Source organism: Enterobacter sp. Li2LvB3 (assembly GCF_056156645.1).
The window spans coordinates 1-57,671 of record NZ_JBSICG010000017.1 but is presented as its reverse complement, the minus strand read 5'-3'; the positions used below and the strand labels follow the sequence as shown (position 1 = coordinate 57,671).

Below are 57,671 nucleotides of genomic sequence, written 5' to 3'. Positions count from 1 at the left end.
CTGACAATCTGCGCATTATGCGCCATGAGCAATTAAACTGGACCGCTACCCTCGTCGGGTTGTTGCAGATGAAGCATTATGACGAGGCCATTCGCTACATTCAGGCCCAGTCCGATGGCGCGCAAAAGGTGCTGGATTTTGTCTCTGCCCGTTTCACGTCGCCGGCATTATGCGGGTTGCTGCTGGGGAAATACGTCAGCGCGCACGAAAAAGGTGTTGAACTGCTTTTCGATCCTGCCTGCCAGTTAACCCATATGCCGTTAACGCTCAACGAAACAGAGCTGATGTCGGTTATAGGCAACCTGCTGGATAACGCCGTGGACGCCACGCTGAAAGCGCCCGTACCCGCCGCAGTGGAACTCTATATTTCGGACAGAAACCAGGAGCTGCTGATAGAAGTAGCCGACCGGGGCTGCGGCGTGGACGATGCCATGAAGCCGCATATTTTCCAACAGGGATTCACAAGTAAGCCCGACACCGGCAACGAAATAACGGGCTCCGAGCACGGTATCGGTCTGTTTCTGGTGGCAGGATATATTGATAAGGCCGGTGGCAATATTGAAATCACCGACAATACCCCGCAAGGCACTATTTTCACGGTGTTTATTCCATTTAAACCTTCCGTTCGACAGGGCTAACACATGACTACTACCCGGGCAATTGATGTCGTCATTGTTGAGGACGAACCTCACCTCGCCGAGCTGCATCGTGAGTATATTGAGCAGAATTTCCATTTGCGCGTTGTCGGCATTGCCCCTTCGCTGGAAAAGGCGCGTGAGCTGATTAGCCGCCATCAGCCACGGTTGATCTTGCTTGATAACTATCTTCCTGATGGTAAAGGCGTGAACTTAATCGACAGCCCGCTGCTGAAGAGTTTTGAGTGCTCGGTCATTTTCATCACTGCGGCCAGCGATATGCAAACCTGTAGCCATGCTATGCGCAGCGGCGCGTTCGACTACCTGATAAAACCGGTGTTTTTCCAGCGCCTGCACGCCTCGCTTGAGCGGTTTTTGCGCTTCATTCACACCGTGCAACAGGTGAAGGTGGTGGATCAACATGCGCTGGATCGCCTGTTTAATCTGCCTGCGGCAGAGTCCTCCCCGGCCCCTTCCACAAAAGGGATTGAGCCCAACACGCTGGAGCGCATTAAGCGCTTTTTCACGGATAACCCTGAAAGCAATATGTCTGTAGAAGAGGTGGTAGAAAACGTGGGCATCAGCAAAACCACGGGCCGCCGTTATCTGGAATACTGCGTGGAGAGCGGTTTTATTAGCATCGAAATGTTGTACGGCAATATTGGCCATCCAAGACGGCTATATCGCAAAGCACCCGCCAAAGAATAAGCCGTAAACCGGGTGGTGTTTTGCGGATTTAATGGTGTTAATTGCCGAAACAACGCCGACAATCACACTTCGGAAGCGGGGCTTTCGCCCCCCTATTGTCTGATGTTCCCCATACGCTATGTTGACCATTAGTTCCTCAAATGTAACTAAAAGGTTAATTATAATGTCGAACACTTTCCGAATTTCTCTGCTTACCGCTACTGTACTGATCTCTACGTCTGCAATGTCTGCTTTGCCGCAGGGCTATCCTGCCGAGTATCAAAAAGTCGTGGATGCTGCGACCAAAGAGGGCAAAGTGGTGATTTACTCCACCACCGACACCAAAGCCGCCGGGCCGCTGATTGAGGGCTTCGAGAAAACCTACCCGGGCATTAAAGTTGAATATAACGACATGAACAGCACCGAGCTGTACAACCGTTTTATCAGCGAACAAGCCTCCGGTGGCAGCAGCGGTGATGTGGTCTGGAGCTCCTCAATGGATACCGCACTGAAGCTCGCTACCGACTATGCGCAGGAGTACAAATCCCCTGAGCAAAGCCAGTTACCAAAATGGGCAGTCTGGAGCGATAAAGCCTACGGCACCACCTATGAGCCAGTGGTCTTTATCTACAACAAACGCCTTATTCCTGCGGCCGAAGTACCGGATTCACACGCGGCGCTGGCTAAACTTATCGCCAGCCAGAGCGATAAATTCAAGAGCAAAGTCACCACCTACGACATCGAAAAATCCGGGCTGGGCTTTATGCTCTCCGTTCAGGATTTCAAGGCCGATCCAAACTACCTGAAAACCCTGGCTGATATCGCCAAAGGCGGTTTAGCCGTGCAGTCTTCAACCGGCACGATGATGGAAAGGGTATCGTCAGGTGAAAACCTGATTGGCTTTAACATCCTTGGCTCCTACGCTGAAGCCCGTGCGAAGAACGATCCGTCACTGGGCATCTCCTATCCGAAGGATTACACCCTGGTGTTATCGCGCGTGTCCTTTATCAGCCAGCAGGCGCAAAACAACAACGCCGCGAAGCTGTGGCTGGACTATGTGCTGTCAGAAAAAGGGCAAAGTATTCTGGCGAATCAGGCTGATATCCCGTCCATTCGTAACGATATCGAAGGCAAAAATGATATCGATGGCCTGACCAAAGTGCTGGGCAGCGCGCTGAAACCGATCCCGGTTGATGAAAGCCTGTTGGAATACCTGCAACCGAAAAAACGTCTGGACTACATCAAACAGTGGCGCGAAGCCGCAGCTAAATAAGTCCGGTCATAGCGCGGCGGCTCTGCCGCGCTCCTTCACCTGATGTCGTTGTTCTGGGTTCCAGCACCAGGGATACACTATGAATACATTACACAGAAAGTGGCAAAGCCTGCCTCGCGGCGTAGTGGTGTTGATAACCGCTCTGGTTATCTATGTTCCGCTGTCGTTCATCGTGATACAGAGCTTCTTATCGGCTCCCTTTTTTTCTCCGGCTAAAGAGTGGAGCTTTGAATCATTTGGATTTATTTTCACCGACCCCGACTTCTATAAAGCACTCAGAAGCGGCTTCATTCTCGCGTTCGGTCTGGTCGTTATTGCCATTCCGCTTGGCGGGGTACTGGCGTTTCTGATGGTTCGCACCGACTTGCCTGGCCGGCGTCTGATTGAGCCGCTGATCCTGGTGCCGATTTTTGTGTCGCCGATGGTTCTGGGCTTTGGCTATGTGGTCGCCGCCGGGCCGGTTGGTTTTTTATCTCTGTGGGCGCAGTCGCTGATTGGTTTTGTGCCCTGGAATATCTACGACATGTCGAGCATCGTGGTCATCGCTGGCCTGACGCATGTTCCGCACGCGTATCTGTATATTTCTTCGGCGCTGCGAAGCGTGGGTTCTGATGTAGAAGAAGCCGCGCGCACGGCGGGGGCTTCTCCCTTGCAGGTCATGACCTCCGTCAGCCTGCCGATGGTGCGTCCGTCTATTCTGTACGCCATCGTGTTGCTGTTCTTCCTCGGGCTGGAGGTGTTTGGCCTGATGCTGGTGCTGGGCGATCCAGAAGGCAACATGGTGCTGGCAACCTACCTGTATCAGCTGACCAACAAGCTCGGCACACCGTCTTATCACCTGATGGCGGCGGTGGCCGTGGTGCTGATTTGTATCACCATCCCACTGGTCATGTTACAGCGTCGCCTGATGCGCACTGCCAACCGCTTTGTGACCGTGAAAGGCAAAGCGTCACAGGCGCGCGCGTTGCCGCTGGGCAAATGGCGCTGGGTGGCAGGTGCCGTGGTGGCGTTCTGGCTGACCGTGACCATTGGCGTTCCACTGCTTGGCGTGGTGTTACGCGCGTTTATCTCAAACTGGGGGGTGGGAGTATCTCTCTGGGATGAGCTTTCCCTGAGCACCTTCCGCACTATCTGGGCACAACCAAACCTGCTGCGCGCCATCGTCAACTCGATGTCTATCGGCGTGATTGGCGGTGCGCTGGCGGTGGCCTGCTATCTGTTTGTCGGTATCGCCATGCACCGCAAACCGGACAACACCACGCGGTTCCTCGATTACAGCGTGCTGGTGCCACGTGCGGTGCCGGGCTTGCTTGCGGGTCTGGCTTTCCTGTGGGTGTTCCTGTTCCTGCCAATGTGGCTGGATAACTCACTGAAATCAGGCTGGCTTTCCGGGTTTGCGTGGTCAGACTGGATGCGTGAACATCTGATTGTCTGGTTGCGTTCATTACGCAGCACCATCTTCAGCGTCTGGCTGGCCTACACCGTGGTGTGGATGGCATATGGGCTACGGCTTATCTCCTCAACGCTGCTCCAGGTCGGGCCTGAACTTGAAGAAGCGGCGCGCAGCACAGGGGCAACGCGCGGGCAAATTACCCGTCACGTCACCATCCCGTTATCACGCTACGGTCTTATCGGCTCATGGTTGTTGATGTTCCTGATCTTTGAACGCGAATACTCAACCGGTGTGTACCTGCTTTCGCCAGGTACGGAAACCATAGGCTCGATGCTGGTTTCCCTGTGGGCGGCGGGTGCCATTGATATCGTGGCTGCGCTCTCTTTTATTAACATCCTGCTGGTCGTGGTAGGTCTGGGCATTGCCCTTCGCTTCGGAGTTAAATTACATGATTGAATTAGCGGTCGAAAATCTGCACTTAACCTACGGCGACAACCCGGTGTTAAAAGGGGTTTCCATGAACCTCAAACGCGGCGAAGTAGTTTCCTTGCTGGGGCCATCGGGCAGCGGCAAGACCACATTGCTGCGCGCGGTTGCGGGCCTGGAAAAGCCGACCCAGGGTTCGATTGTCATCGGCAAAAACAGCGTTTACAACGGCACACCGCGCAGTGAAATCCCGGCAGAGGAACGCAACCTGGGGCTGGTGTTTCAGTCCTACGCCCTGTGGCCGCACAAAACCGTTTTTGAGAACGTGGCATATCCTTTAAAGCTGCGTAAGGTCCCAGCGAAAGAGGTAACCCAGCGCGTTCAGGATGTGCTGGATCAACTCGGCCTGGGCCATCTGGGTAAGCGCCACCCGCACCAGCTTTCCGGTGGTCAGCAACAGCGCGTGGCGATTGGCCGGGCGCTGGTCTATAACCCGCCGGTGATCCTGCTGGATGAACCGCTTTCGAACCTGGACGCCAAGCTGCGCGAAGAGGCCCGCGTGTTCCTGCGTGAGCTGATTATCAAGCTCGGCCTGTCGGCGCTGATGGTCACGCACGATCAGAATGAAGCGATGTCGATTTCCGATCGTATTCTGCTGCTGAACAACGGCAAAATTGAGCAACAAGGTACGCCGCAGGAGATGTATGGCTCGCCGAAAACGCTGTTTACCGCCGAGTTTATGGGCAGTAACAACCGCCTGCATGGCAAAGTGACCGAAGTCCGCGACGGCAAAGCGCACATTGAAGGCAACGGCTGGAGGCTGTGGGGCCAGGCGGCGGAAGGCGTGAAAGCAGGGAGTGAAGCCACGGCGGTTATCCGTGTGGAGCGTGTAGCAGTGGTGGACGGCCCGGGAGAAAACCAGCTTGAGCTGCCGTTACTCACCAGCATGTATCTGGGGGATCGCTGGGAATATCTGTTCCGTACCGCGGGGGATGATTTTGTGATCCGCGCGTATGGTCATGACGTTCGGGATCCGCAGCACTGCCATTTGTCGTTACCGGAAAAACACGTCTGGATCTTCCCTAAAGGGTGATGAAAACCTGACAGTGCCCGGTGGCGCTTCGCGTACCGGGCCTGCAAAACCAACGTCGGGTAAGCGAAGTGCCACCCGACACAAACACGTGCTACCGCTTATGGCGTAACAATATTGAACCAGAAATCAAAGGTATCCAGGCAATGCGGGTTCCAGATAACATTGCCCTCCTCGCCCTTGATCATTTCCTGCGAAAGTGGCGCAATAACCCCTTTGCACTAACACGCATTTTCAGTTTCATAAATCCTCGATAGATAATAATGAGTGTCGAAGAAACAAAGCTACCACCTGCATGTTTTATACCCCATCGCTAATACATTTAAAAATAAACAATTTAAATCTGATAGCGCAGTCAACGTTTTAGATAATGTCAGTCTCTCTCATTTACCCAGAGTTATTCCATGAAGAAACTGTCATTATTTGTGGCTATATTCAACTTGAGTACATTAGCCGCGTGTAGCGCCCCTCATCAGGATGAGGTTGAAAAGATAAACCACCTGCAAATCCCGTTGGTTCTGCCCGGTGAAAAACCCGCAGAGGTGCAAACTTCACACATTGCGGCACTTTACCAAACGAACAAGCAACACATTAATGTGCTAACCACCAGCCTGAAAAATCACTATTTACAAAACACAACAGCGAAAGATATTTTTACCGAAGACAGTCCGGTTCAGCGCGTATATGCCTCTCTGACGAAGCTGGAGCAACTGGATATGATTAACCAGCAATATCTGAAAGATAATAATGAGATGGGTCTGAGAAGTATTAATATCGCCCTTCAACCTTTAGTGGCCGGTTAAATGTCAAAAAGCCCGGCTACAAACGTAGCCGAGCTTTTTCTATTATCATGATTCTGGCAAGTCTTAATCGTGCTGCCCAAAACGATAGGTTAACCCTGCCGTTACAGAGCTCACATCGCTGCTGACGCCTATCTGGTTGGCATTACCCACGTTGCTCACCCACTGATACTCCAGGCGACCCGCCCAGTTTTTGTTGAATGCGTACTCCGTACCGACAGCAGCTAGCGGGCGTACACCAGTATCAAAACGATTGTGACCACTTACATCGGACTCAGCGCGATAGGCCATCGCCCCGGCACGACCATAAATATCCCAGCTGTCCGTCAGGCCGTAGCTGGCTTTTAAGGACATCTGCAAACCCTGGCTTTTCATTTGCGCACCCGCGCTATGATGACCATTAATCTGCATATTGCCTAAATAATCGTAACCACCTTCAACGGCCAGCCATGGCGTTATCTGGTAACCCGTATAAATACCGCCACCGACGTTATCGTGATCGACATTATACTGGTTAGAGCCGTTGTTGTTGTCGTGCGCCTTAGACGCGGTATTGGCATCAAAATAGTGAGACCAGCCAAATTTAGCGCCACTGTACCAGGTGCCTGCATTAGCTGCCGCAAACGCCGTGGTAGCGGTAAAGGCATTAGCAATAATTAATGCGACAAGTGTCTTTTTCATATAAATCCCGTTTGCTTAATTGAATGTTTTCAGTCAGCAAACGATATAGATAAATAAGTGCGTCGTTAATTGATTTTCAGTTTAATTTTAAATTATCACTAGAAGGATTCCGGTAAATGCGTCATCTCCAGCAAATAACCGCCACGCTTAAATGAGATGTATTGCCCTTTTTTTAACGCCGATAATACATTGAGAATACTGCTGCGCGACAATAGCGTACGATCCTGAATATAGTCAAGAATTGTCGTGCGCATTCGCGCTTCTTCGGGCAGCAATATCATCTCCTGCAAATGATTGCGAATAACGGAATAGGTACGTTGCTGTACCACCTGGGCATCACGGTAAACTAAATAGGCCGTGTGATACGAGAGCACTGCCGCGACATCCTCCCATACGCCCTGTTCGCGAAAAAGCGTGGCGGCATGGTCTGCATCGGCACGCAAAACGGTCGATTCACTTTCCACCCGCAGAATATGTCCCTGCGTAGGCTGGATCATCTCGGCGATCCCAAACAGATGCGGTTCATAAACCGTCACCAGCAACAGCCCGTCAGAAGCACGCAGCAAAGACAACTCACCCTGCTGGAAAAGGTACATTTGCTGCCGACCTTTATGCGTCCAGGTGATGCGCTTACGCGGAACTAATTTCACGTTCTCCGCGATCGGTTCAAGGATCGCAGTCAGACGTTCAATGGACTGTTCGGGTCGAACAGGAGGTAAAATATGCATGGCACTGCCCTGTAGCCTGGCGACTTTGCCAGTATAGACCAGAAAGTTAAGCGGTTACTGCTTCAGAACTGATAACTGTAGTTCACACTGGCAAACCAGAGGTGTGGATTATCATAGCTGCCGGATAAAACGGCGCGGGGCGCATGACCCAGCCAATGAGCTAGCGCACAGATATATCAGGCGATATTTAGCGAGTAAAAAGAAAAGGGGTTCAATTTTAAATTTCAGCCTGGCGGCTCAGAAAAATTTCGGTAAAGTCACCTCTGAAATATAGTGGTTAATTTAACCTAAATATATCCTCTTCCTGGACGATGATCTCTCAAAGCATAATACTAAGAAAAGCAGGTGAACGATGTCTGGGATCATCACCAACGTCAATACTCTGGTAGTACAAAATACCGCGTTAAAGACCAGTTCCGTATTACAGCAATCCGTTGAGCGACTCTCCTCCGGGATGCGAATTAACAGCGCCAAAGACGATGCGGCAGGTCAGGCGATTGCTAACCGTATGGGCAGCCAGATTAAAGGTCTTCTTCAGGCGCAGCGAAACGCCAGCGACGGGCGTTCAATGGCCGAAACGGCGGAAGGTGCGCTCAGCGAAATTAACCAGCGCTTGCAGCGCATTCGTGAGCTGTCCGTTCAGTCGTTGAGTGAAACCTACACTCTGGAAGATGCAGACAGCATTCAGGCTGAAATTAACGTCAACCTGAAAGAGATTGCCCGTCTTAATTCACAGACCACCTTTAATGGCAAAAACGTGCTCGATGGCAGCGCCGGGAATGTGCCGATACAGGTTGGCGTAAATGATAATGAAACCCTTGGCCTCTTCCTTGGCAAACCGGGTTTCAGCGTTGACGAACTTGGACTGACCGACCTGGTGATCCGCGGAATTAGCGGCAAAGTGACGCCGACCGATCAGCTACTGGGCTCCGCCAGCAATATCTCGCTGAGCAGCAGCAGTACCAGCGTCACCTTTAATACCGCAGGCGTCGCGCTAACATCCGCCAAACTGGTTCGCAGCAGCAGCGGTATTTTGTTTATTCAGGGCACCGATGCGCAGGGGAAAAACACCTATCTGACGGCGAACTACGGCGCGACGTACAATACCGCTACCAGTTCGGCCAGCGTAAGCGTTTCAGCCGTGACATCTTCACCGCTCTACAGCGATATCTCCACGCTGCCGTCACGCGCGGTGTCAGGGCTTTCGTTTGTAGACAACAGCAACGCGGCGATGAGCGCCGATGCGCTGGTGAGCAGCAACGGCAAATATTATATCCAGCAGGGAACGGACTATTACGAAGCCGAACTCAACTGGGGCCCGACCGGGGCAATGCAGGCCAAAGTCACTGACCCCACGGCGCTGACGACCCTGGCATCACCGGTTAACGTCACCAGTACACCGGCGGTAGATTTAACCAGCGCCACCCCCACCTTCCTGGACAGCAGCGGGAATGCGGTTTCCGGCACCGCGCGGCTGGTGAAAAATGGCAGCTCGTATTTTATGGAAGTGGACAACGGCGGCGGCGATTTTCGCTATTATGCCGCCTCTGTTGCTGTCAGCAGCGATGGCGGAACACCCGCCATGACCGTTCAGGCAAACACCGCGACTGCACAAAACGCCTTTACGGATGTCAGCACCGTCGGCGGTACATCTTACGTAACGATCGACCCGGCAAAGATGCAGCTGAACTATACGGATAACGACGGCAAAACCTTCGCTAACGTACTCGATAGCGATGCTGACGGGAATTATGTGATGAACCTCGGCGCGGATGGTAAAAGCGCCACTCTGGTACAGCAAAGTGACGGCTCGCTGCTGATTAAGACACTCAACGGCAGCGGCGAGATCCAGATTTATTATCCCAACAGCTATACCGCCACAACCGACGCCGCAACGGGCTGGACCACCATCAATCTACGGGAAACCGGTGATGGGATCCGTCTGCGCAATCCGGAAGATCCACTGGCAACTCTCGATGCGGCGATTGCCCGTGTCGATCAGCGCCGTAGCCTGCTGGGCGCAACCATGAACCGCCTCGAATCCGCGCAGAATGTGCAAGCGGCAACCTCCACGGCACTGAGCGCCTCGCGTTCGCGAATTGAAGATGCTGATTACGCGGAAGAAGTGTCGCAAATGTCTCGCGCGCAGATTGTGCAACAGGCGGGGAACTCGGTGCTGGCGAAATCGAACCATCTGCCGGATGCGGTACTTTCATTGTTGCAGGGGTAATTGGCGTGATGGGGTGAAGGGAATCGAACCCTCGTATAGAGCTTGGGAAGTTCTCGTTTTACCCTTTAACTACGCTGTCAGACATAGTATAGCTACCGTTGCTCCCATTCATTTTCAGAGAATAGCCATGAACACTAAGCCGTGGGTTTTAGTATTTATTATTTTTGCGGGTTCGTTGAATACTGCTATGGCGGATAGTTGCCGAGCCAACATTTTTGATGGCCAGGACTGTCGCTATGACGATGGCACAACATCCAGCAGTCGGGCCAATATTTTCGGCGGGCAAGATACGCAAAACTATTAGCACCAGTAGAGGGTTATGAATGGAATCAGCATGGTCTGCTCGCACAACGCCTGCGGCAGATTTAAAATGAGCGAAAAACAATAACTTCAAGCTATGAGCAAAGCAGATGGGAAACTCTTGCGTGAAACAAAGATACCCCGCCAGTTGCACCGAAATTGTATTGTTTTTTGTTCATGGGCGGATGGGAAAATAAAGATAGGGGCATTTTGGAGCGGGTGAAGGGAATCGAACCCTCGTATAGAGCTTGGGAAGCTCTCGTTCTACCATTGAACTACACCCGCTTTGAAGTGCGTAAAGCATTATAGGCCTTACGCACTTTCACACAAGCCTCTTGATGACTAAGTGGCGATTAAATAATCACTTAGCATTTCGGTTTGCTGCCCTGTGCCGGAAGATAACGCTGCGGATCGATGGCCGTGGCGCGATAGCGGATCTGGAAGTGGAGCTTCACCGAGTCCGTCCCTGTGCTGCCCATGGTCGCAATCTTCTGCCCCGCCTTCACGTTCTGCCCATTGTTCACCAGCATAGTGTCGTTGTGCGCATACGCCGTGATGTAATCTTCACCATGCTTAATCATGATCAGATTACCGTAGCCGCGCAGCTGGTCGCCGACGTAAACCACTTTCCCGGCACCGGATGCATAAACAGGTGTCCCGCGCGCCGCAGAGATATCAATGCCCTTGTTTCCTCCCTCAGACGTTGAATACGGCATCACTACTTTGCCACTGGCAGGCCAGACCCAGCAGCGCTGCCCGACCGGCGGCCAGGACGATTGCGGCACTGCGTAAGATGGTGTCACTTTGGCGGTTTTCGTTTTAGACGACGTGGAATTTTTTGCTGTAGAAGAAGAGCCGCCGTTAACCTTCAGCTTTTGCCCCACCTCGATGGTATAGGGCGCAGGGATATTGTTCATCCGCGCCAGATCTTTCACGCTAGTGCCCGTTGTACGCGCAATTCGGTACAGCGTATCTCCGCGCTTAACGGTGTACACCGCACCGCCCATATCGGAGGATTTACTGCCCGAACACCCCGCCAGCAGTAGCGTTAGCGTCAGAAGGGATAAGGCAATAATGGGGTTTCTGGTCAGGCTTCCTGCAAACAAAACGGATCCTCGGTCAGCGTAAATGGCGCACTATGATACCAGCCCGGAGAGATAAGGGTCAGCCCTTTTCCGCTCCTGGAGACAAACCGTTCGTATAAGAATGCCGTATAATACTCCTCTGCTGATGGTGCAGAACCATCCGCATTATTGGCACTGGAGCAGGAATGAGCATTCAAGAACACGTCATTTTAGTAAATGACCAGGGAACGGTAATTGGCACTCAGGAGAAATACGCCGCACACACGTCGCATACCCCGCTGCATCTGGCCTTCTCATCCTGGCTGTTTAACGCAAAAGGCGAATGTCTGGTGACACGGCGCGCCATGAGCAAAAAAGCCTGGCCTGGCGTCTGGACCAACTCCGTGTGCGGCCACCCTCAATCCGGTGAAGAGATTGAACAGGCCATTATCCGCCGCTGCCGATTTGAAGTGGGCGCAGAGATTACTGACATTACCGCCGTCGCGCCTGAATTTCGCTATCGTGAAGTCGATCCTTCCGGGATTGTCGAAAACGAGATCTGCCCGGTTTATGCCGCACGCGTCACTGCCGACGTCACCATCAACCATGATGAAGTGATGGAGTACCAGTGGGTCACGCTGGAAGCGTTATTCCGTGCGCTGGACGCAACGCCTTGGGCATTTAGCCCGTGGATGGTGATGGAAGCCACCGTCGCACGCGACGCGCTCCGCGCTTTCGCCACACAATAAAAAAGCCCCGGCGATAATCGCACGGGGCTTTTTTTACGTCCTGACGGCTTATTTCACCGGACGCATCGCCGGGAAGAGGATCACGTCACGGATAGTGTGGCTGTTAGTGAACAGCATTACCATACGGTCGATACCAATGCCCAGGCCTGCGGTTGGCGGCAGGCCGTGTTCCAGTGCAGTCACGTAGTCTTCGTCGAAGAACATAGCTTCGTCGTCGCCAGCCGCTTTCGCATCAACCTGATCCTGGAAGCGCTGCGCCTGATCTTCAGCATCGTTCAGCTCGCTAAAGCCGTTGCCGATTTCACGGCCACCGATGAAGAATTCGAAGCGGTCAGTGATTTCTGGGTTCTCGTCATTACGACGCGCCAGCGGAGACACTTCTGCCGGGTATTCGGTGATGAAGGTAGGCTGAATCAGGTGCGCTTCTGCCACTTCTTCGAAGATCTCAGTCACGATACGGCCCAGACCCCAGCTCTTCTCAACCTTGATGCCGATGCTTTCTGCAATCGCTTTCGCAGAGTCGAAGTTATCCAGGTCAGCCATCTCCGTTTCTGGACGGTATTTCTTGATAGCTTCGCGCATGGTCAGCTTAACGAACGGCTTACCAAAGTCGAACACCTCGTCACCGTAAGGCACTTCGGTTTTGCCCAGAATGTCCTGCGCCAGGGTACGGAACAGGGATTCGGTCAGTTCGATCAGGTCTTTGTAATCTGCGTAAGCCATATAGAGTTCCATCATGGTGAACTCTGGGTTATGGCGAACGGAGATACCTTCGTTACGGAAGTTACGGTTAATTTCGAACACACGGTCGAAACCACCCACCACCAGACGTTTCAGGTACAGTTCCGGCGCGATACGCAGGTACATGTCCAGATCCAGGGCGTTGTGATGCGTGATGAACGGACGCGCAGACGCGCCGCCTGGGATCACCTGCATCATTGGGGTTTCCACTTCCATAAAGTCGCGGTTAACCATGAACTGACGGATACCGGCCATGATCTGGGAGCGGATTTTGAAGGTCTTGCGGGATTCATCGTTAGAGATGAGATCCAGGTAACGCTGACGATAGCGCGCTTCCTGATCCTGCAAACCGTGGAATTTATCCGGCAGTGGGCGCAGTGCTTTGGTCAGCAGACGCAGCTCGGTACAGTGGATAGACAGCTCACCGGTCTTGGTTTTGAACAGCTTGCCTTTCGCGCCCAGGATATCGCCCAGGTCCCACTTCTTGAACTGCTCGTTGTAGATGCCTTCTGGCAGATCGTCGCGGGAAACGTACAGCTGAATACGACCGCCAACGTCCTGTAAGGTCACGAAAGAGGCTTTACCCATGATACGACGCGTCATCATACGGCCAGCCACAGACACTTCTACGTTCAGCGCTTCCAGCTCTTCGTTTTCTTTGCCGTCGAAGTCAGCGTGCAGTTGGTCTGAGGTGTGGTCACGACGAAAATCGTTCGGGAACGGCACGCCCTGCTCGCGCAGTGCTGCCAGCTTCTCGCGGCGGGTTTTCAGTTCGTTGTTAAGATCGACTACCGCGTCAGCGCCCTGTGCTTGTTGTTCAGACATGTTGGTTCCTCATAACCCTGCTTTCAAACTTGCTTCGATAAATTGGTCCAGGCTGCCATCCAGCACCGCCTGCGTGTTACGGGTTTCAACCCCGGTACGCAGGTCTTTGATGCGGGAGTCATCAAGGACGTAAGAACGAATCTGGCTGCCCCAACCGATGTCAGATTTGTTGTCTTCCATCGCCTGTTTCTCAGCATTTTTCTTTTGCATCTCCAGTTCATAAAGCTTCGCTTTCATCTGCTTCATGGCCTGGTCTTTGTTCTTATGCTGGGAACGGTCGTTCTGGCACTGCGTAACCGTGTTGGTTGGAAGGTGGGTAATACGCACCGCCGATTCCGTACGGTTAACGTGCTGACCACCCGCACCGGATGCGCGGTAAACGTCGATTCGCAGGTCGGCCGGGTTGATTTCGATATCGATATCGTCTTTCACTTCCGGATAGACAAACGCGGAGCTGAAGGAGGTATGACGGCGGCCGCCGGAATCGAACGGGCTCTTACGTACCAGACGATGAACGCCGGTTTCAGTGCGCAGCCAGCCGTAGGCGTAATCACCAATAATCTTAATGGTGATGGATTTAAGACCCGCGACTTCACCTTCAGATTCTTCGATGATTTCGGTTTTGAAACCGCGAGCTTCTGCCCAACGCAAATACATACGCGCCAGCATACTGGCCCAGTCCTGCGCTTCTGTACCGCCAGAACCGGCCTGAATATCGAGATAGCAGTCGGCGCTGTCATATTCGCCGGAGAACATGCGGCGGAATTCCAGCTGCGCCAGCTTCTCTTCCAGCACGTCGAGTTCTGCTACGGCTTCGTTAAAGGTTTCTTCGTCGTCGGCTTCTACAGCCAGCTCCAGCAGACCGGAAACATCTTCCAGGCCCTGAGCCATTTGATCCAGCGTATCTACGATGGCTTCGAGAGAGGAACGCTCTTTACCCAGCGCCTGTGCGCGTTCAGGTTCGTTCCAGACGTCCGGCTGTTCCAGCTCGGCGTTTACTTCTTCAAGACGCTCTTTCTTGGCATCGTAGTCAAAGATACCCCCTAAGAACGTCGGAGCGCTCGGTGAGGTCCTGAATGCGGTTTTTTACCGGATTAATTTCAAACATGGTCTGTTTTCTTTTATGGACTTGTCAAAATGCGGTGATAAGAGCGGGATTGTACCGAATCCACGCTCTTTTTTATAGAGATTACTGACGCTAAATTGGCCAGATATTGTCGATGATGATTTGCAGTGAGCGGTTACCGCGAAACTCGTTAATATCCAGCTTGTAGGCAAGCTCGACTTCACGTACGCCGTTGTCCGGCCAGATGGCGGTGTCGACGTTGAAAGCAATCCCGTCAAGCAGTGGGCCGCCGCCTGACGGCTCGACCATCACCTTAAGATGGCGTTCGCCAACGATACGTTGTTGCAGCAGGCGAAAACGCCCATCGAACAGCGGTTCCGGGAACATCTGCCCCCACGGACCGGCATCGCGCAGCATCTGCGCCACTTCCATGGTCATTTCAGTGGCCGTTAACGCACCATCGGAAACCACTTCACCCTGCAACAAAGACGGGTCTATCCAGTCCGTCACCAGCTCACCAAACAGGCGCTGGAACTCGTCGAACTTCGCCGCTTCCAGCGACAAACCTGCCGCCATCGCGTGCCCGCCGAACTTGATCATCAGCCCAGGATAGAGCGTATCCAGACGCTCCAGCGCATCACGCATGTGCAGCCCCTGAATCGAACGCCCCGAGCCTTTTAGCGTGCCATCCCCTGCCGGGGCAAACGCGATCACCGGACGATGGAAACGCTCCTTGATGCGCGACGCCAGAATACCCACCACGCCCTGATGCCACTCGGGGTGATACATCGCCAGGCCGCCAGGCAGCGCATCGCCGCTGCGTTCCAGCTTTTCGCACAGGGTCAGCGCTTCGGCCTGCATCCCCTGCTCAATCTCTTTACGGGTCTGGTTCAGCGCATCCAGCTCGTTTGCCAGCATCCGCGCTTCGCCGATGTTGTCGCACAACAGCAGCGCAACGCCGACGGACATATCGTCCAGCCTTCCGGCGGCGTTCAGACGCGGCCCCAGGGCAAAGCCTAAATCGCTTGCCGCCAGCTTGAGCGGATCACGGTTGGAAATTTCCAGCAGTGCTTTAATGCCAGGACGGCATTTGCCTGCACGGATACGGCTTAACCCCTGCCAGGTCAAAATGCGGTTATTGGTATCGAGCGGCACAACGTCCGCCACTGTGCCCAGCGCCACCAGGTCGAGATACTCTGCCAGGTTCGGCATCGCAATTCCACGCGCGTCAAACCAGCCTTTTTCACGCAGCAGCGTGCGCAGTGCCAGCATCAGATAAAACGCCACACCCACACCGGCCAGTGATTTGGACGGGAATTCACAGTCGCGCAGGTTAGGGTTAATGATTGCCTCGGCGGCAGGCAGGGTTTCACCCGGCAAATGGTGATCGGTAACCAGCACCGGGATCTTCAGTTCATGCGCACGATCGACACCGGCGTGTGAGGAGATCCCGTTATCCACGGTCATGATCATCTGCGCGCCAAGCGCATGGGCCTGCTCCACCACTTCCGGACTCAGACCATAGCCATCTTCAAAGCGGTTAGGCACCAGGTAGGTGACGTTATCGCACCCAAGCGCACGCAGGCTTAGCACGCTCAGCGCCGTACTGGTCGCACCATCGGCATCAAAATCACCGACGACCACAATCCGCGTCCCTTCACGGAACGCGTCGTAGAGCATCGCGGTGGCTGTTTCAACCCCGCTCAGCTGCTGCCAGGGAAGCATCCCTTTCACGCTACGTTCAAGATCGGCGGCGTTTAACACGCCACGGCTGGCATAAAGCCGACGTAAAAGCGGTGACATATCCGCAGGGAGATCTGCGTTCTCATTCACTTCACGACGGCGGAGTTGGATGGGTGCTTTCACGCGGATTAGTTACCACCAAACTGTTTCTGGTGCGCGTCGAGGAACTCTTTCATCTCTTTCGGCCCCTGATAACCTGGCACAACGTAGCCATTGTTCAGCACGATAGCAGGCGTACCGTTCACACCAAACTGCACGCCCAGCGCGTAGTGGTTCGCGATATCAATGTCGCAAGAAGCAGGCGTAACGCCTTTGCCGTTCATTGCATCATCAAACGCTTTGTTGCGATCTTTTGCACACCAGATAGCCTTCATGTCCTGCTCTGGCTGGCTCTGCACGCCCGCACGCGGGAAGGCCAGGTAACGCACAGTGATCCCCAGCGCGTTGTAGTCTTTCATCTCTTCATGCAGCTTGTGACAGTAGCCACAGGTGATGTCGGTGAAGACAGTAATAACGTGTTTTTCCTGCGCCGCTTTATACACGATCATCTCTTTTTCAAGCGCGTTCAGGTTTTTCATCAGTAGCTGGTTGGTCACGTTCACCGGCTGTCCGCCGCTGACGTCATACATTGGCCCCTGAATGATGTGTTTGCCGTCTTCGGTCACGTACAGCACGCCACTGTTGGTCAGCACAGTTTTCATGCCGGCGACTGGCGCAGACTGGATATCGCTGCTGGTTACGCCAAGCTTGGTCAGCGATTGCTTAATTGCGGCATCATCAGCGTGAGCAAAACCGGTAAAAGAGGCTGCCAGCAAAGAGAGCAGCGCTAAAGACTTTTTCATATTCAATCCTATTACAATTCGTCGGCACTCACGCGCGTGGGTGGTGCTGTTGGTGAAGCTGCCGCAGGCGTTCCGTCGCGACATGGGTATAAATTTGCGTCGTTGAAAGATCGCTGTGCCCAAGTAGCATCTGCACCACGCGTAAATCAGCTCCGTGGTTTAGCAGGTGCGTCGCGAAGGCATGACGCAAAACGTGCGGCGACAGTTTTTCACTATCGATACCTGCCAGTGTGGCGTAATGCTTAATGCGATGCCAGAAAGTTTGCCGCGTCATCTGTTGCGCACGCTGGCTTGGGAAGAGCACATCAATAGAAACGCCGTTCAACAACCACGGGCGGCCATGCTCCAGATACGTTTCCAGCCAGTAGACCGCCTCTTCTCCCAGCGGCACCAGCCGTTCTTTGTTCCCTTTACCGATCACACGCACAACCCCCTGACGCAGGCTGATATCACTCATCGTCAGCCCGACTAACTCAGAAACACGCAAGCCGGTAGCATACAATAGCTCAAGCATGGCTTTATCGCGTAACTCCAGCGGCAGGTCAACCGCTGGCGACTGTAATAATCTCTCAACTTGTGCTTCGCTCAGATCTTTAGGCAGTCGCTGCGGGAGTTTAGGGGAGGCCAGCATCGCGCTGGGATCGTCGGCACGGATCTTCTCACGGTAAAGGTGCTGGAAAAGCCGCCGCATGGCGCTTAACAGGCGCGCGGAGCTGGTCGCTTTGTAGCCCCCTTCAATGCGTTCGGCCAGCAGTCCTTGCAGGTCATCGCTTTGCGCGTTTTCAAGCCCCAATTCCCGGTGCGCCAGCCACTCCACCAGCAGGGTAAGGTCACGTCGATAGGCGCTAATAGTGTTGTCGGCCAGGTTTTTCTCAAGCCACAGCGCATCGAGAAACTGTTCAATGAGTGCGAGATCCTTTTCCACATCAACCCCTTTGTTTCTGCAATCCGCGCATTATGCCTGATTGCCAGTGGTTTCTGGTACACTACGCGCAAAGTCAAAGCAAGAATTGAGATATTTACGCGATGAATATTGGTCTGTTCTACGGTTCCAGCACTTGCTACACCGAAATGGCGGCAGAAAAAATTCGTGACATCATTAGCCCGGAACTGGTGACGTTGCACAACCTGAAAGATGACGCGGTCGCGCTGATGGAGCAGTACGATGTGCTGATCCTTGGCATCCCGACCTGGGATTTTGGCGAGATACAGGAAGACTGGGAAGCTATCTGGGATCAGCTTGATACCGTCAACCTCGACGGCAAAATCATTGCAATGTACGGGATGGGCGATCAGTTAGGTTACGGCGAGTGGTTCCTGGATGCGCTGGGTATGTTGCACGATAAACTGGCCCTGAAAGGCGTTACGTTTATCGGTTATTGGCCGACCGAAGGGTACGAGTTCACCAGCAAAAAACCGATTATTGCCGACGGACAGCTTTTTGTCGGGCTGGCGCTGGATGAAACCAACCAGTACGACCTCAGCGAAGAGCGTGTGCAAAACTGGTGCGAGCAAATTCTGGGCGAAATGGCCGAAAAGTTTAGTTAACCACCCTATTCCTGCGTCGGTTGTTGCAACACCATCCGACGCAGATCCCGCCACTCCACTTCATCCATGCTGTCCGCTGCCAGCCACAAATGCTGGCGACGCCCACCGCCCACCTTACGTAGCCGGAGCATCATGCCGGAACTGAGCATCCAGGGCGTGCCAATAATGTCCCACTCTTTCCCCTGCCAGCGCAGGCGCGAATCCATCATCAGTTTGATTTCACCCTGACAGGCATTGATACGGCGCTGGCTACGCACGCTGTCAAACACCACGAATGACAATAACAGTAACCAGAGAGGGGTATAGCTAAGCGGCCACGGCATCAGTAATACAAATGCCGCAACCAGCCCGTGGAGTAATAAAGACATCCACTGCGAGCGCCATGAAACGCGAAGATCAGATTGCCACAGGACCACGTTCCCGATTCCGTGTTTGAATTAATTGCACCATCCGTTGCAACTCGGTGTCGGCGGGTTTGCCGTGGTTCATTAGCCAGTTGAACAAATCAGGATCGTCGGATTCAAGCAGGCGAACAAACAGACGCTTATCGTCTTCGCTTAAGCTGTCGTACTCGTATTCGAAGAAAGGCATGATGGAAATATCAAGTTCACGCATTCCGCGACGGCAAGCCCAGTGGATACGGGCCTTGTTGTTAATATCCATGTTCTTTTTCCTGCATTACGTTTGGCACAGTCGGTGTCCCGTTCGGGATGTTTTATTTCTGCCGGGAACTCTGGCTAGTGTAACGTGTTTTTGACCGTTTCTTTACTGGAATATTGCGAACCCGGAGCAGGGTTCCAGAATAAACCACATTAAGATAGCGGATTACACTGTTTTGCGTAGCGCTGAGCAGAAGTCATATATGGCACGAATGGTCTGCTGAAAGCGCTTGCAATGACTACAGTCTCTTTTACCATTAGGCATTATCAAAGCGTTAAGCAATTCAGGACATCACTATGGCTTTTACTCCATTTTCTCCTCGCCAGCCCGTCGCCTCTGCGCGTCTGCCGCTGACGCTTATTACTCTTGATGACTGGGCGCTGGCGACACTGACCGGCGCCGACAGCGAAAAATATTTGCAGGGTCAGGTCACTGCTGACGTCAGCCAGATGACTGAAAACCAGCATTTACTGGCTGCGCACTGCGACCCAAAAGGCAAGATGTGGAGCAATCTGCGTCTGTTCCGCCGCCTGGGCGGGTTCGCGCTTATTGAGCGCCGCAGCCTGCGCGACGCCCAACTGACCGAACTGAAAAAATACGCGGTCTTTTCCAAAGTCACCATCGCGCCTGACGATGAGCATGTCCTGCTTGGCGTCGCCGGGTTCCAGGCGCGCGCGGCCCTGAAAAATCTGTTCAGCGAGCTGCCAGATGCCGAAACGCAGCTGGTGCATGACGGCGCGACCTCAATCCTGTGGTTTGAGCACCCGACTGAGCGTTTCCTGCTAGTGACCGACGTCGCCACCGCAGAACGCGTCACCGATGCCTTGCGTGGTGAAGCTCAGTTGAATAATAGCCAACAGTGGCTGGCACTCAACATTGAAGCCGGGCTGCCGATCATTGATGCGGCGAACAGCGCACAATTTATCCCGCAGGCCACCAACCTACAGGCGCTGGGGGGCATTAGCTTTAAGAAAGGGTGCTACACCGGCCAGGAAATGGTCGCGCGTGCAAAATTCCGCGGTGCGAATAAACGTGCTCTATGGACGCTGGCAGGCCACGCCAGCCGCGTACCGGAAGCCGGTGAAGATCTCGAGCTGAAAATGGGTGAAAACTGGCGCCGTACCGGCACGGTTTTAGCCGCAGTACAGCTGGATGATGGCCGCGTGCTGGTGCAAGCGGTGATGAATAACGACATGGAGCCAGACAGCGTGTTCCGCGTGCGTGACGATGCAAAAACCCTGAGCATCGAGCCACTGCCGTATTCGCTGGAAGAGTAATGATTACCCGCCCTCTCCCTGTGGGCTGAGGGTTCCCCAGTAATTTTTGTCTTTAATTCAGCGATGATATTACGCCATTGAATTAAGGGACTTACAGCGGTGTCATGGTCCGGCTGAAAATCGCCGAAGCGTTTACGGAAGGCCGGGGCGACGCGCATGGATGCGCGGCGAGGGCGGCTTTACAGGGACGTTTCATCCGCCCGTCCCCGATTAGCCTGGAGCAAACGCTGAGGGCATCGCGAAGCGACGATTTTCTTGCCGGGAGCCCGGGTCGCCAGGGTAGCGGCGGTGAGCTACCCTGGCACGTTCACCGGTATTGTCGTGACAGAGTAGCAAGGAACGTAAAGTGAACGGAATGACCACCTGAGCCGTATGTTCCCCCTCACCCCAGCCCTCTCCCCAAAAAGGAGAGGGAGCCGTCCGTGCTCGTATTTTTGTGGGGATTCCTCAACCCTGTGGGAGAGGGCGGGGGTGAGGGCATCAGACCGCAGGGTGCAAAAAACTACACCTACCCCACATACAAATAAATCGCCAGGAAGTGACACACGCTGCCGCCCAGCACGAAGCCGTGCCAGATAGCATGGTTGTAGGGAATGCGCTTACAGACGTAGAAAATCACGCCCAGCGAATAGACCACCCCGCCAACGGCCAGCAAGGTTACCCCACCTGCCGCAAGCTTGATTGCCAGTTGATACACCACAATCAGTGATAGCCACCCCATTGTCAGATACGTCACCAGCGACAACACCTTAAACCGGTGCGCAATGGTCAGCTTAAACAGAATACCCAGCAGCGCCAGGCTCCAGATAACGATCATCAGGCCACGCGATAGCGGAGAGTTTAACCCCACCAGCAAAAACGGCGTGTAGGTGCCTGCAATAAGAAGATAGATAGCGCAGTGGTCAAATTTCTTGAGCCAGATCTTAGCCCGCTGATGCGGAATAGCGTGGTACAGCGTCGATGCCAGAAACAGCAGGATCATGCTCCCGCCATACAGGCTGTAGCTGGTAATCGCCATGGCGCTGGCGTTGGTATCCGCCGCCTGCACCAGCAGTAACACTAAACCGACAATCCCAAATACCAGGCCAATGCCGTGGCTAATGCTGTTGGCTATTTCCTCAGCCAGCGAATATCCCTGTGCGATTAATGGCTTGCTCACCATAAGTAACTCCGGGAAAACAAAAGATGATTATTCATCGCCTGACTATGCTAACTGAGAATGATTCCAGTGAACACCTGTTAGCTAAAATAAAGTTAACTCTCAATTTTCCAATTTACAATCAGAGAGTTACAAAAACATTTCAGCTAACAAATGTGTTTATTTAACTTAAACACATTTAAAATCAATCACATAAAACTGGGTCTGCCCTGGATAGATTTCGGCGATCACACTTCTCAGCGTACCCACCGTCATGTTTTCCTGCTCAGCATGTTTTTCCGTCAGCGTATCCAGCGTGACGGTCGATGTTCCCGTTACTTCGATGGTGCAAAAATAGCCGTCATCTTCATAGCGCCCAACGCGCAGGATATCGCCGGTTTTAAAATGGGATTCACTTTCATCACGGATGGTGATGGTTTTACGCCCGGCCAGAATGTCATCCTGAAAGCGCTGAAAAAAAGTGATGTCGTTTGGCTGCATGTTATTATTCCCTGAAGATAAAGTCTGATGAGTGAGTGTAGCCACTGTGAGCATGTTCTCCCATTCCGCCGTTGCCAGTCTCAACAATCTGGAGATGATGGTCTACAACTATGTCATTAAAAATCGTGACAAAGTGATGTACATGACCATCCGTGAACTGGCGGATGCGGCGGGAGTTTCGACCACCACCATTCTGCGCTTTTGTCGCAAGCTCAGCTGCGAAGGCTACTCCGAATTCCGCGTGCGCTTTAAACTCTATTTAGAGCAGAACGAACCCCAGCAGGCAAATTTCGGTGCCAGCGAAATCATTAGCTTCTTTAAAAGCGTTAATAATGAAGAGTTCGATGCGTTATTAGATGATGCCGTTGATATTATATTATCCTCTGAGCGAATTATATTTGTCGGCACTGGCACATCAGGGTCGCTTGCAAAATATGGTGCGCGGTTTTTCTCGAATATCGGAAAATTCAGCAACCATATCGATGATCCTTATTTCCCGGTAACCAACGATATGGCTAAAAATGCGCTGGCGATCGTGCTTTCCGTTTCGGGAGAAACAGAAGAGATCCTGCGCTTCGCCAGCCAGTTCAGCCTCCACCACTGCAAGGTCTTGTCGATTACCAGCCACGAGCACTCCCGGCTGGCAAAGCTGGCGGACTTTAATCTCTCCTGGCATGTTCCGCAAACGCGTATTGCGGGCGTCTACGATATTACAACACAAATTCCCGTCATCTATATTCTGGAATCACTGGGGCGTAAACTGGCGAAGAAATTAACAGAATAAAACACTCTGTTTTTTCAATGTGACAAATTACATTTTCTGAGAATTGTTATATCGTGACATTTAATTTCGCTTTGCTAGACTCGAACGCATTAAGCCATAAATTGAGAATAGCAAAGATGAAAAAACTCACCTTACCAAAAGATTTTTTATGGGGTGGCGCAGTTGCGGCGCACCAGGTTGAAGGCGGCTGGAACAAAGACGGCAAAGGGCCAAGCATTTGTGACGTGCTGACTGGCGGCGCCCACGGCGTACCGCGCGAAATCACCCAGCAAGTGGAGCCTGGCAAATACTACCCAAACCACGAAGCCATCGATTTCCACGGCCACTACAAAGAAGACATCAAGCTGTTTGCCGAAATGGGCTTCAAATGTTTCCGTACTTCTATCGCCTGGACGCGCATCTTCCCGAAAGGTGACGAAACGCAGCCAAATGAAGAAGGGCTGAAGTTCTACGATGACATGTTCGATGAACTGCTGAAATACAACATTGAGCCGGTGATCACCCTCTCCCACTTCGAAATGCCGCTGCACCTGGTGCAGGAATACGGCGGCTGGACCAACCGTAAAGTGGTGGATTTCTTTGTACGCTTCTCCGAAGTGGTCTTCGAGCGCTACAAAAACAAGGTCAAATACTGGATGACCTTCAACGAAATCAACAACCAGCGTAACTGGCGTGCGCCGCTGTTCGGCTACTGCTGCTCTGGCGTGGTCTATACCGAACACGACAACCCGGAAGAAACCATGTACCAGGTGCTGCACCACCAGTTCGTGGCCAGCGCTCTGGCGGTAAAAGCCGCACGCCGTATTAACCCGGAAATGAAAGTCGGCTGTATGCTGGCAATGGTTGCGCTCTATCCGTTCTCCTGCAAACCAGAAGATGTGATGTTTGCTCAGGAATCTATGCGCGAACGTTACGTCTTTACCGACGTGCAGTTGCGTGGTTACTACCCGTCTTACGTGCTGAACGAGTGGGAACGCCGTGGTTTCTCTATCAAAATGGAAGCCGGCGACGATCAGATCCTGCGTGACGGTACCTGTGATTATTTAGGTTTCAGCTACTACATGACCAACGCCGTGAAAGCGGAAGGCGGTACCGGTGATGCTATTTCCGGCTTCGAGGGCAGCGTGCCGAACCCACACGTGAAAGCATCTGACTGGGGCTGGCAGATTGACCCGGTGGGTCTGCGTTATTCCCTGTGTGAGCTGTACGAGCGTTATCAGAAGCCGCTGTTTATCGTCGAAAATGGCTTTGGTGCATACGACAAAGTGGAAGAAGACGGCAGCATCAACGATGACTATCGTATCGACTACCTGCGTGCTCACGTGGAAGAGATGATGAAAGCGGTCACTTACGATGGTGTTGATCTGATGGGCTACACCCCGTGGGGCTGCATCGACTGTGTATCATTCACCACCGGCCAGTACAGCAAACGCTACGGCTTTATCTATGTGAACAAACACGACGACGGCACCGGCGACATGTCCCGCTCCCGTAAAAAGAGCTTTAACTGGTACCAGGGCGTGATCGCCAGCAACGGCGAACAGTTATAATCCTTCGCCCTCTCCTCCCGCAGGAGAGGGCAAACCGCTTATCTTCCAGACACTTCTTTACAGCTTTCGCGTTGCCAAAAAACCTGCGCCCTATAAGATAGGCCTCGTGAATATTTGAGGCGAACATGATCAAGCGACAACGCAAAGCAATCCTGCTTGTAGCCCTGGCCTGTCTGGTGGTGCTGATATGCACCGCCCAGCGGATGGCCGGGATGCACGCGCTTGTCATAAATGCCACCGCCTCAGCCCAGTCCGTTCAGCAGGGCCAGGAGAGCAGCGACGCGCCGGTGACGCCGTGTGAACTCAGCGCAAAATCGCTGATGGCGGTGCCGCCTGTGCTGTTTGAAAGCGCACTGTTCGCCGTTACCCTTCTGCTGGCGCTGCTGGCAGCTATTCCACCGCGCCGCGAGCGTCTGTGGCCTCCTCGTGTTATCTCCCCACCCCGATTGCGGGTGCATCTGCGATTATGCGTCTTCCGTGAATGAGCATTCGCCTGACACATCAGGTTAATTCATCATTTACGGAGAAAATTTATGTTTACTGTATTCAGGCGACTGCTGGTCTGCCTGCTTTGGCTATGGCTACCCCTCAGCCAGGCCGCCGACACGGGCTGGCTGCGCGCCGCCGATAATCAGCACGCCAGCGTCAGGCTGCGTGCCCAAACTGAAAACAGCGGCGAAACCCGCCTGCTTCTGGACGTTGCCTTACAGAAAGGCTGGAAGACCTACTGGCGATCGCCGGGAGAAGGCGGGATTGCCCCAGCGATAACCTGGCATCAACCGCTGGAGGCGCTCTGGCGCTGGCCAACGCCCGAGCGTTTCGACGTGGCGGGTATCACCACGCAGGGATATCACGGCGACGTCAGTTTCCCCATCACCCTGCGCGGCAACGTACCCGAACGCCTTAGCGGCGTGCTGACGCTGTCCACCTGTAGCAACGTCTGTATTCTGACCGACTACCCGTTCTCACTGGATTTGACGGCCTCTACGGGCGGTGGCTTTGATTATGATTTCAACCGGGCGATGGGCACGCTGCCACTCAGCGGTGGATTGACGTCTGCGCTTAGCGCTCGCTACGCCTCCGGCAAGCTGACGGTGACCGCGCAACGCGACGCGGGCTGGCAGCAGCCATCGTTATTTATCGACAGCATGGACGATATCGATTTCGGCAAGCCGAGCTTCTCCGTGCGCGACGGCACGCTCACTGCCACCGTGCCGGTGTCCGATAGCTGGGGCGAGACGGCACCGAATCTCAGCGGCAAAACCCTGTCTCTGGTGCTGGCCGATAGCGGTCAGGCGCAGGAGTCCAGCCTGCCTGTCGGGCAAGGCAGCTCTGCGCCAGCCCCCGCCTTAGGCTGGATATTGCTGATGGCGCTGGTGGGTGGGTTAATCCTCAACGTGATGCCCTGCGTACTGCCCGTGCTGGCGATGAAGCTGGGCACGCTGATGCAAACCGAACATCAGGCGCGCGGTCTGGTACGCAGGCAGTTTCTGGTTTCGGTATGCGGGATAGTCATTTCATTCCTCGCGCTGGCGCTGATGATGACGGTGTTACGCTTAGGCAACCAGGCGCTCGGCTGGGGCATCCAGTTCCAGAATCCGTGGTTTATCGCTGCGATGGCGCTGGTGATGGTGCTGTTCAGCGCCAGCCTGCTGGGGCTATTTGAGATTCGGCTTACCTCTTCTGCCAGTACCTTCCTCGCCACGCGCGGCGGCAATGGACTGGCGGGCCATTTCTGGCAAGGCGCTTTTGCAACCCTGCTGGCGACGCCGTGTACCGCGCCGTTTCTTGGTACCGCCGTGTCGGTAGCACTGGCGGCACCGCTCCCGCTGCTGTGGGGCATTTTCCTGGCGATGGGGATCGGGATGAGCCTGCCCTGGCTATTAGTCGTCGCCTGGCCGGGGCTGGCGCAACGGCTGCCGCGCCCCGGTCGCTGGATGAATGTCGTGCGGGTCATGCTTGGCCTGATGATGCTCGGCTCGTCACTGTGGCTGCTGAGCCTGCTGGTCGCGCACATCGGCACCCTGCCTGTCATCACGCTGGGTGTGGTACTGATCCTCATTCTGCTGCTGGCGACGGCCTGGCGCTACCGCTGGCAAACGGCACTGCGCGCCGGAGCATTAGCCATTGTGGTTGCAGGTGCTGTCGCGTTTGTGACCGGCTCCGGTGGAGAGAACCCCCGTCGCGACCGGGTGAACTGGCAGCCGCTTAGCGAACAGGCTATTGCCCGCGCGCTGGCGGAGAACAAGCGCGTCTTCGTCGACGTGACCGCCGACTGGTGCGTGACCTGTAAAGCCAATAAATACAACGTGTTGCTTCGCGACGACGTACAGGATGCGCTTTCAGCACCGGATATCGTCGCCCTGCGCGGAGACTGGAGCCGCCCCTCCGCCAGCATTAGCCAGTTCTTGACCACGCGCGGCAGCGCCGCCGTGCCGTTTAACCAGATTTACGGACCAGGACTGCCGCAGGGCCACGTGCTGCCTGCGCTATTGAGCCGCGAAGCGGTGTTAACCACCCTGTCCAATGCGAAAGGAAAATAACATGAGAGCCATTGTTGCTTTACTGCTGCTGTCTTTATCAACGTTCAGCGTTGCTGCACCGTCCGAAAAATCGTCTGATGACCAGCTGGCAGAACTGCTGTTTAACGACCCCTACAGCCCGCGAACCGGTGCCAAAGAGCCAAAGCTGACCATTGTCTCGTTCACCGACTACAACTGTCCTTACTGCAAGCAGTTCGACCCCATGCTGGAGAAAATCGTGCGCGATAACCCCGACGTGCAGCTGATCATCAAGCTGCTGCCGTTCAAGGGACAAAGCTCGGTGAATGCCGCTAAAGCAGCGCTCTCTACATGGCGTCAGCAGCCCGATATGTTCTGGCCGCTGCACCAGCGTTTGATGATGAAAAAGGGCTATCACGATGATGCCAGCATCACAGCGGCACGGGTGAAAACCGGCACTGACAACATCACGACGGATGAAAAAACCATGGACTCGCTGAAAATGAACCTGATTTTGTCGCAGGTGCTGAATATCCAGGGTACTCCGGCGACTATCATCGGCGATCAAATGGTTGCGGGTGCGATCCCCTATGACGATCTGGAGGAGCTGGTGAAAGCGCAGCTGGCATCCGCCCGTGGCAAGTAAACTCACGCGCTTGCTGCGCGAGCTGGCGCTATGGCTGACGATTGGCGTTGTTGTGAGCATCGCGGTGGACTATTTCCGCCAGCCTGCGCTGCCGCAGAATTTCTCCGCGACGGCGCTGCAAACCCTCGACGGTGAGCCCGTTGATCTTGCCGCCATGAGCAGGGATCGGCCGCTGCTGGTCTACATCTGGGCGACCTGGTGTGGCGTGTGTCGTTACACCACCCCCTCGGTGGCGACGCTCGCCGCAGAGGGTGGCAACGTGATATCCGTTGCGTTGCGCTCTGGCGATAACGCCATGCTGGAAACGTGGCTTGCGAAGAAGAAGATGACGCTGCCGACGGTCAATGACGCCAGCGGAGAGCTGGCGCGTCAGTGGGACGTTCAGGTAACGCCGACGATGGTGGTCATTTCTCACGGTGAGGTGAAGTCGATCACCACCGGCTGGACCAGCAGTTGGGGCATGCGCCTGAGACTGTGGCTGGCATCGTAGGTTTTACTTTCCGCCAGCAAGTTCCAGGAAGCTGCCGGTCACATAGGACGCTTTGTCGCTCAGCAGCCAGGCAATGGCCTGAGCGACTTCTTCCGGCTGGCCGCCGCGCTGCATTGGCAGCATAGACTTGACCCTATCCACACGCCCCGGCTCACCGCCCGAGGCGTGAATATCGGTGTAAATCAGCCCGGGACGCACGCAGTTGACGCGAATACCCTGCGCGGCCACCTCCAGTGCTAACCCGGTGGTCAGCGAATCTACCGCACCTTTGGAAGCAGCATAGTCTACATATTCGCCCGGCGCGCCTAAGCGTGACGCCGCCGAAGAGACATTCACAATGGCCCCGCCCTGGCCACCATGCTTATGCGACATGCGTTTTACCGCTTCGCGACAACAGAGAAAATAGCCCGTCACATTCGTGGCCAGCACGCGGTTGATACGCTCGGCAGACAGGTTTTCGATAGTGGATTGCTCGAAAAGGATCCCGGCGTTGTTGACCAGCGCGGTCAGCGGCTCGCCTTCCCGGTCGAGGCTTTCGAACATCGCCAGCACCTGCGCTTCATCGCTGATATCCGCACGCACGGCAAAGGCTTTACCGCCCATATCAACAATCGTCCTGATGACATCGGTTGCCGCCTTGATGTTGCGGTGATAGTTCACCGCAACGGTGTAGCCTTCGCCTGCCAGCTGTAGCGCGGTGGCTTTACCAATTCCGCGGCTGGCACCGGTCACAAGTGCAATTCCCATTCTCTTCTCCCAATAAAAAAGCCGGGTAGCGCTAACGCTTACCCGGCCTACGTTACTACACCACGACTGTTACTGGTATTCGCTCATCGGCACGCAGGAGCAGAACAGATTACGGTCACCGTAAACGTCATCAAGACGCTTCACGGTCGGCCAGTATTTGTTCGCCACGCCAGCCGGGAAGACGGCCAGCTCACGGGTGTAGCTGTGGTTCCACTCAGCCACCAGCTCGTGCTGGGTGTGTGGCGCGTGAACCAGTGGGTTGTCTTCCAGCGTCCATTCGCCGTCCAGCACGCGATCGATCTCCATGCGGATCGCCAGCATCGCATCAATAAAGCGGTCCAGCTCAGCTTTGCTCTCGGATTCCGTTGGCTCCACCATCAGCGTACCCGCTACCGGGAACGACATTGTTGGGGCGTGGAATCCGTAGTCGATCAGACGTTTGGCGATGTCCAGTTCGCTGATGCCGCTTTGCTCTTTCAGCGGACGAATATCCAGAATACATTCGTGTGCCACACGGCCATCGCGGCCAGTATAGAGCACCGGGAAGGCAGACTTCAGGCGAGTCGCAATGTAGTTGGCATTCAGAATAGCCACCTGGCTTGCCTGCTTCAGCCCTTCCGCACCCATCATGCGGATATACATCCAGCTGATAGGCAGGATAGAGGCGCTACCAAACGGTGCCGCAGATACCGCACCCTGACGGGTCAACATGCCTTCAATCTGCACAACGCTGTGGCCAGGAACAAACGGTGCCAGATGCGCTTTCACACCGATTGGCCCCATACCCGGACCGCCACCGCCGTGTGGAATGCAGAAGGTTTTGTGCAGGTTCAGGTGCGACACATCGGCGCCGATAAAGCCCGGAGAGGTAATGCCAACCTGGGCGTTCATGTTGGCACCATCGAGGTATACCTGGCCGCCAAACTGATGCACCACTTCGCACACTTCACGGATAGTCTCTTCGTACACGCCGTGGGTGGACGGGTAAGTCACCATGATGCAGGAGAGCTTATCGCCCGCCTGTTCTGCTTTTGCACGCAGGTCAGCCAGGTCGATGTTACCGTTCTTATCGCAAGCCACAACGACCACTTCCATCCCTGCCATCTGTGCAGATGCCGGGTTAGTACCGTGAGCAGAGCTTGGGATCAGGCAGATATCGCGATGCCCTTCGTTGCGGCTTTCGTGATAGTGGCGGATCGCCAGCAGACCTGCATATTCACCCTGTGCGCCGGAGTTCGGCTGCATACAGAGTGCATCGTAACCGGTCAGTTTCACCAGCCAGTCAGAAAGCTGGTTGATCATCAGGTGATAGCCTTCTGCCTGCTCTGGCGGGCAGAACGGGTGCAGTTCAGAGAACTCAGGCCAGGTGATTGGGATCATCTCAGCCGCAGCGTTCAGCTTCATGGTGCAAGAGCCCAGCGGGATCATCGCCTGATTGAGCGCCAGATCTTTGCGTTCCAGAGAGTGCATATAACGCATCATCTCGGTTTCGCTGTGATAGCGATTGAACACCGGGTGCGCCAGGATGGCATCGTCACGCAGCATGGATGGCTGGATGGAACGGCTGTCATGGGCCACATCTTTATCCAGTGAGTCAACATCCAGGCCGTGCGCGTCACCCAGCAGCACGTTAAACAGGTTCAGGATATCTTCACGCGCGGTGCTTTCATCCAGTGTAATACCCACTGCGTTGTGAATATCGCTGCGCAGGTTAATTTCTGCTGCATCAGCGCGCGCGAGAACGGCCGCTTTGTCTGCCACTTCAACACACAGGGTGTCAAAGTAGTGAGCGTGGCGCAGCTTGAGGCCTTTTTGTTGCAGGCCGCAGGCCAGAATATCCGCCAGACGATGAATTCGGCTGGCAATACGCTTCAGGCCAGCCGGGCCGTGGAAGACGGCATACAGGCTGGCAATGTTTGCCAGCAAGACCTGCGAGGTACAAATGTTGGAGTTCGCTTTCTCGCGGCGGATGTGCTGCTCACGAGTCTGCATCGCCATACGCAGTGCGGTGTTACCAGCAGCATCTTTCGATACCCCGATAATACGGCCAGGCATAGAGCGTTTGAATTCATCTTTCGCGGCGAAGAATGCCGCGTGCGGGCCACCGTAGCCCATCGGTACGCCAAAGCGTTGTGCAGAGCCGAACACAATATCCGCGCCCTGTTTGCCCGGTGCTGTCAGCAATACCAGCGCCATAAAGTCAGCGGCGACGCTCACTACCACTTTGCGGGTTTTTAACTCGGCAATTAGCGGGCTGTAGTCGTGAACTTCACCGGTAGTGCCTACCTGTTGCAGCAGCACACCGAAGACGTCCTGGTGATCCAGCACTTTGTCTGCATCATCAACAATCACGTCAAAACCGAAGGTTTCCGCACGGGTGCGTACCACGTCCAGTGTTTGCGGGTGAACGTCTGCCGCCACGAAGAAGCGGTTGGCATTTTTGAGCTTGCTGACACGTTTGGCCATCGCCATGGCTTCTGCCGCAGCGGTCGCTTCATCCAGCAGAGACGCGGAAGCGATATCCAGGCCAGTCAGATCCAGCGTGACCTGCTGGAAGTTCAGCAGCGCTTCCAGACGGCCCTGAGACACTTCAGGCTGATAAGGGGTGTAAGCGGTGTACCAGCCTGGGTTTTCCAGCATATTGCGCAGGATAACCGGCGGTAACTGCACGTTGGTATAGCCCATGCCAATGTAAGACTTGTAGCGCTTGTTCAGGCCGGCAATGGCCTTCAGCTCCGCCAGTGCGGCGAATTCTGTGGTGGCTTCACCTACCTGCGGCGGTGTTGCAAGCTGGATGTCTTTTGGCACTATCTGGCCGATCAGTGCGTTTAATGAATCCGCGCCAACCGTGTTCAGCATCTCCTGCTGTTGCTGAGCATCCGGCCCAATGTGACGTTCAATAAAAGCGCCACGGTTTTCAAGCTGGCTTAAAGTCTGTGTCATGAGCGATGGTTCCTGAAACGTGCAGTGAATGTGTTTTCTCCCTCTCCCCAAAGGGGAGAGGGATAATGGCTTACTCGTCTTCTAACAGGGCTTCGTACGCGGTCGCATCCAGCAGGGCGGCAACTTCCGCTTCGTCGCTGGCTTTAATTTTAAAGATCCAGCCGCCTTCATATGGTTCGCTGTTCACCAGCTCCGGGGAGTCGCTCAGTGCATCGTTCACGGCCACGATTTCGCCGCTGACGGGAGCATAGATGTCGGATGCCGCTTTAACAGATTCCGCAACCGCGCAATCGTCACCTGCGCCTACGGTCGCGCCCACTTCTGGCAGATCAACAAACACCATATCCCCCAGCAGCTCTTGCGCGTGCTCGGTGATCCCTACGGTGTAAGTGCCGTCCGCCTCTTTGCGCAGCCACTCGTGTTCTTTGCTGTATTTCAGTTCTGCTGGCACATTGCTCATTGAATTTCTCCTGATAAAAATGATTAGGCGACCGGCTTACCGGCGCGAACAAAAATCGGTTTGGTCACATTGACCGGCATTTCGCGGTTGCGGATTTGCACCACCGCCGTTTCGCCAATTCCCGCCGGTACACGTGCCAGTGCAATACTGTAGCCCAGAGTCGGGGAGAAGGTACCGCTGGTGATAACACCTTCGAGGTGATTGCCGTTAGCATCGGTGAAACGTACCGGCAGTTCGCCGCGCAGCACGCCTTTTTCGGTCATCACCAGGCCGACAAGCTGTTCGGTGCCTTGTTCACGCTGAATTTCCAGTGCTTCACGACCAATGAATTCACGGTCTGCGGGCTCCCACGCAATGGTCCAGCCCATGTTGGCTGCCAGCGGAGACACACTTTCATCCATTTCCTGCCCGTAGAGGTTCATCCCGGCTTCAAGACGCAGCGTATCGCGCGCACCCAGACCCGCCGGCTTAACACCCGCTTCTACCAGCGCACGCCAGAAATCAGCGGCTTTCTCATTCGGCATGGCAATTTCGTAGCCCGCTTCACCGGTATAGCCGGTGGTCGCGATAAACAGATCACCTGCCTGCACGCCGAAGAACGGCTTCATCCCTTCAGTCGCTTTACGTTGCTCATCGCTAAACAGAGAAGCGGCTTTTGCCTGTGCGTTCGGTCCCTGTACGGCGATCAACGACAGATCGTCACGAACAGTGATATCTACAGAGAAAGGTTCAGCGTGTTGGGAAATCCAGGAGAGGTCTTTTTCGCGGGTGGCGGAGTTTACAACGAGGCGGAAGAAATCTTCAGTGAAGTAATAAACAATCAGGTCATCTATCACACCGCCGGAAGCATTGAGCATCCCGGTGTAGAGCGCTTTGCCTGGGGTCTTTAGTTTTGCGACGTCGTTTGCCAGCAGATAACGCAAAAACTCCCGGGTGCGGCTACCGCGCAGGTCGACAATGGTCATATGGGACACGTCGAACATGCCGGCATCGGTGCGCACCGCATGATGCTCATCAATCTGTGAGCCGTAGTGCAGCGGCATCATCCAGCCATGGAAGTCCACCATGCGCGCGCCGCATAACACGTGTTGATCGTACAAAGGAGTCTGTTGAGCCATCTTTTCCTCGTTGAATAAGCAGGGCTATCTTGCGTTTCATGCGCCCAAAATCGCCACGAAACCTGGCGTCGGCATCGCCTTACGGATGTCGACGCAAACGTTCTCTTTGACCTGAAGTTACCACCGAAATGGGTGATTAACCATAAGGCAAAGCGGGTCATCACATTAGCTTATGACTAAAAACCGCTAAAAAGCCTACAGAGTTATTCACTGGTAAAATGCGATTAACCCCGCATAAAATTAACATCACACCAACATGATTTAGCACATGGTGATATTTCATGCGGAAAAATGGGCTGAATTTCCGTAACATAAAAAACGTAAGATTAGATAATCTAATGCGAAAAATGGCGTGGAATTAGAATATTTCAAACGAGGGAATTTCCCCGGCGCAGAAGCCGGGAAAATAAAGTGTGACGGGGGTCAATACTATTGGAGCCAGTCGGGAAGATCGTTAAGGCCCATCGCCTGACGCAGGAGTTGCGGTTTTACACCCGGGAGGGTGTCGGCCAGTTTCAGGCCAATATCACGCAGCAGTTTTTTGGCCGGGTTTGCGCCAGCGAACAGCTCGCGAAAGCCCTGCATGCCTGCCAGCATCATCGCGGCACTGTGCTTGCGGCTACGTTCGTAGCGACGAAGGTATAAATGCTGACCAAAATCTTTGCCTTCACGGTGCAGACGACGCAGCTCATCAACCAGCTCAGCGGCATCCATAAAGCCCAGATTAACCCCCTGCCCGGCCAGCGGATGTATGGTATGCGCGGCATCTCCTACCAGAGCCAGACGGTGCGCCGCGAACTGACGCGCATAGCGTCCGGTAAGCGGGAAGACCTGCCGTTCGCTTTCAAGGGTGCACAACCCCAGACGATTATCAAAGGCAACGCACAGCGCCTGGTTAAATTCTTCAGGCGTGGCTTCCTGCATCCGTTGCGCTTTTTCCGGCACCAGCGACCAGACAATGGAACAGAGGTGCGGGTCGGCAAGCGGCAGAAATGCCAGAATACCGTCATTATGGAAAATCTGACGCGCCACGCCGCCGTGTGGCTCTGCGGTTCGGATCGTGGCCACAAGCGCGTGATGACGATAGTCCCAGAAGGTCAGCGGAATATCTGCTTTATTACGCAGCCAGGAGTTTGCGCCGTCGGCCCCTACTACCAGCCGCGCGGTGAGCATATCGCCGCTTTGCAGGGTAATGAATGCCTCATTTTCGCCCCAGGCCACCTGCTGGATTTGCGCGGGCGCCATAAGCGTGACATCGCTACAGCGCTGGGCTTTTTGCCACAGCGCGTGGTGGATAACTGCATTCTCAATAATATGGCCCAGATGGCTGTACCCCATGCTTTCGTCATCAAAAGCAATATGGCCAAAGCTGTCTTTGTCCCACACTTCCATTCCGTGATAGCAACTGGCGCGGTGCGCGACAATATCCGACCACACGCCCAGGTGAGTCAGTAGTTTTTCGCTGGCGGCATTGATGGCCGACACACGTAATTCTGGCTGCGCATCCTGTGCAACGGGCTGAGGCAGTTTTTGCTCAAGCACGGCCACACGCAGGCCGCTACCCTGTAAACCACAGGCCAGCGCCAGCCCGACCATTCCGCCGCCGACAATGGCGACATCAACATTCTGCACGGTGATAACTCCTTAACGAGCGACCCAACCAAGAGTCCTCTGCGCCAGCACATCACGTGCCGGGATAAATAATTCCATCGCCATCAGCCCGAGGTTGCGCCCGGCAACCAGCGGTGCCCAGCGATTAGCAAACAGATGCACCAGGCCATCCGTGACACCGATTGTGGCTTCTTTATCGGCATGACGGCGCTTCTGATAATGGCTAAGCACCGAATATGCGCCACAATCTTTTTGTTCACCCCACGCCTGCGCCAGCGATTCCGCCAGGCTCATGACATCACGCAGGCCCAGATTAAACCCCTGACCTGCAATCGGGTGCAGGGTTTGCGCGGCATTCCCCACCAGCGCAACGCGATGGGAAATGGACTGGGACGCCGTCGTCAGCGACAGCGGATAAACAGATCGTTTCCCCGCATGGGTGATGCGCCCAAGCCGCCAGCCGAAGGCCTTTTGCAGTTCAGTGCAAAAGCGCTCATCGCTCCAGGACAGCACTTCATCCGCCCTGTCTTGCGGATGGCACCACACCAGCGAACAGCGATCCTCCGCCATGGGCAGCATCGCCAGCGGGCCATGCTGCGTAAAACGCTCAAACGCACGCCCGTGATGCTCGCTCTGTGTAGAGACATTCGCAATGACCGCCACCTGCCCATAAGGCTGGGTGCGCCATTCCACGCCACACTGTGTGCCCAGCGCAGAACGGGAACCATCAGCCGCAACCAGCAGCTGGCCTTCAAGTGTCGTGCCATCGTCGAGCGTGACGTTAACGGCATCTTCGCTGCGGCTAAAACTTGCCACGCGCGCCGGGCAGTGTAGCGTCACGCCGGGTGCGTCCTGTAACAAGCGGAACAGGCGGAGCCCAACGTCATGCAGCTCAACAACCTGGCCCAGCGCGTCGATGCGATAATCCTGTGCATCAAGGGTAACAAACCCCGCATGACCGCGATCGCTGACGTGCACTGTTTCAATGGCAGTCGCACAGTCGGCGATAGCCTGCCAGATACCAATGCGCGCTAACTGCTGGCAGGTGCCTTGTGCCAGCGCAATTGCGCGGGCATCAAAACCAGGATGTTCGGTGGTTTGAGGTGCGACAGCTTCAATCAGATGAACCGGAAGCTGCCCCTGCGTTAAATGAGATATTGCCAGAGCCAGCGTGGCTCCTGTCATGCCGCCGCCAACGATAATCACGCTCATACGCGTGCCGCTGCCATCAGCGCCTCAATGTCGTCGGCATTTTTCACAACAGAGGCAGTCAGGTTTTCATTGCCGGTTTCGGTGATGACAATGTCATCTTCAATACGAATGCCAATCCCGCGGTACTCTGGTGGGACATCCGCGTCCGGGGCGATGTACAGCCCGGGTTCAACGGTTAATACCATGCCTGGTTCCAGCACGCGCGAACGTTCAGAACCATAGGCACCCACGTCATGAACATCCAGCCCCAGCCAGTGACTCAGGCCATGCATAAAGTACGGACGATGGGCATTTTCGGTGATCAGGGTATCAACTTCGCCTTTCAGGATGCCAAGACGCACCAGACCGGTAATCATTATCCGCACGACAGCACCGGTGACTTCCTGAATCGAGGTGCCCGGACGATAGAGTGTCAGCGCCGTTTCCAGTGATTCAAGAACAATGTCATAAATCGCACGCTGTGCAGGCGTGAATTTGCCGTTTACCGGGAAAGTACGGGTGATGTCCCCTGCATAGCCCTGATATTCGCAACCGGCGTCAATCAGCACCAGGTCGCCCTTACGCAGTTCACTTTCGTTCTCGGTGTAGTGCAGGATGCAGCCGTTTTCCCCGCCACCCACAATGGTGTTGTAGGACGGATAGCGCGCGCCGTGGCGGGTAAATTCGTGGTGGATCTCGCCTTCGAGCTGGTATTCAAACATCCCGGGACGGCACTTCTCCATCGCGCGGGTATGCGCCAGAGCGCTGATTTCACCTGCACGGCGTAGCACGTCAAGTTCTTCTTCAGACTTGAAGAGACGCATCTCGTGGACCACCGGGCGCCAGTCCGTAAGCGTAGCTGGCGCAGCTAAGTTCTGGCGCGAACCCTTACGCAGCTTATCCAGCGCGTTGAAGACAATCTCATCGGCCCAGGCATATTCACCCTGGGCGTGGTACAGCACGTCCAGGCCGTTAAGCAACTGGTAAAGCTGCTGGTTGATTTCGCTAAACGCCAGGGCGCGATCGACACCAAGCTTTGCAGGCGCGGCCTCCTGGCCTAAGCGACGGCCAAACCAGATTTCGGCGGTTAAATCCCGCACGCGGTTGAAAAGCACGCTGTGGTTGTGGGTGTCATTGCTCTTTATCAGTACCAGTACTGCTTCAGGCTCGTTAAACCCGGTGAAGTACCAGAAATCGCTACTCTGGCGATAGGGGTATTCGCTGTCGGCGCTGCGCGTCACTTCAGGAGCTGCAAAAATTAACGCAGCGCTTCCTGGCTGCATTTTTGCCAGCAGCGCCTGACGACGGCGAGAATACTCTTGATTCGAGATAACCATGACACCCTCCTGTGCGTTATTTTTCTTAATGTAAGGTTGGCTTGCGCACTTCCGGCGCGGTTGGCTGCGAGCGCGTAAAGGTGTCGTGGCACAGCAGCGCCGCAACGCGAACGTACTCAATAATCTCTTCGAGGGACATTTCCAGCTCTTCCTGGTCTTCCTCTTCGTCATAGCCAAGCTGTGCGATGTTGCGCAGATCGTCGATAGCTTCACCCGCTTCGCCGGTCACTTTATCGAGCTTAGGCTGTGTCACGCCAAGACCCAGCAGATAGTGGTTTACCCAACCGGCGAGCGCATCGGCGCGTTCGAAGACGCTAACGTCGTCGCCTTCAGGCAGATAAAGCTGAAAAAGGAAGCCGTCATCTTCCAGAGAATCGCTGGTTGCGGAGTGCATTTTACGCAGCGCTTCAGCCAGCTCGTGACCAAACGCCAGCCCCTCGTTCGTCAGGTCATGAACCAGCGGCTGCCATGAGCTGTCGCTGTTTCCGCCACACAGCATCCCGGCGATCAGACCGTGCATTTCGGCAGGGGTTAAACCCACTCCCTGCTGGTTCAGTAACTGGTTTAATTCGTTGTAACCAGGCATTTCGTTCTGTATAGACATATGCATTCGTCATCAAAGGGAGAAGATTCATGGTATGCTACCACTTTGGACCCTGGTGATACCAGAAAAGGGCTTGTATCTTCACATCAGGGTAGCTATAGTGTCGCCCCTTCGCGGCCCCCGGGGCAGTAAGCGAAGGCAGCGCAGTCAATCAGCAGGAAGGTGGCATGTCTGCACAACCCGTCGATCTCCAGATTTTTGGCCGTTCACTGCGAGTGAATTGTCCACCTGAACAAAGGGATGCTTTGAATCAGGCTGCGGACGATTTGAATCAGCGGTTGCAAGATCTAAAAGAACGCACTAGAGTCACAAATACTGAGCAGCTGGTCTTCATCGCCGCGTTGAACATCAGCTATGAATTGACTCAGGAAAAAGCAAAGACCCGCGATTACGCGGCGAGCATGGAGCAACGCATTAAAATGCTCCAGCAGACCATAGAACAGGCATTGCTTGATCAAGGTCGCACTCCCGAAAGACCAGGACCAAAGTTTGAATAACACTTCTCAGTTGACTATGGTAGAGTAACTGGGAAGACAAAATTTCTCTGAGATGTTCGCAAGCGGGCCAGTCCCCTGAGCCGATATTTCATACCACAAGAATGTGGCGCTCCATGGTTGGTGAGCATGCTCGGTCCGTCCGAGAAGCCTTAAAACTATGACGACACATTCACCTTGAACCAAGGGTTCAAGGGTTACAGCCTGCGGCGGCATCTCGGAGATTCCCTCTCTCTTCTTCTACCGACTACCATGACTCTACTTTCTGAAGTTTCTGCCTCACGCCAGGACATCCGTCAGTTAATCCGTAAACGCCGTCGTGCGTTAACCTCCGAACAGCAAACGCATTTCGCCCAGCAGGCCGCCGCACGCATGATGGCATACCCGCCGGTTGTGATGGCACATACGGTCGCCCTGTTTCTGTCGTTTGATGGCGAACTGGATACCCAGCCGCTTATCGAACAGCTTTGGCGCGCCGGGAAAAAGGTTTACCTGCCGGTGCTGCATCCGTTTAGCGAGGGGAACCTGCTGTTCCTGAACTACCATCCACACAGTGACCTGGTAGTCAATCGCCTGAAAATCACCGAACCGAAACTGGACGTGCGCGACGTGCTCCCACTTGCGGATCTGGATGTGCTGGTGACCCCACTGGTAGCGTTCGATGAACAAGGTCAGCGCCTGGGAATGGGGGGCGGCTTTTACGACAGAACGCTGCAAAACTGGCAGCAGTATGGATTGCAGCCGGTGGGCTATGCGCATGATTGTCAGGGCGTGGAGGCGTTGCCGGTGGAGAAATGGGATGTGCCGTTGCCTGCGGTGGTGACGCCCAGTAAAACCTGGACCTGGTAGAATAAAGCCGGGTGGCGCTTACGCTTACCCGGCCTACAAAACCTCAACGTAGGTCGGGTAAGGCGCAGCCGCCACCCGACACTACAAACCGCACGATCAGTAAAGCAGACGCGCGCGGATAGTCCCCGGGAGCGCCTTCATGCTCAGCAGCGCCTTCTCGGCCACATCTTCATCCGCTTCAATATCAATAACCACGTAACCCATCTGAGAGTTGGTTTGCAGATACTGTGCAGCAATGTTGACGCCCTGCTCAGCGAAGATCTGGTTAATTGCGGTCAACACGCCTGGGCGGTTTTCGTGAATGTGCAGCAGACGGCGGCCACCGTGCAGCGGCAGAGACACTTCCGGGAAATTCACCGCAGAAAGCGTTGAGCCGTTGTCGGAGTATTTGCTCAGTTTGCCCGCCACTTCCAGGCCGATGTTCTCCTGCGCTTCCTGAGTTGAACCACCGATGTGCGGCGTCAGGATCACGTTATCGAACTCGCACAGCGGAGATGTAAACGGATCGCTGTTGGTTGCAGGCTCGGTCGGGAATACGTCGATTGCCGCCCCTGCCAGATGCTTACGCTTCAGTGCATCACACAGTGCCGGGATGTCGACAACGGTGCCGCGCGCGGCGTTGATCAGCAGTGAACCAGGCTTCATCAGCGCCAGCTCTTCTGCACCCATCATGTTTTTCGTGGACGCATTTTCCGGCACATGCAGGCTCACGACATCACTCATGTTCAGCAGGTCAGACAGGTGTTGAACCTGGGTAGCATTCCCCAGCGGCAGCTTGCTTTCGATATCGTAGAAGAAGACGTTCATACCGAGGGATTCAGCAAGAATACCCAGCTGCGTACCGATATGGCCGTAACCGATGATACCCAGTTTTTTGCCACGCGCTTCGAAAGAGCCGGACGCCAGTTTATTCCACACGCCGCGGTGTGCTTTGGCGTTCGCTTCAGGAATACCGCGCAGCAGCAGCAGCAGTTCGCCAATCACCAGCTCCGCAACAGAACGGGTGTTAGAGAACGGGGCGTTAAAGACAGGAATACCGCGCTTTGCAGCTGCATTCAGGTCAACCTGGTTGGTGCCGATGCAGAAGCAACCAATGGCCACCAGCTTTTCCGCCGCAGCGATAACGTCTTCAGTCAGGTGAGTACGGGATCGCAGGCCAATGAAGTGGGCATCACGGATGGACGCTTTCAGCTCTTCAGTATCCAGCGCGCCTTTGTGAAATTCGATGTTGGTGTAGCCTGCTGCACGAAGGTTATCGAGTGCTTTTTGGTGCACGCCTTCTACTAGCAGGAATTTAATCTTGTCTTTCTCCAGTGATACCTTTGCCATTTCCCCGACCCTGTTTTTGTCTGAACTGATGTTGTGCTGGATTTGAATCCGCTGTAGCCAACATATCAAAAAAAACTATTGCAGCAATATGAACGTTTGCGTCGGCACTCTGAAGAAAAGTCATACAGGGCAAAATGGCAGAGGAAAATGCTGTATAAGTTTACGAAAGTGGCAGGATCGGCAAAAGAGGTACAAAAACGTGACACAAGTCACCGAATTTAGCTTTTCAAAAATTTTTTAGCGGGGGGAGACTTCCCCCCGTCAGATCATTTTACGATGGTTTTCACGCCGTCAGCCGTACCGATCAGCGCAACATCCGCGCCACGGTTGGCAAATAACCCTACGGTGACTACGCCTGGAAGGCCATTAATGGCATTTTCCAGGGCAATGGCATCCAGAATTTCCAGACCGTGCACATCCAGGATCACGTTACCGTTGTCAGTCACAACACCCTGACGGTATTCCGGGCGGCCACCCAGCTTCACCAGTTCGCGCGCCACTGCGCTGCGCGCCATAGGGATCACTTCTACCGGCAGCGGGAATTTACCCAGGATATCAACCTGCTTAGAGGCATCCGCGATACAGATAAATTTATCCGCAACAGAAGCGATGATCTTCTCACGCGTCAGCGCTGCGCCGCCGCCTTTGATCATCTGCATGTGGCCGTTGATCTCATCAGCGCCATCAACGTAGATCCCCAGGCGATCCACTTCGTTCAGGTCAAAAACGGTAATGCCAAGGCTTTTCAGCTTTTCCGTGGAAGCATCGGAGCTGGATACTGCGCCCTCGATCTGCCCTTTCATCGTGCCCAGCGCATCGATAAAGTGCGCCGCCGTAGAGCCCGTGCCGACACCAACAATTGTTCCTGGTTGCACGTACTGGAGAGCGGCCCATCCTACTGCTTTTTTCAGTTCATCCTGCGTCATGATCTTTTTGCCTGTGGTGTGAAAACTCAGGGCGCATTATAGAACACGTAAGCAGGAAATGTCCCTGTGACCACCATCACATAACCGCGCAAAGCCCTGACAGATCCGATGTGGGTGCATTTCGTCTGTATCAAACGTAAATTTGTGTCATAGTGCTGAATAAGCACATTTCAGGAGTAAGCCAGAGCAATGAAACGTCCGGACTACAGAACACTACAGGCACTTGATGCGGTTATTCGTGAACGAGGTTTTGAGCGCGCGGCGCAAAAGCTGTGCATCACTCAATCCGCCGTATCACAACGTATCAAACAGCTTGAAAACATGTTCGGGCAGCCGCTGCTGGTGCGTACCGTACCCCCTCGCCCAACGGAACAAGGTCAAAAGCTCCTTGCCCTGTTGCGCCAGGTTGAACTGCTGGAAGATGAATGGCTGGGTGACGAACAGACCGGCTCCACGCCACTGCTGCTGTCGCTGGCGGTGAACGCCGACAGCCTGGCAACCTGGCTGCTGCCCGCCCTTGCCCCGGTACTGGCCGACTCCCCTATTCGCCTGAATTTACAGGTAGAAGATGAAACCCGTACCCAGGAACGCCTGCGCCGCGGCGAAGTGGTGGGTGCCGTCAGTATTCAGCCGCAAGCGCTGCCAAGCTGCCTTGTGGATCAGCTCGGTGCGCTGGATTACCTGTTTGTGGGTTCGAAGGCTTTCGCAGAACGCTATTTCCCGAATGGCGTTACCCGTGCAGCGCTGCTTAAAGCCCCTGCCGTTGCGTTCGACCATCTCGATGATATGCATCAGGCCTTCCTGCAACAAAACTTCGACCTGCCGCCTGGCAGCGTGCCGTGCCACATTGTGAACTCATCTGAAGCCTTTGTGCAGCTTGCGCGTCAGGGAACTACCTGCTGCATGATCCCGCATCTGCAAATTGAGAAAGAGTTAAAAAGCGGTGAGCTTATCGATTTAACGCCGGGGCTGTACCAGCGCCGGATGCTCTACTGGCATCGTTTTGCACCCGAAAGCCGCATGATGCGCAACGTGACAGATGCACTGCTGGCATTTGGGCATAAGGTATTAAGACAGGATTAAAAAGAAAAAGCCGGGTGGCGGCTACGCCTTACCCGGCCTACTGGTTTACTGAGCGGATTTTTGAGCGGGTTCCAGCTCAAACACCACATCAACCTGATCGTCGAACTGGATAGTCGGCTGCTCGTAAGTTTCCTGAGCAGAAACCGGCGCAGCATCGGCCTTCATCATCCGAACCATCGGGCTTGGCTGGTAGTTAGAGACGTGGTAACGCACGCTATACACCGGGCCGAGTTTGCTGTTAAAGCCTGAAGCCAGCTGCTGCGCCTGATGGATTGCATCATCAATGGCCGCTTTGCGCGCTTCGTCTTTGTATTTTTCAGGTTGCGCAACGCCCAGTGAGACAGAACGAATTTCGTTCAGCCCCGCTTTCAGCGCGCCATCCAGTAATGAATTGAGCTTATCGAGCTGGCGCAGCGTGACCTCAACGGTACGCACCGCGCGATAGCCTTTCAGAATACTTTTGCCGTTCTGGTAGTCGTAATCAGGCTGAGTGCGCAGGTTTGCGGAGTTGATATCCTTTTTCGCGACACCATTCTGTTCGAGGAAGGAGAGATATTGCGCAACACGATCGTCTGCCTGTTTTTTGGCAGAAGCGGCATCTTTTGCGGCCACATTCACTTCGATTGCCAGCGTTGCCACATCCGGGACGGCATCCACACTTGCCGTGCCTGAAGTCACAATGTGCGGGCCAGCAGGCAATTCATTCGCCTGAACCGACACCGCGCCTAAACTTACTAATGCCGCCAGGGCCATCACTTTAAACTTCACTGTCATTCCTCCATGTTGCGAAGAGTGCCCTATCAACAGAGCACATGCCAGCAAGCTTAGCGGGTCTTATTCAGTTGTCCATAAGACAACACTTAGTTGAGTAAACCCTGTACATGTTGAACACCGTCTTTTGCAAGCTGGAAAGCGATAAACCACATAACGACACCCACAAGCGTGTTAATGATCCGCTGTGCTTTCGCCGTGCGCAGACGGGGAGCCAGCCAGGCCGCCAGTATCGCCAGGCCGAAGAACCACAAGAAAGAGGCGCTGACCGTGCCAAGTGCAAACCAACGTTTTGGTTCGACATCCAGTTGCCCGCCAAGACTTCCCAGGACGACAAAGGTATCGAGATACACATGCGGGTTAAGCCAGGTGACTGCCAGCATGGTGACGATAATCTTCCATCGCCCCTGTTTCATGACCTCGGCCGTGGCTAATTCAAGATTGCTACTCATGGCGGTTTTCAGCGCACCAAAACCGTACCACAGCAGAAACGCCACGCCACCCCAGGTGACCAGCGCCAGCAACCAGGGCGACTGCATCAGTAGTGCGCTACCACCAAAAATCCCGGCGCAAATCAGCAGCAAATCACTTATCGCGCACAGCAGCGCAATCATCAGATGGTACTGACGGCGAATTCCCTGATTCATCACAAATGCATTCTGGGGGCCGAGTGGAAGGATCATGGCCGCGCCTAACACAAGACCTTGAAAATAATAGGATAACATGACGAAAATCTCACAGAGTTGTCTTGGGGACAGACTATACTGCGAGAGCGACATTAGAGGAAATTGATAATATTAATTGGTGATTAGCATCGCTAATAAAAAGCCCGGTGGCGCTCACGCGTACCGGGCCTGGGGGAGAACGTTATTCGGCTTCTTTCACTTTCTTAACGTTCACGTCCATCTGCGGGTACGGGAAGCTAATGCCATTGGCGTCGAAGTCACGCTTGATGCGTTCCAGAACATCCCAGTAAACGTTTTGCAGATCGCTGCTTTTGCTCCAGATACGTACCACGAAGTTGATGGATGACGCACCCAGCTCGTTCAGTCGTACGGTCTGCTCTTTGTCTTTCAGGATGCGGTCGTCCGACGCAATGATGTTGGTAATCAGCGACTTCACCTGATCGATATCCGAATCATACGCGACACTTATCACCAGTTCGTTGCGGCGCACCGGCTCGCGGGAAAAGTTAATAATGTTCCCCGCGATAATTTTACCGTTCGGAACCACCACAATACGGCCGTCGACGGTACGCATAGTGGTAGAGAAGATCTGCACCTGGAGCACAGTTCCGGCAATGCCGCCCAAATCAACATATTCGCCAGAGCGGAATGGACGGAAAGTTACCAGAAGCACGCCAGCGGCGAGGTTCGACAGCGATCCCTGCAACGCCAGACCAATCGCCAGACCCGCGGCACCGAGTACTGCGATGACCGATGCCGTTTGCACACCAACACGCCCCAGGGCGGCAATCAGGGTAAAGGCCACAATCCCATAGCGCACCAGCGCAGAGAGGAAGTCGGCAACCGTGGCATCAATGTTTCGCGCCACCATTACGCGGTTAACGGTATTTGACACAATCCGCGCCACGATCATCCCGACAATGATAATCGCGATTGCCGCAACGATGTTCACGGCATAACTCAGCAGTAACTCCTGGTTACGCGCAAGCCAGGTACCGGCGTTATTGATGCTGTCTACGACATCGAGTTGTTCCATTTATTCTTCCTTTTATTAAACCAATACACAAAATCCATCCCCCATGGAGACAGGCAGGTCAGTAAAGGGTAAACAAAAAGGACAAATATTGCCAAGCAGATCACAAAAACCAGACTAGCAGTCCATTGAAAAGCCATAAAAAAAGGCCCGCATTTGCGGACCTTTCTGTGGTGTTTAGCAACTCAAATTACAGAACGTCAACCGCGTTCAGTTCTTTGAATGCCTGCTCCAGACGAGTAATCATTGAAGTCTGTGCAGCACGCAGCCATACGCGTGGATCGTAGTATTTCTTGTTCGGCTGGTCTTCGCCTTTCGGGTTGCCCAGCTGGCCTTGCAGGTAAGCTTCGTTGGTTTTGTAGTATTGCAGGATACCGTCCCAGGTTGCCCATTGGGTGTCGGTATCGATGTTCATTTTCACTACACCGTAGCTTACTGAGTCTTTGATTTCCTGAGCAGAAGAACCGGAACCACCGTGGAATACGAAGTTCAGGCTGTTGTGCGGCAGGTTGTGTTTCTTGGAAACGTATTCCTGAGAATCACGCAGGATGGTTGGGGTCAGAACCACGTTACCTGGTTTGTAAACGCCGTGCACGTTACCGAAAGACGCTGCAATGGTGAAGCGTGGGCTGATTTTGCTCAGCTCGGTGTATGCGTAATCAACGTCTTCTGGCTGGGTGTACAGTGCAGAAGCGTCCATGTGGCTGTTGTCCACGCCGTCTTCTTCACCACCGGTGCAACCCAGTTCGATTTCCAGAGTCATATCCATTTTGGACATGCGCGCCAGGTATTTAGAGCAGATTTCGATGTTTTCGTGCAGTGACTCTTCAGACAGATCGATCATGTGAGAAGAGAACAGTGGTTTACCGGTTGCCGCGAAGTGTTTCTCACCCGCGTCCAGCAGACCGTCAATCCATGGCAGCAGTTTCTTAGCGCAGTGGTCGGTGTGCAGGATAACCGGAACACCGTAGTGTTCAGCCATCTGGTGAACGTGGTGCGCACCAGAAATAGCACCCAGGATTGCAGCACCCTGAGGAACGTCAGTTTTCACGCCTTTACCTGCGATGAACGCAGCACCGCCGTTAGAGAACTGAACGATTACCGGCGCTTTAACTTTTGCAGCGGTTTCCAGAACGGCATTGATGGAGTCGGTACCCACGCAGTTAACTGCTGGCAGAGCAAAGTTGTTTTCTTTAGCTACCTGGAACACTTTCTGAACGTCATCACCAGTGATCACGCCAGGTTTTACGAAATCAAAAATTTTAGACATGTTACGAGTCCTGTATCTTCGGCCTTGGAAAGAGGTGCGTGCCCTAAAGCGCGCTGAAAATTGGGCAGGTTTCCCTGCCCTTAAATGGCTTACTTCTTAGCGCGCTCTTCGAGCATAGCTACTGCTGGCAGTACTTTGCCTTCCACGAATTCGAGGAATGCGCCGCCACCAGTGGAGATGTAGGAGATCTTGTCAGCGATACCGAACAGGTCGATAGCTGCCAGCGTGTCACCGCCGCCTGCGATTGAGAACGCTTCGCTGTCTGCGATTGCGTTAGCAACGATTTCAGTACCTTTACGGAAGTTCGGGAACTCGAACACACCAACAGGACCGTTCCACAGGATAGTTTTTGCATTTTTCAGGATTTCGGCCAGTTTCTGCGCAGAAACATCGCCCAGGTCCAGAATCTGCTCTTCATCTTTGATGTCGTTTACAGATTTCAGGGTAGCGGTTGCTGTTTCAGAGAACTCAGTCGCGACACGAACGTCAGTTGGAACCGGGATATCACAGGTGGTCAGCAGGCGTTTAGCTTCGTCAACCAGGTCTGCTTCGTACAGGGATTTACCCACATTGTGGCCTTGAGCGGCAACGAAGGTATTTGCAATACCACCGCCAACGATCAGCTGGTCAGCGATTTTAGACAGGGAATCCAGAACGGTCAGTTTGGTAGAAACTTTAGAACCACCAACGATGGCAACCATTGGACGAGCAGGTTCTTTCAGTGCTTTACCCAGTGCTTCCAGTTCGTCAGCCAGCAGAGGACCTGCACACGCTACGTCTGCAAATTTACCGATGCCGTGGGTAGAAGCCTGAGCACGGTGAGCCGTACCGAATGCATCCATCACGAATACGTCGCACAGTGCAGCGTATTTTTTGGACAGTGCTTCGTCGTCTTTCTTCTCGCCTTTGTTGAAACGAACGTTTTCCAGAACAACCAGTTCACCGGCAGCCACTTCAACGCCGTCCAGGTAATCTTTAACCAGGCGAACCGGGTTGGACAGCTTGTCTTTCAGGTAATTAACAACTGGCAGCAGAGAGAACTCTTCGTTGTATTCGCCTTCAGTTGGACGACCCAGGTGGGAGGTTACCATCACTTTTGCACCTTGCTTCAGTGCCAGTTCGATGGTTGGCAGAGATGCACGGATACGCGCGTCGCTGGTCACTTTGCCATCTTTAACCGGTACGTTCAGATCTGCACGGATGAAAACGCGTTTACCAGCCAGATCCAGATCGGTCATCTTAATTACAGACATGGTGAATCCTCTCGTTGATTCTTAAAGTTTTGCAGACGCACGATGCGTCTTACCTGAAACCTTGAGCAGCCATTGCTAACGTGGTGTCGAGCATTCGGTTAGCAAAGCCCCATTCGTTATCACACCAGACCAGCGTCTTGATAAGGTGCGCGCCACTGACTCGCGTTTGAGTGCCATCAACAATGGCGCTATGCGGGTCGTGGTTAAAATCTACTGAGACCAACGGTAATTCCGTATAGTCAACTATACCATGAAATGCACCCTGTGCCGCTTTTTGCAGCAACAGGTTGACTTCACAGGCTTTTACCGGTTTTTTCACCGTTACACTGAGGTCAATTGCGGTGACATTAATCGTCGGAACACGCACGGCAATCGCTTCAAAACGGTCGTTAAACTGCGGGAAAATACGGGTAATCCCTGCCGCAAGTTTCGTATCCACCGGAATGATCGACTGGCTCGCCGCGCGAGTGCGTCGTAAGTCCGGGTGGTATGCGTCGATAACCTGCTGATCGTGCATGGCGGAGTGAATCGTGGTCACGGTGCCGGATTCAATGCCATACGCATCGTCTAACAGTTTGATGACCGGAATAATGCAGTTGGTGGTACAGGAGGCGTTGGAAACAATACGGTGTTCAGCTTGCAGTTCTTGCTGGTTAACGCCAAAGACGACGGTGGCGTCGAGGTCGTTACTCCCCGGATGTGAGAACAGGACTTTTTTAGCGCCTGCCGCCAGATGGGCTTCACCATGTTCACGGTTGCCGTACACACCGGTACAGTCCAGCACTACATCCACACCCAGCTCACGCCATGGAAGCGCCTCGATACTGCGCTCGTGGAGCACGCGAATCGCATCGTCACCGACAAAAAGCTGGTCTCTTTCCTGGCGAACATCCCAGGCAAAGCGGCCATGACTGGTGTCGTATTTCAATAAATGCGCCATGCCCGTGGCATCCGCCAGTTCATTGATTGCCACCACGGTCATTTCCGCACGACGCCCGGATTCATATAAAGCACGAACCACGTTACGCCCGATGCGACCGAAGCCATTAATCGCTACGCGTACGGTCATAGATCTCCTGCAAAGCTATCCCTGGGTTTGAGGTGGCTGAAAGAGTAATCCAGCTACGCCCGAAGGGGAATGCTTGCCTATCACAAACTGCGATTGATTGGTCAAATGTCGAACACATAATCGACTGAAACGCTTCAGCTAGAGTAAGCGAAAAGAGGAATAAAAGGAACGTCAGTCCAGCGCAATAAGCCAGCTATATGACTTGCGTCACATTTTCGATGGAATAATATGTTTGTTCAGAGACTGGTTTGTGCAATGGACTGGAAGATAAGGGCAAAGCGACTGCTTTGCCCTTAAGGAACAAATCAATAGTATTCTGTATAAGTTCCGCGAGGAATAGTCAGCTGTGCGACCAATGTCTTATTGCCACCAACGTTCTGGTAAACTTTCACTACGTCATCCTGCTGCGGAACAATGTCTTTCGTCGTAGCGTAGACCATTTTCTGCTGACCTTTACCTGCGGCCTTCATGTGCTCAAGAGTGTCGGAGCCTGCAGTTTTAGTCGTCACACTGGCGACGTATTGATCGTTTAAATATACTTGGTATTGGTTGTTAAAAAATCCATCTGTAACAAGCTGAATTGCAGTATAGCCATTAAGCCTACTCACATAGACGGCCTTCAACATGTTCCCGTCAACGAGCATGGCATCGCCTAACATCTGTTTCGTTGCTGTCGTCGAGATCTGAAGTATGTCTTCTCCACTGTCCTGGCGAACAACGCTAACTACGTCACCTTCGTTAATGGTGGTTGTATCCGTCGTTACCTGTACCGTCTGTCCGTTTCTGTAAATACTCGCTTTGCTAGCTGTTCCATTAACCAGTTTCGCAATCGAAACATTGTTTACCCTTACATCAAAGGTTCCGTTTTGGAAGTCCTCATAAGGCAGTTCAAAATAGACGCCAGGTATAAAAGAAAACAGTGCCGTGGCGTCGTTGTAGCTTAAGGAGTTGCCTGCACCAGGTTTTACCGTCACATACGAGACAACGCTGCTGTCGCTGTCACCGCCGTCATCATCGCCATCGTCATTGTCATCGCTGTCCGTCGGTTTCAGGGTCGCGACAATTTTTCCGAGCGCATGATCGCTGGAATCACCGCTGATATCCCAAATAATGACGCCACCAAAGCCCTGTTCCTTGATGTAATTAACCTTATCGGTAATCGAGGCTTCATCGTCGTAGGTCAAAAATTCTTTTGTTTTTGCATCGTAAAGATAGGGAACATGCGCCTGAGGATCCCAGTAACGCGTGTAGTCGCCGCTGGCGATTTTTTGCTGCAGCACGTAAAACGGATTGGTCCCGGTGTATTGGTCTTCATCGTCCCATGCCCCGTGAACCGTAGCGTTGCCCTGAGCGAATAAACCAGGCAATCCTTTTACGATCTCAGTGGGTTCAACATTTCCCCACCCGCGACCGTAGAATGGTACACCCATTGTCAGTTTATTTTTTGGAACACCCCATATCGTTGCATACTCGTTCATTGCCGAGGAAACATTGAGTTTTTGATCTTCATCCTGATCGTTGGCATACAGCGCAGCATTGTGGCCCGTAACAGGATCGAAAGCACCGTGGATGTCGTAAGCCATGACGTTGACAGAGTCGAGTAACGTGATCGTGGCCTTAGGATTGATATATGCCATGTTATTGTGATTCACCGTCACGGCAGCGGAGAGTTGATAATAAATATCATTTTGCTTACCCAGCATATCTAGCTTACTTCGCAGGCTGGTAATTAAATTGGTGAACTGTGTTTTTTCAGCGTCAGTATCTGGATATTCCCAGTCAATATCCACACCATCAAATTTCCATTCAACAGCGTAATCGACAATGCTTTGCGCCAGTTTTTCGACGCCTTCGGCCGTTGTGGTTGCCGCTTCAAATCCCCCTTCTTCCGAGTTGGTCCAGCCACCCACTGAAAGAATATTTTTCACCCCTGCCTGTTTGCTGGCTGTGGCGATCTCTCTCATCAGTTCCGGACCCTTTTCGGTATCGTGGGTCACTACCACGCCATTTTTCACCACGCCAAACGCATAAGAGATATGGGTCAGCTGATCCCAGGCAATTTTGTCCGGAGTAAAATAGTTATGCGCAGCGTAAACACCCCATTCAGGATAATACCCGTATATGCGGGTCTGTTTGGCGACCTTATCTTTTTGCTGCGTCTGATAATCTTCCGCCTGTTGCCCCTGCCACGGCGTAAAGTTGTAGCTTGCGATAACATTATCTTCCAGCGTAGTGGCGGCACCTTTTAACCATACGCTATTGCTCCCGGGAATTTCGCCTGGATTCGCCCACCATTGGTTGGTCCAGTAATATCCGTTATAGCGAACTTTAGTATTTGCAGTACTGTAGGTTTGCGTCGGATCGTAAAGAGGCGTTGTAATAACTTCGGGTAATTTGTTGGCGACAACAACGGTTTCGGTACCAGGAAAGTCGTTATTTATCCCTTTGCTTGTTTCATCGCTTGCTTTAAGCTCAAGCCAGGTTTTGCCATTATCGGTAGAACGCATCAGGGCATTACTGTACGTGCCTTCGATTTTGTTGGTGTCGTCATTAGCGGTTAAGGTAGCCATCGCACTCGTGGAAATAAAACACGACAATATCGCCATGGTAATTATTGATGGTGCTATTTTCATACAATATCCTTATTAGTTTACTTATAATATCAATCAAAACACATAATATTACCTACTAAGTAATTAAGACTAACAAATCACATTAGCAAAAACTAATATTGAAATCTTGGCGAATTCGCATGAAAATATTCACAAGACAAATAAGGTGAGGCATATATTAATATATGCACAATTTATATTAATAACTGAACTGGAATTTATGTGAATAAAAAAGGGTGCCGAAGCACCCTTTTTGAAAAAACTGTAATTACAGCAGTTCTTTCGCTTTCGCGACAACGTTCTCTACGGTGAAGCCGAACTCTTCGAACAGCAGCTCTGCCGGTGCAGACTCACCGAAGGTGGTCATGCCAACGATAGCGCCATTCAGGCCCACGTATTTGAACCAGTAGTCAGCGATACCCGCTTCCACTGCCACGCGAGCGGAAACCGCTTTAGGCAGTACGGATTCACGATAGGCCGCATCCTGCTTGTCGAACGCGTCGGTAGACGGCATAGAAACCACGCGCGCTTTAACGCCTTCGGCAGACAGTTTGTCCCACGCAGCAACGGCCAGCTCAACTTCAGAACCGGTGGCGATGAAGATAAGCTCTGGCTGGCCAGCGCAGTCTTTCAGCACGTAACCACCGCGGGCGATGTTCGCCAGCTGCTCTTCGGTACGATCCTGCTGTGCCAGGTTCTGACGGGAGAGGATCAGTGCGGTCGGGCCGTCCTGACGCTCAACGCCGTATTTCCACGCCACCGCAGATTCAACCTGGTCACATGGACGCCATGTGCTCATGTTCGGGGTCACACGCAGAGAAGCCACCTGCTCTACCGGCTGGTGAGTTGGACCATCTTCGCCCAGACCGATGGAGTCGTGGGTGTAGACCATCACCTGACGCTGTTTCATCAGCGCAGCCATACGCACGGCGTTACGTGCATATTCTACGAACATCAGGAAAGTAGAGGTGTACGGCAGGAAGCCACCGTGCAGGGAGATACCGTTCGCGATAGCGGTCATACCGAATTCACGCACACCGTAATGGATGTAGTTACCGGCGGTATCTTCGTTGATCGCTTTAGAGCCAGACCAGATAGTCAGGTTAGATGGCGCCAGGTCAGCGGAGCCGCCCAGGAATTCTGGAAGCCAAGGGCCGAATGCTTCGATAGCATTCTGGGACGCTTTACGGCTGGCGATTTTGGACGGGTTCGCCTGCAGTTTCGCAATGAACTCGTTCGCTTTCGCGTCGAAGTCAGACGGCATGTCGCCTTTCATACGACGGGTGAATTCAGCTGCTTCCTGCGGGAAGGCTTTCGCGTACGCCGCGAACTTCTCGTTCCAGGCCGCTTCTTTCACCTGGCCGGCTTCTTTAGCATCCCACTGAGCATAGATGTCAGATGGGATTTCGAATGCAGGGTGGTTCCAGCCCAGAGCTTCACGGGTCAGCGCGATTTCCGCATCACCCAGTGGCGCACCGTGGGAGTCGTGGGTGCCCGCTTTGTTCGGAGAACCGAAGCCGATGATGGTTTTGCACATCAGCAGGGACGGTTTGTCGGTCACGGCGCGAGCTTCTTCTACTGCGCGTTTGATCGAGTCAGCATTGTGGCCATCAACACCACGCACCACGTGCCAGCCGTAGGCTTCGAAACGTGCTGCGGTGTCATCAGTAAACCAGCCTTCAACGTGACCGTCGATGGAGATACCGTTGTCGTCATAGAACGCAACCAGTTTGCCCAGCTTCAGGGTACCTGCCAGGGAGCACACTTCGTGAGAAATGCCTTCCATCATGCAGCCGTCGCCCATGAAAGCGTAGGTGAAGTGGTCAACGATATCGTGACCCGGACGGTTGAACTGTGCTGCCAGAGTTTTCTCGGCAATCGCCATACCCACAGCGTTAGCAATACCCTGACCCAGCGGGCCAGTGGTGGTTTCTACACCAGCGGTGTAGCCCACTTCCGGGTGACCCGGGGTTTTGGAGTGCAGCTGACGGAAGTTTTTCAGTTCTTCGATTGGCAGGTCATAGCCAGTGAGGTGCAGCAGGCTGTAGATCAGCATTGAGCCGTGGCCGTTAGACAGCACGAAACGGTCGCGGTCAGCCCAGGCCGGGTTCTGCGGGTTGTGGTTCAGGAAATCACGCCACAGGACTTCGGCGATATCAGCCATACCCATAGGGGCGCCCGGGTGGCCGGATTTGGCTTTCTGTACTGCGTCCATGCTCAGCGCACGAATAGCATTAGCAAGCTCTTTACGTGAGGACATTTTAACTCCAGATCGGACTGTTAAAGGCCATGCCCTTGACGACAGCGCGTTTTGGGCTACGCCGGAAAAAAGTGCCAACAATGTAACCCAAGCGACAAGGCATGTACATGGAGCATTCTTTTGCCGCTTAAGAAATCTCTGGATCATGCTCGCATGTTGCGCAATCTGCTCGCTCGCTACCGTATATCTTCCTTATACTTAGCCCGACACTGGCTTTCTGGCCGGTGCACTTTTCGGATTTAATTCAGACTAACGAGTACGGAAGCAACATCATGAAAATGCGTGCAATTGTGCTGGCCCTGGGTACAACTCTCCTGCTGAGCGGCTGTCAGAATATGGATTCTAATGGTCTGATGACCTCTGGCGCGGAAGCATTTCAGGCATATTCCCTGAGCGATGCGCAGGTAAAAGCGTTGAGCGACCAGGCCTGTAAAGATATGGACGGAAAAGCCACTATCGCCCCTGCCAGCAGCACATACGCGCAGCGTCTGAATAAGATAGCCTCCGCTCTGGGTGACAACATCAACGGCCAGCCCGTGAACTACAAGGTCTACATGGCGAAAGACGTTAACGCATTTGCCATGGCAAACGGCTGTATTCGCGTCTACAGCGGGCTGATGGACATGATGAACGACAACGAAGTTGAAGCGGTCATCGGTCATGAAATGGGTCACGTTGCACTCGGCCACGTGAAAAAAGGGATGCAGGTTGCGCTGGGCACCAACGCCGTTCGCGCGGCAGCGGCCTCCGCAGGTGGGATTGTCGGCAGCCTGTCCCAGTCTCAGTTGGGCGATATGGGTGAAAAACTGGTCAACTCTCAGTTCTCTCAGCGTCAGGAATCCGAGGCCGATGACTACTCCTACGACTTGTTGCGCAAACGCGGCATTAATCCGTCAGGGTTAGCCACCAGCTTCGAAAAACTGGCAAAACAGGAAGCGGGACGCCAAAGCTCAATGTTTGACGATCACCCAGCGTCAGAAGAACGCGCACAGCATATTCGCGATCGTATGGCGGCAGACGGAATTAAATAATTTATGAAGGAGGCAATATTGCCTCCTTTTTTATTTCGCACGTATTGTCAATTTAACCGCACGTATCGATAACGCTCTGAAAGCCTTGCCGCATCAGCATTCTGACGCTGAAACCTTTGCTCACATAATTATTGCAATCAGTAAATTTTCCGGTAATTATCCCTTCGCAGTCTTTCAAATTAATATATCAAGACAGAGATGTTCCCTCCGTGAAAAAACAATTATCGTTAGTTGCTTTAAGTTTATTTGCCGCATTACCCGCGTTTGCAAGCCAACAATCAGACAGCCAGGGTTTTATTGACGGCAGCCATCTGGATCTGTTTTTACGTAATGCGTATATCAGCCGCGATTATCATCAGGGCCAGCAGGATAAAGCTGAGTGGGGTCAGGGCATCGTCGCCACATTTGCATCTGGATACACCGAAGGCCTGGTCGGCTTTGGCGTCGATGGCATCGCACAGTACGGCGTACGCCTTGATGGTGGCCGTGGTAAGAGCGGCGCAGGCGGTATCGACTTTTTCAAACAGGAAGACGATGGCCGTGCGAAATCCGATCTGGCGAAATTTGGCGCGACCGCCAAAATGCGCATCTCCAGTACCGTGCTGAGCTACGGTAACCAGCGTCCTGAACTTCCGATTGTGAATGCCGACAGCTCCCGCCTGCTGTTTGAAAGCTATACCGGGACGATGCTGACCTCGAAAGAGATAGACGGGCTGGAAGTCAATGCGGGTTACTTCACTGACGAACAACGCAAAAGCGACGACCGCCACGACAGCGGCCTGAAAAGCCTCTCCTTCGGCGGCGCGAGCTATCAGTTCAATGACCAGTTCAGCGGCGCGCTTTACGCTTCTCACGTTGAAGAGGTAATGAACAAGCAGTATCTGGGCATGAACTTCAAACAGCCGTTCAGCACCGGGCAACAGCTGGTTCTCGACTTTAACGGCTACAACTCACGTCTGGATCAGGGTTACGCTGACAGCCTCGATACGGGTCGCAGCAACACCATCTGGAGCATGGCGGCGAGCTATATCTGGGATATTCATACCTTTAAGGTGGCGTATCAGCAAAGCAGCGGCAGCACCGGTTACCACTATGGCAGCTATCGCGATCAGGGCGGCGTGGGTGACGGTGGTAATACCATCTGGCTTGCGAACTCTTACTGGTCTGATTTTAACGGTGAAGACGAACGCTCATGGCAGGCATCTTACGGGCTAGACTTCGCCGGACTCGGCTTACCGGGTCTGAGCTGGACCACCGCATACGTGCGCGGCGACAACATAAAAACCTCTGAAACCAGCAACGGTAAAGAGCATGAGTGGTTTAACCAGGTTCAGTACCAGGTGCAGGAAGGCCCGGCGAAAGATCTGAAACTGAAACTGCGCTACTCCGTACTGCGCGTGTCCAGTAACGCCAGTGATTACAACGTGGGCGGGGACGAAATCCGCGTCTATGTGGAATACCCGTTTAACGTGTTTTAAGCGTAAAAAAGCCCTCACCTGCTGGTGAGGGTTTTTACTTAACCGCTAAGCTTACTCGCCTTTTTTCGCCGCCTGGATATAGAGCATTTCCAGTGCCAGCGTCGCAGCAGCCAGGGCTGTGATTTCGGATTGATCGTACGCAGGCGCAACTTCCACCACATCCATACCCACGATGTTCAAATCTTTCAGGCCACGCACCAGTTTGATGGCACGGTCAGACGTCAGGCCGCCAATCACCGGCGTACCGGTACCCGGAGCAAATGCCGGATCCAGGCAGTCGATGTCGAAAGTCAGATAAACAGGCATATCACCGACGATCTGCTTCACCTGCGCGATGATGTCGTCAACGCCACGATCGTTAACCTGGCCGGCATCCAGCACGGTGAAGCCATTGTCTTTATCGAACTCAGTACGAATACCGATCTGTACAGAGTGGTTCGGATCGATCAGGCCTTCGTTTGGCGCGGTGAAGAACATGGTGCCGTGATCGAATTCACAGCCGTTCGCGTAGGTGTCGGTATGTGCATCAAAGTGAACCAGCGCCATTTTACCGAAGTGTTTCGCGTGCGCACGCAGCAATGGCAGAGTCACGAAATGGTCACCACCGAAGGAGAGCATACGTTTACCGGCAGCCAGCAGTTTCTCGGCGTGCGCCTGGAGTTTTTCGCTCATTTCACGCGCATCGCCAAAGGCGTACACCAGGTCACCGCAGTCAACCACGTTCAGGCGCTCACGCATGTCGAAGTTCCACGGGAAGCGATTGTGCTCCCAGGCCAGGTTAGTCGATACCTGACGGATAGCTGCCGGGCCATGACGACCACCCGCACGGCCAGAGGTGGCCATATCAAACGGCACGCCGGTGATAACCCAGTCAGCATCACTGTCGTACGGCTGGAAGTTCATCGGAAGGCGTAAAAAACCAAACGCGTTAGATACCAGAGAGTTATCGTACTGATGACCTAAAGTGCTCATGTCCTGACCTCTTTTAAAGTCGATTCATTAAAAAAAGATGAAAAAAAATCCCCTCCGCGTCGTTAAACCCGACGAGGAAGGGATTGATTCGTAAATAGCATATTGAGGCGAATTATCGCCGTTAATTCATACGGGTTCAAGAGAGTATAGGGCATTGTGCGGTCTTTGCCCCTTCC

General features: G+C 53.7%; 52 protein-coding genes, 1 tRNA gene and 1 other RNA gene (1 of these 54 running past the window's edge). 22 read left to right on the top strand and 32 right to left on the bottom strand.

Going from position 1 to position 57,671, the window contains the following annotated elements; genetic code table 11:
• The 6 genes from ACS603_RS15065 to ACS603_RS15040 all read left to right on the top strand — a co-directional run.
• Positions 1 to 638 carry the 3' end of an ATP-binding protein gene (locus ACS603_RS15065; protein ID WP_474944511.1) on the top strand. 1,000 nt of this gene lie to the left of the window's left edge, so the window shows 638 of its 1,638 coding nt (coding positions 1,001-1,638); its start codon lies off the left edge, out of view; its stop codon occupies positions 636 to 638.
• Between the two features lie 3 nt (positions 639 to 641).
• Positions 642 to 1,343: a response regulator gene (locus ACS603_RS15060; RefSeq protein ID WP_474944510.1), complete on the top strand. Its 702-nt coding sequence runs from the start codon at positions 642 to 644 to the stop codon at positions 1,341 to 1,343.
• A gap of 163 nt (positions 1,344 to 1,506) precedes the next feature.
• A complete protein-coding gene (locus tag ACS603_RS15055) occupies positions 1,507 to 2,595 on the top strand; it encodes an ABC transporter substrate-binding protein (protein WP_182062323.1) in 1,089 nt (362 codons plus the stop codon).
• Between the two features lie 79 nt (positions 2,596 to 2,674).
• Complete coding sequence (locus tag ACS603_RS15050) at positions 2,675 to 4,444, top strand: ABC transporter permease (RefSeq protein WP_182062324.1); 1,770 nt, start codon at positions 2,675 to 2,677, stop codon at positions 4,442 to 4,444.
• Positions 4,437 to 5,507, top strand: coding sequence for an ABC transporter ATP-binding protein (locus ACS603_RS15045; protein ID WP_182062325.1), 1,071 nt, complete (start codon positions 4,437 to 4,439; stop codon positions 5,505 to 5,507). The genes ACS603_RS15050 and ACS603_RS15045 overlap by 8 nt, the downstream gene beginning before the upstream one ends.
• A 401-nt stretch (positions 5,508 to 5,908) precedes the next feature.
• Positions 5,909 to 6,307: a hypothetical protein gene (locus ACS603_RS15040; protein WP_315686712.1), complete on the top strand. Its 399-nt coding sequence runs from the start codon at positions 5,909 to 5,911 to the stop codon at positions 6,305 to 6,307.
• Positions 6,308 to 6,370: 63 nt separating this feature from the next.
• On the opposite strand, the gene ACS603_RS15035 is transcribed toward ACS603_RS15040, so the two are convergent.
• Both ACS603_RS15035 and ACS603_RS15030 read right to left on the bottom strand, forming a co-directional pair.
• Positions 6,371 to 6,985 carry an outer membrane beta-barrel protein gene (locus tag ACS603_RS15035; RefSeq protein ID WP_182062327.1) on the bottom strand — a complete coding sequence of 205 codons (615 nt, stop codon included), beginning with the start codon at positions 6,983 to 6,985 and terminating at the stop codon, positions 6,371 to 6,373.
• A 98-nt stretch (positions 6,986 to 7,083) separates the two neighbouring features.
• A complete protein-coding gene (locus tag ACS603_RS15030) occupies positions 7,084 to 7,713 on the bottom strand; it encodes a winged helix-turn-helix transcriptional regulator (RefSeq protein ID WP_182062328.1) in 630 nt (209 codons plus the stop codon).
• A 352-nt stretch (positions 7,714 to 8,065) separates the two neighbouring features.
• Between ACS603_RS15030 and ACS603_RS15025 the strand changes: the two genes are divergently transcribed.
• Positions 8,066 to 9,943, top strand: coding sequence for a flagellin N-terminal helical domain-containing protein (locus tag ACS603_RS15025; RefSeq protein ID WP_474944509.1), 1,878 nt, complete (start codon positions 8,066 to 8,068; stop codon positions 9,941 to 9,943).
• A 511-nt stretch (positions 9,944 to 10,454) separates the two neighbouring features.
• Here ACS603_RS15025 and ACS603_RS15020 read toward each other — a convergent pair.
• Together ACS603_RS15020 and actS are read right to left on the bottom strand one after the other, a co-directional pair.
• A tRNA-Gly gene (locus ACS603_RS15020) sits at positions 10,455 to 10,528 on the bottom strand.
• Positions 10,529 to 10,608: 80 nt separating this feature from the next.
• Entirely contained in the window at positions 10,609 to 11,349 is a 741-nt protein-coding gene (gene actS, locus ACS603_RS15015; RefSeq protein ID WP_474944508.1) for an amidase activator ActS, read from the bottom strand.
• Positions 11,350 to 11,513: 164 nt separating this feature from the next.
• Here actS and idi point away from each other — a divergent pair, with 164 nt between their 5' ends.
• On the top strand, positions 11,514 to 12,056 hold the full coding sequence (idi, locus tag ACS603_RS15010; RefSeq protein ID WP_474944507.1) for an isopentenyl-diphosphate Delta-isomerase: 543 nt from the start codon (positions 11,514 to 11,516) through the stop codon (positions 12,054 to 12,056).
• A gap of 48 nt (positions 12,057 to 12,104) precedes the next feature.
• On the opposite strand, the gene lysS is transcribed toward idi, so the two are convergent.
• The 5 genes from lysS to xerD form a co-directional block, all read right to left on the bottom strand.
• Entirely contained in the window at positions 12,105 to 13,622 is a 1,518-nt protein-coding gene (gene lysS, locus ACS603_RS15005; RefSeq protein ID WP_182062332.1) for a lysine--tRNA ligase, read from the bottom strand.
• A gap of 9 nt (positions 13,623 to 13,631) precedes the next feature.
• A protein-coding gene (gene prfB, locus ACS603_RS15000) for a peptide chain release factor 2 (protein ID WP_182062333.1) occupies positions 13,632 to 14,730 on the bottom strand; the annotation gives its coding sequence in 2 pieces (ribosomal slippage) (positions 13,632 to 14,654 and positions 14,656 to 14,730; 1,098 coding nt in all).
• Positions 14,731 to 14,820: 90 nt separating this feature from the next.
• Positions 14,821 to 16,554 (bottom strand): single-stranded-DNA-specific exonuclease RecJ, encoded by a 1,734-nt coding sequence (gene recJ / locus ACS603_RS14995; RefSeq protein WP_182062334.1) that lies wholly within the window; start codon positions 16,552 to 16,554, stop codon positions 14,821 to 14,823.
• 5 nt (positions 16,555 to 16,559) lie between these two features.
• Positions 16,560 to 17,273: a bifunctional protein-disulfide isomerase/oxidoreductase DsbC gene (gene dsbC, locus ACS603_RS14990; protein ID WP_182062335.1), complete on the bottom strand. Its 714-nt coding sequence runs from the start codon at positions 17,271 to 17,273 to the stop codon at positions 16,560 to 16,562.
• 28 nt (positions 17,274 to 17,301) lie between these two features.
• The gene (gene xerD, locus ACS603_RS14985) at positions 17,302 to 18,198 is read right to left on the bottom strand and encodes a site-specific tyrosine recombinase XerD (RefSeq protein WP_182062336.1); all 897 of its coding nucleotides are present in this window, start codon (positions 18,196 to 18,198) and stop codon (positions 17,302 to 17,304) included.
• Positions 18,199 to 18,299: 101 nt separating this feature from the next.
• On the opposite strand from xerD, the gene fldB reads away from it, so the two are divergent.
• Positions 18,300 to 18,821 carry a flavodoxin FldB gene (fldB, locus tag ACS603_RS14980; RefSeq protein ID WP_474944506.1) on the top strand — a complete coding sequence of 174 codons (522 nt, stop codon included), beginning with the start codon at positions 18,300 to 18,302 and terminating at the stop codon, positions 18,819 to 18,821.
• A 5-nt stretch (positions 18,822 to 18,826) separates the two neighbouring features.
• On the opposite strand, the gene ACS603_RS14975 is transcribed toward fldB, so the two are convergent.
• Positions 18,827 to 19,237 (bottom strand): protein YgfX, encoded by a 411-nt coding sequence (locus tag ACS603_RS14975; RefSeq protein WP_182062338.1) that lies wholly within the window; start codon positions 19,235 to 19,237, stop codon positions 18,827 to 18,829.
• On the bottom strand, positions 19,218 to 19,484 hold the full coding sequence (sdhE, locus tag ACS603_RS14970) for an FAD assembly factor SdhE (protein WP_014071654.1): 267 nt from the start codon (positions 19,482 to 19,484) through the stop codon (positions 19,218 to 19,220). The genes ACS603_RS14975 and sdhE overlap by 20 nt, the downstream gene beginning before the upstream one ends.
• Positions 19,485 to 19,777: 293 nt before the next feature.
• On the opposite strand from sdhE, the gene ygfZ reads away from it, so the two are divergent.
• On the top strand, positions 19,778 to 20,758 hold the full coding sequence (gene ygfZ / locus ACS603_RS14965) for a tRNA-modifying protein YgfZ (RefSeq protein ID WP_182062339.1): 981 nt from the start codon (positions 19,778 to 19,780) through the stop codon (positions 20,756 to 20,758).
• Between the two features lie 508 nt (positions 20,759 to 21,266).
• Here the strand turns inward: ygfZ and trhA are convergent.
• Together trhA and yqfB are read right to left on the bottom strand one after the other, a co-directional pair.
• Entirely contained in the window at positions 21,267 to 21,920 is a 654-nt protein-coding gene (gene trhA / locus ACS603_RS14960; RefSeq protein ID WP_182062340.1) for a PAQR family membrane homeostasis protein TrhA, read from the bottom strand.
• A gap of 165 nt (positions 21,921 to 22,085) precedes the next feature.
• Complete coding sequence (gene yqfB / locus ACS603_RS14955) at positions 22,086 to 22,397, bottom strand: N(4)-acetylcytidine aminohydrolase (RefSeq protein WP_182062341.1); 312 nt, start codon at positions 22,395 to 22,397, stop codon at positions 22,086 to 22,088.
• Between the two features lie 52 nt (positions 22,398 to 22,449).
• Between yqfB and ACS603_RS14950 the strand changes: the two genes are divergently transcribed.
• From ACS603_RS14950 to ACS603_RS14925, 6 genes are all read left to right on the top strand, one after another.
• Positions 22,450 to 23,181, top strand: coding sequence for a MurR/RpiR family transcriptional regulator (locus ACS603_RS14950; RefSeq protein ID WP_474944525.1), 732 nt, complete (start codon positions 22,450 to 22,452; stop codon positions 23,179 to 23,181).
• A gap of 116 nt (positions 23,182 to 23,297) precedes the next feature.
• Positions 23,298 to 24,731, top strand: coding sequence for a 6-phospho-beta-glucosidase (locus ACS603_RS14945; RefSeq protein ID WP_315686722.1), 1,434 nt, complete (start codon positions 23,298 to 23,300; stop codon positions 24,729 to 24,731).
• Between the two features lie 125 nt (positions 24,732 to 24,856).
• Positions 24,857 to 25,216, top strand: coding sequence for a copper resistance protein (locus tag ACS603_RS14940; RefSeq protein WP_182062343.1), 360 nt, complete (start codon positions 24,857 to 24,859; stop codon positions 25,214 to 25,216).
• A gap of 48 nt (positions 25,217 to 25,264) precedes the next feature.
• On the top strand, positions 25,265 to 27,274 hold the full coding sequence (locus ACS603_RS14935) for a protein-disulfide reductase DsbD family protein (RefSeq protein WP_474944505.1): 2,010 nt from the start codon (positions 25,265 to 25,267) through the stop codon (positions 27,272 to 27,274).
• 1 nt (position 27,275) lies between these two features.
• Positions 27,276 to 27,878, top strand: a complete 603-nt coding sequence (locus ACS603_RS14930) for a DsbA family protein (protein WP_474944504.1) — start codon at positions 27,276 to 27,278, stop codon at positions 27,876 to 27,878.
• Positions 27,868 to 28,368, top strand: coding sequence for a protein disulfide oxidoreductase (locus tag ACS603_RS14925; protein WP_182062346.1), 501 nt, complete (start codon positions 27,868 to 27,870; stop codon positions 28,366 to 28,368). Before ACS603_RS14930 ends, ACS603_RS14925 begins: the two co-directional genes overlap by 11 nt.
• A 3-nt stretch (positions 28,369 to 28,371) precedes the next feature.
• Here ACS603_RS14925 and ACS603_RS14920 read toward each other — a convergent pair whose 3' ends face one another.
• The 8 genes from ACS603_RS14920 to ACS603_RS14885 all read right to left on the bottom strand — a co-directional run bounded on the left by ACS603_RS14920 (position 28,372) and on the right by ACS603_RS14885 (position 38,379).
• Positions 28,372 to 29,115, bottom strand: a complete 744-nt coding sequence (locus tag ACS603_RS14920; RefSeq protein ID WP_182062347.1) for an SDR family oxidoreductase — start codon at positions 29,113 to 29,115, stop codon at positions 28,372 to 28,374.
• A 69-nt stretch (positions 29,116 to 29,184) separates the two neighbouring features.
• Positions 29,185 to 32,058: an aminomethyl-transferring glycine dehydrogenase gene (gene gcvP, locus ACS603_RS14915; protein WP_182062348.1), complete on the bottom strand. Its 2,874-nt coding sequence runs from the start codon at positions 32,056 to 32,058 to the stop codon at positions 29,185 to 29,187.
• A 70-nt stretch (positions 32,059 to 32,128) separates the two neighbouring features.
• On the bottom strand, positions 32,129 to 32,518 hold the full coding sequence (gene gcvH, locus ACS603_RS14910) for a glycine cleavage system protein GcvH (RefSeq protein WP_166717536.1): 390 nt from the start codon (positions 32,516 to 32,518) through the stop codon (positions 32,129 to 32,131).
• Between the two features lie 23 nt (positions 32,519 to 32,541).
• Positions 32,542 to 33,636, bottom strand: coding sequence for a glycine cleavage system aminomethyltransferase GcvT (gene gcvT, locus ACS603_RS14905; RefSeq protein WP_315686725.1), 1,095 nt, complete (start codon positions 33,634 to 33,636; stop codon positions 32,542 to 32,544).
• Between the two features lie 429 nt (positions 33,637 to 34,065).
• Positions 34,066 to 35,268, bottom strand: a complete 1,203-nt coding sequence (ubiI, locus tag ACS603_RS14900) for an FAD-dependent 2-octaprenylphenol hydroxylase (RefSeq protein WP_182062350.1) — start codon at positions 35,266 to 35,268, stop codon at positions 34,066 to 34,068.
• A 12-nt stretch (positions 35,269 to 35,280) separates the two neighbouring features.
• Positions 35,281 to 36,459 carry a 2-octaprenyl-6-methoxyphenyl hydroxylase gene (gene ubiH / locus ACS603_RS14895; protein ID WP_474944503.1) on the bottom strand — a complete coding sequence of 393 codons (1,179 nt, stop codon included), beginning with the start codon at positions 36,457 to 36,459 and terminating at the stop codon, positions 35,281 to 35,283.
• Positions 36,456 to 37,769 carry a Xaa-Pro aminopeptidase gene (gene pepP / locus ACS603_RS14890; protein WP_182063461.1) on the bottom strand — a complete coding sequence of 438 codons (1,314 nt, stop codon included), beginning with the start codon at positions 37,767 to 37,769 and terminating at the stop codon, positions 36,456 to 36,458. The genes ubiH and pepP overlap by 4 nt, the downstream gene beginning before the upstream one ends.
• Positions 37,770 to 37,800: 31 nt before the next feature.
• On the bottom strand, positions 37,801 to 38,379 hold the full coding sequence (locus tag ACS603_RS14885; protein ID WP_182062352.1) for a YecA/YgfB family protein: 579 nt from the start codon (positions 38,377 to 38,379) through the stop codon (positions 37,801 to 37,803).
• 167 nt (positions 38,380 to 38,546) lie between these two features.
• Here ACS603_RS14885 and zapA point away from each other — a divergent pair, with 167 nt between their 5' ends.
• From zapA to ACS603_RS14870, 3 genes are all read left to right on the top strand, one after another.
• Complete coding sequence (zapA, locus tag ACS603_RS14880) at positions 38,547 to 38,876, top strand: cell division protein ZapA (RefSeq protein ID WP_014071673.1); 330 nt, start codon at positions 38,547 to 38,549, stop codon at positions 38,874 to 38,876.
• 41 nt (positions 38,877 to 38,917) lie between these two features.
• A non-coding RNA gene (gene ssrS, locus ACS603_RS14875) (6S RNA) lies at positions 38,918 to 39,101 on the top strand.
• 24 nt (positions 39,102 to 39,125) lie between these two features.
• Positions 39,126 to 39,722, top strand: coding sequence for a 5-formyltetrahydrofolate cyclo-ligase (locus tag ACS603_RS14870; RefSeq protein ID WP_315686729.1), 597 nt, complete (start codon positions 39,126 to 39,128; stop codon positions 39,720 to 39,722).
• 96 nt (positions 39,723 to 39,818) lie between these two features.
• Here the strand turns inward: ACS603_RS14870 and serA are convergent, their stop codons facing one another.
• Positions 39,819 to 41,051, bottom strand: coding sequence for a phosphoglycerate dehydrogenase (gene serA / locus ACS603_RS14865; RefSeq protein ID WP_182062355.1), 1,233 nt, complete (start codon positions 41,049 to 41,051; stop codon positions 39,819 to 39,821).
• 266 nt (positions 41,052 to 41,317) lie between these two features.
• On the bottom strand, positions 41,318 to 41,977 hold the full coding sequence (gene rpiA / locus ACS603_RS14860; RefSeq protein WP_014071676.1) for a ribose-5-phosphate isomerase RpiA: 660 nt from the start codon (positions 41,975 to 41,977) through the stop codon (positions 41,318 to 41,320).
• A 189-nt stretch (positions 41,978 to 42,166) separates the two neighbouring features.
• Between rpiA and argP the strand changes: the two genes are divergently transcribed.
• Positions 42,167 to 43,060, top strand: a complete 894-nt coding sequence (gene argP, locus ACS603_RS14855; RefSeq protein WP_003860089.1) for a DNA-binding transcriptional regulator ArgP — start codon at positions 42,167 to 42,169, stop codon at positions 43,058 to 43,060.
• Between the two features lie 45 nt (positions 43,061 to 43,105).
• Here the strand turns inward: argP and ACS603_RS14850 are convergent, their stop codons facing one another.
• The 8 genes from ACS603_RS14850 to tkt all read right to left on the bottom strand — a co-directional run bounded on the left by ACS603_RS14850 (position 43,106) and on the right by tkt (position 54,014).
• Positions 43,106 to 43,828 carry an oxidative stress defense protein gene (locus ACS603_RS14850; protein WP_182063462.1) on the bottom strand — a complete coding sequence of 241 codons (723 nt, stop codon included), beginning with the start codon at positions 43,826 to 43,828 and terminating at the stop codon, positions 43,106 to 43,108.
• Positions 43,829 to 43,920: 92 nt separating this feature from the next.
• A complete protein-coding gene (gene argO, locus ACS603_RS14845; RefSeq protein WP_474944502.1) occupies positions 43,921 to 44,556 on the bottom strand; it encodes an arginine exporter ArgO in 636 nt (211 codons plus the stop codon).
• 142 nt (positions 44,557 to 44,698) lie between these two features.
• The gene (gene mscS, locus ACS603_RS14840; RefSeq protein ID WP_182062357.1) at positions 44,699 to 45,553 is read right to left on the bottom strand and encodes a small-conductance mechanosensitive channel MscS; all 855 of its coding nucleotides are present in this window, start codon (positions 45,551 to 45,553) and stop codon (positions 44,699 to 44,701) included.
• 187 nt (positions 45,554 to 45,740) lie between these two features.
• The gene (fbaA, locus tag ACS603_RS14835) at positions 45,741 to 46,820 is read right to left on the bottom strand and encodes a class II fructose-bisphosphate aldolase (RefSeq protein WP_134348806.1); all 1,080 of its coding nucleotides are present in this window, start codon (positions 46,818 to 46,820) and stop codon (positions 45,741 to 45,743) included.
• Between the two features lie 89 nt (positions 46,821 to 46,909).
• Complete coding sequence (pgk, locus tag ACS603_RS14830) at positions 46,910 to 48,073, bottom strand: phosphoglycerate kinase (protein WP_134348805.1); 1,164 nt, start codon at positions 48,071 to 48,073, stop codon at positions 46,910 to 46,912.
• A gap of 49 nt (positions 48,074 to 48,122) precedes the next feature.
• Positions 48,123 to 49,142, bottom strand: coding sequence for an erythrose-4-phosphate dehydrogenase (gene epd / locus ACS603_RS14825; protein ID WP_182062359.1), 1,020 nt, complete (start codon positions 49,140 to 49,142; stop codon positions 48,123 to 48,125).
• Positions 49,143 to 49,447: 305 nt separating this feature from the next.
• Entirely contained in the window at positions 49,448 to 51,775 is a 2,328-nt protein-coding gene (locus ACS603_RS14820; RefSeq protein WP_182062360.1) for a glycosyl hydrolase family 18 protein, read from the bottom strand.
• 247 nt (positions 51,776 to 52,022) lie between these two features.
• Entirely contained in the window at positions 52,023 to 54,014 is a 1,992-nt protein-coding gene (tkt, locus tag ACS603_RS14815) for a transketolase (RefSeq protein ID WP_474944501.1), read from the bottom strand.
• A gap of 272 nt (positions 54,015 to 54,286) precedes the next feature.
• On the opposite strand from tkt, the gene loiP reads away from it, so the two are divergent.
• Positions 54,287 to 55,045 (top strand): metalloprotease LoiP, encoded by a 759-nt coding sequence (gene loiP, locus ACS603_RS14810; protein WP_014071684.1) that lies wholly within the window; start codon positions 54,287 to 54,289, stop codon positions 55,043 to 55,045.
• 209 nt (positions 55,046 to 55,254) lie between these two features.
• Entirely contained in the window at positions 55,255 to 56,523 is a 1,269-nt protein-coding gene (locus ACS603_RS14805; RefSeq protein ID WP_474944500.1) for an OprD family outer membrane porin, read from the top strand.
• A 51-nt stretch (positions 56,524 to 56,574) separates the two neighbouring features.
• Here the strand turns inward: ACS603_RS14805 and speB are convergent, their stop codons facing one another.
• Positions 56,575 to 57,495: an agmatinase gene (gene speB / locus ACS603_RS14800; protein WP_014071686.1), complete on the bottom strand. Its 921-nt coding sequence runs from the start codon at positions 57,493 to 57,495 to the stop codon at positions 56,575 to 56,577.
• Positions 57,496 to 57,671 lie beyond the last annotated feature (176 nt).

Excerpts from the sequence above, each read along its gene's own strand:
- ACS603_RS15060 (WP_474944510.1), top strand. The coding sequence starts at position 642 with ATGACTACTACCCGGGCAATTGATGTCGTCATTGTTGAGGACGAACCT.
- ACS603_RS15055 (WP_182062323.1), top strand. The coding sequence starts at position 1,507 with ATGTCGAACACTTTCCGAATTTCTCTGCTTACCGCTACTGTACTGATC.
- ACS603_RS15050 (WP_182062324.1), top strand. The coding sequence starts at position 2,675 with ATGAATACATTACACAGAAAGTGGCAAAGCCTGCCTCGCGGCGTAGTG.
- ACS603_RS15045 (WP_182062325.1), top strand. The coding sequence starts at position 4,437 with ATGATTGAATTAGCGGTCGAAAATCTGCACTTAACCTACGGCGACAAC.
- ACS603_RS15040 (WP_315686712.1), top strand. The coding sequence starts at position 5,909 with ATGAAGAAACTGTCATTATTTGTGGCTATATTCAACTTGAGTACATTA.
- ACS603_RS15035 (WP_182062327.1), bottom strand. The coding sequence starts at position 6,985 with ATGAAAAAGACACTTGTCGCATTAATTATTGCTAATGCCTTTACCGCT.
- ACS603_RS15030 (WP_182062328.1), bottom strand. The coding sequence starts at position 7,713 with ATGCATATTTTACCTCCTGTTCGACCCGAACAGTCCATTGAACGTCTG.
- ACS603_RS15025 (WP_474944509.1), top strand. The coding sequence starts at position 8,066 with ATGTCTGGGATCATCACCAACGTCAATACTCTGGTAGTACAAAATACC.
- idi (WP_474944507.1), top strand. The coding sequence starts at position 11,514 with ATGAGCATTCAAGAACACGTCATTTTAGTAAATGACCAGGGAACGGTA.
- lysS (WP_182062332.1), bottom strand. The coding sequence starts at position 13,622 with ATGTCTGAACAACAAGCACAGGGCGCTGACGCGGTAGTCGATCTTAAC.
- dsbC (WP_182062335.1), bottom strand. The coding sequence starts at position 17,273 with ATGAAAAAGTCTTTAGCGCTGCTCTCTTTGCTGGCAGCCTCTTTTACC.
- fldB (WP_474944506.1), top strand. The coding sequence starts at position 18,300 with ATGAATATTGGTCTGTTCTACGGTTCCAGCACTTGCTACACCGAAATG.
- sdhE (WP_014071654.1), bottom strand. The coding sequence starts at position 19,484 with ATGGATATTAACAACAAGGCCCGTATCCACTGGGCTTGCCGTCGCGGA.
- ygfZ (WP_182062339.1), top strand. The coding sequence starts at position 19,778 with ATGGCTTTTACTCCATTTTCTCCTCGCCAGCCCGTCGCCTCTGCGCGT.
- trhA (WP_182062340.1), bottom strand. The coding sequence starts at position 21,920 with ATGGTGAGCAAGCCATTAATCGCACAGGGATATTCGCTGGCTGAGGAA.
- yqfB (WP_182062341.1), bottom strand. The coding sequence starts at position 22,397 with ATGCAGCCAAACGACATCACTTTTTTTCAGCGCTTTCAGGATGACATT.
- ACS603_RS14950 (WP_474944525.1), top strand. The coding sequence starts at position 22,450 with ATGTTCTCCCATTCCGCCGTTGCCAGTCTCAACAATCTGGAGATGATG.
- ACS603_RS14945 (WP_315686722.1), top strand. The coding sequence starts at position 23,298 with ATGAAAAAACTCACCTTACCAAAAGATTTTTTATGGGGTGGCGCAGTT.
- ACS603_RS14940 (WP_182062343.1), top strand. The coding sequence starts at position 24,857 with ATGATCAAGCGACAACGCAAAGCAATCCTGCTTGTAGCCCTGGCCTGT.
- ACS603_RS14935 (WP_474944505.1), top strand. The coding sequence starts at position 25,265 with ATGTTTACTGTATTCAGGCGACTGCTGGTCTGCCTGCTTTGGCTATGG.
- ACS603_RS14930 (WP_474944504.1), top strand. The coding sequence starts at position 27,276 with ATGAGAGCCATTGTTGCTTTACTGCTGCTGTCTTTATCAACGTTCAGC.
- ACS603_RS14920 (WP_182062347.1), bottom strand. The coding sequence starts at position 29,115 with ATGGGAATTGCACTTGTGACCGGTGCCAGCCGCGGAATTGGTAAAGCC.
- gcvP (WP_182062348.1), bottom strand. The coding sequence starts at position 32,058 with ATGACACAGACTTTAAGCCAGCTTGAAAACCGTGGCGCTTTTATTGAA.
- gcvH (WP_166717536.1), bottom strand. The coding sequence starts at position 32,518 with ATGAGCAATGTGCCAGCAGAACTGAAATACAGCAAAGAACACGAGTGG.
- gcvT (WP_315686725.1), bottom strand. The coding sequence starts at position 33,636 with ATGGCTCAACAGACTCCTTTGTACGATCAACACGTGTTATGCGGCGCG.
- ubiH (WP_474944503.1), bottom strand. The coding sequence starts at position 36,459 with ATGAGCGTGATTATCGTTGGCGGCGGCATGACAGGAGCCACGCTGGCT.
- ACS603_RS14885 (WP_182062352.1), bottom strand. The coding sequence starts at position 38,379 with ATGTCTATACAGAACGAAATGCCTGGTTACAACGAATTAAACCAGTTA.
- zapA (WP_014071673.1), top strand. The coding sequence starts at position 38,547 with ATGTCTGCACAACCCGTCGATCTCCAGATTTTTGGCCGTTCACTGCGA.
- ACS603_RS14870 (WP_315686729.1), top strand. The coding sequence starts at position 39,126 with ATGACTCTACTTTCTGAAGTTTCTGCCTCACGCCAGGACATCCGTCAG.
- serA (WP_182062355.1), bottom strand. The coding sequence starts at position 41,051 with ATGGCAAAGGTATCACTGGAGAAAGACAAGATTAAATTCCTGCTAGTA.
- rpiA (WP_014071676.1), bottom strand. The coding sequence starts at position 41,977 with ATGACGCAGGATGAACTGAAAAAAGCAGTAGGATGGGCCGCTCTCCAG.
- argP (WP_003860089.1), top strand. The coding sequence starts at position 42,167 with ATGAAACGTCCGGACTACAGAACACTACAGGCACTTGATGCGGTTATT.
- argO (WP_474944502.1), bottom strand. The coding sequence starts at position 44,556 with ATGTTATCCTATTATTTTCAAGGTCTTGTGTTAGGCGCGGCCATGATC.
- mscS (WP_182062357.1), bottom strand. The coding sequence starts at position 45,553 with ATGGAACAACTCGATGTCGTAGACAGCATCAATAACGCCGGTACCTGG.
- fbaA (WP_134348806.1), bottom strand. The coding sequence starts at position 46,820 with ATGTCTAAAATTTTTGATTTCGTAAAACCTGGCGTGATCACTGGTGAT.
- pgk (WP_134348805.1), bottom strand. The coding sequence starts at position 48,073 with ATGTCTGTAATTAAGATGACCGATCTGGATCTGGCTGGTAAACGCGTT.
- epd (WP_182062359.1), bottom strand. The coding sequence starts at position 49,142 with ATGACCGTACGCGTAGCGATTAATGGCTTCGGTCGCATCGGGCGTAAC.
- ACS603_RS14820 (WP_182062360.1), bottom strand. The coding sequence starts at position 51,775 with ATGAAAATAGCACCATCAATAATTACCATGGCGATATTGTCGTGTTTT.
- tkt (WP_474944501.1), bottom strand. The coding sequence starts at position 54,014 with ATGTCCTCACGTAAAGAGCTTGCTAATGCTATTCGTGCGCTGAGCATG.
- loiP (WP_014071684.1), top strand. The coding sequence starts at position 54,287 with ATGAAAATGCGTGCAATTGTGCTGGCCCTGGGTACAACTCTCCTGCTG.
- speB (WP_014071686.1), bottom strand. The coding sequence starts at position 57,495 with ATGAGCACTTTAGGTCATCAGTACGATAACTCTCTGGTATCTAACGCG.